General features: G+C 61.1%; 34 protein-coding genes (1 of these 34 running past the window's edge). 20 read left to right on the top strand and 14 right to left on the bottom strand.

Annotated features, from left to right (window positions below; genetic code table 11):
• Positions 1 to 395 precede the first annotated feature (395 nt).
• The 16 genes from CHR90_RS01030 (at position 396) to CHR90_RS01105 (ending at position 18,636) form a co-directional block, all read left to right on the top strand.
• Positions 396 to 1,616 (top strand): GTP-binding protein, encoded by a 1,221-nt coding sequence (locus CHR90_RS01030; RefSeq protein ID WP_094406835.1) that lies wholly within the window; start codon positions 396 to 398, stop codon positions 1,614 to 1,616.
• Entirely contained in the window at positions 1,617 to 2,285 is a 669-nt protein-coding gene (locus CHR90_RS01035) for a DUF1826 domain-containing protein (protein ID WP_094406837.1), read from the top strand. It begins immediately after the preceding gene.
• 5 nt (positions 2,286 to 2,290) lie between these two features.
• A complete protein-coding gene (locus tag CHR90_RS01040; RefSeq protein ID WP_094406839.1) occupies positions 2,291 to 3,832 on the top strand; it encodes an ABC transporter substrate-binding protein in 1,542 nt (513 codons plus the stop codon).
• A complete protein-coding gene (locus tag CHR90_RS01045; RefSeq protein ID WP_094406841.1) occupies positions 3,823 to 4,737 on the top strand; it encodes a DMT family transporter in 915 nt (304 codons plus the stop codon). Before CHR90_RS01040 ends, CHR90_RS01045 begins: the two co-directional genes overlap by 10 nt.
• The gene (locus CHR90_RS01050) at positions 4,737 to 5,672 is read left to right on the top strand and encodes an ABC transporter permease (RefSeq protein WP_094406843.1); all 936 of its coding nucleotides are present in this window, start codon (positions 4,737 to 4,739) and stop codon (positions 5,670 to 5,672) included. The genes CHR90_RS01045 and CHR90_RS01050 overlap by 1 nt, the downstream gene beginning before the upstream one ends.
• Positions 5,672 to 6,463 (top strand): ABC transporter permease, encoded by a 792-nt coding sequence (locus CHR90_RS01055; RefSeq protein ID WP_094406845.1) that lies wholly within the window; start codon positions 5,672 to 5,674, stop codon positions 6,461 to 6,463. The genes CHR90_RS01050 and CHR90_RS01055 overlap by 1 nt, the downstream gene beginning before the upstream one ends.
• Positions 6,460 to 7,869, top strand: coding sequence for an ABC transporter ATP-binding protein (locus CHR90_RS01060; RefSeq protein WP_094406847.1), 1,410 nt, complete (start codon positions 6,460 to 6,462; stop codon positions 7,867 to 7,869). The genes CHR90_RS01055 and CHR90_RS01060 overlap by 4 nt, the downstream gene beginning before the upstream one ends.
• A gap of 290 nt (positions 7,870 to 8,159) precedes the next feature.
• On the top strand, positions 8,160 to 9,740 hold the full coding sequence (locus CHR90_RS01065) for an ABC transporter substrate-binding protein (RefSeq protein WP_094406849.1): 1,581 nt from the start codon (positions 8,160 to 8,162) through the stop codon (positions 9,738 to 9,740).
• A gap of 73 nt (positions 9,741 to 9,813) precedes the next feature.
• Positions 9,814 to 10,797 (top strand): ABC transporter permease, encoded by a 984-nt coding sequence (locus CHR90_RS01070; protein WP_094406851.1) that lies wholly within the window; start codon positions 9,814 to 9,816, stop codon positions 10,795 to 10,797.
• A gap of 10 nt (positions 10,798 to 10,807) precedes the next feature.
• A complete protein-coding gene (locus CHR90_RS01075) occupies positions 10,808 to 11,761 on the top strand; it encodes an ABC transporter permease (protein WP_094406853.1) in 954 nt (317 codons plus the stop codon).
• 3 nt (positions 11,762 to 11,764) lie between these two features.
• Positions 11,765 to 12,763 carry an ABC transporter ATP-binding protein gene (locus CHR90_RS01080; protein WP_094406855.1) on the top strand — a complete coding sequence of 333 codons (999 nt, stop codon included), beginning with the start codon at positions 11,765 to 11,767 and terminating at the stop codon, positions 12,761 to 12,763.
• On the top strand, positions 12,760 to 13,782 hold the full coding sequence (locus CHR90_RS01085; RefSeq protein WP_094406858.1) for an ABC transporter ATP-binding protein: 1,023 nt from the start codon (positions 12,760 to 12,762) through the stop codon (positions 13,780 to 13,782). Before CHR90_RS01080 ends, CHR90_RS01085 begins: the two co-directional genes overlap by 4 nt.
• A gap of 472 nt (positions 13,783 to 14,254) precedes the next feature.
• Entirely contained in the window at positions 14,255 to 15,721 is a 1,467-nt protein-coding gene (locus tag CHR90_RS01090; protein ID WP_094406860.1) for an aldehyde dehydrogenase, read from the top strand.
• 33 nt (positions 15,722 to 15,754) lie between these two features.
• Positions 15,755 to 16,576, top strand: coding sequence for a p-hydroxycinnamoyl CoA hydratase/lyase (locus tag CHR90_RS01095; RefSeq protein WP_094406862.1), 822 nt, complete (start codon positions 15,755 to 15,757; stop codon positions 16,574 to 16,576).
• Positions 16,577 to 16,579: 3 nt separating this feature from the next.
• Positions 16,580 to 18,067: an AMP-binding protein gene (locus tag CHR90_RS01100; RefSeq protein ID WP_094406864.1), complete on the top strand. Its 1,488-nt coding sequence runs from the start codon at positions 16,580 to 16,582 to the stop codon at positions 18,065 to 18,067.
• A 92-nt stretch (positions 18,068 to 18,159) separates the two neighbouring features.
• Positions 18,160 to 18,636 (top strand): MarR family winged helix-turn-helix transcriptional regulator, encoded by a 477-nt coding sequence (locus tag CHR90_RS01105; RefSeq protein ID WP_094406866.1) that lies wholly within the window; start codon positions 18,160 to 18,162, stop codon positions 18,634 to 18,636.
• A 56-nt stretch (positions 18,637 to 18,692) separates the two neighbouring features.
• On the opposite strand, the gene CHR90_RS01110 is transcribed toward CHR90_RS01105, so the two are convergent.
• The 6 genes from CHR90_RS01110 to CHR90_RS01135 all read right to left on the bottom strand — a co-directional run bounded on the left by CHR90_RS01110 (position 18,693) and on the right by CHR90_RS01135 (position 24,584).
• Positions 18,693 to 19,421 carry an ABC transporter ATP-binding protein gene (locus tag CHR90_RS01110; protein ID WP_094406868.1) on the bottom strand — a complete coding sequence of 243 codons (729 nt, stop codon included), beginning with the start codon at positions 19,419 to 19,421 and terminating at the stop codon, positions 18,693 to 18,695.
• Positions 19,408 to 20,166, bottom strand: coding sequence for an ABC transporter ATP-binding protein (locus CHR90_RS01115; protein ID WP_094406870.1), 759 nt, complete (start codon positions 20,164 to 20,166; stop codon positions 19,408 to 19,410). Before CHR90_RS01115 ends, CHR90_RS01110 begins: the two co-directional genes overlap by 14 nt.
• On the bottom strand, positions 20,163 to 21,173 hold the full coding sequence (locus CHR90_RS01120) for a branched-chain amino acid ABC transporter permease (protein WP_094406872.1): 1,011 nt from the start codon (positions 21,171 to 21,173) through the stop codon (positions 20,163 to 20,165). Before CHR90_RS01120 ends, CHR90_RS01115 begins: the two co-directional genes overlap by 4 nt.
• A complete protein-coding gene (locus CHR90_RS01125; RefSeq protein WP_094406874.1) occupies positions 21,170 to 22,039 on the bottom strand; it encodes a branched-chain amino acid ABC transporter permease in 870 nt (289 codons plus the stop codon). Before CHR90_RS01125 ends, CHR90_RS01120 begins: the two co-directional genes overlap by 4 nt.
• Positions 22,040 to 22,101: 62 nt before the next feature.
• Positions 22,102 to 23,205: an ABC transporter substrate-binding protein gene (locus CHR90_RS01130; protein WP_229671611.1), complete on the bottom strand. Its 1,104-nt coding sequence runs from the start codon at positions 23,203 to 23,205 to the stop codon at positions 22,102 to 22,104.
• A gap of 353 nt (positions 23,206 to 23,558) precedes the next feature.
• On the bottom strand, positions 23,559 to 24,584 hold the full coding sequence (locus CHR90_RS01135; protein ID WP_094406879.1) for an aromatic ring-hydroxylating dioxygenase subunit alpha: 1,026 nt from the start codon (positions 24,582 to 24,584) through the stop codon (positions 23,559 to 23,561).
• A 207-nt stretch (positions 24,585 to 24,791) separates the two neighbouring features.
• On the opposite strand from CHR90_RS01135, the gene CHR90_RS01140 reads away from it, so the two are divergent.
• Complete coding sequence (locus CHR90_RS01140; RefSeq protein WP_094406881.1) at positions 24,792 to 25,748, top strand: PDR/VanB family oxidoreductase; 957 nt, start codon at positions 24,792 to 24,794, stop codon at positions 25,746 to 25,748.
• On the opposite strand, the gene CHR90_RS01145 is transcribed toward CHR90_RS01140, so the two are convergent.
• Positions 25,737 to 26,447, bottom strand: coding sequence for a GntR family transcriptional regulator (locus tag CHR90_RS01145; RefSeq protein ID WP_170941245.1), 711 nt, complete (start codon positions 26,445 to 26,447; stop codon positions 25,737 to 25,739). The genes CHR90_RS01140 and CHR90_RS01145 overlap by 12 nt on opposite strands.
• A 312-nt stretch (positions 26,448 to 26,759) precedes the next feature.
• Between CHR90_RS01145 and CHR90_RS01150 the strand changes: the two genes are divergently transcribed.
• Positions 26,760 to 27,629 carry a TauD/TfdA dioxygenase family protein gene (locus CHR90_RS01150; RefSeq protein ID WP_094406886.1) on the top strand — a complete coding sequence of 290 codons (870 nt, stop codon included), beginning with the start codon at positions 26,760 to 26,762 and terminating at the stop codon, positions 27,627 to 27,629.
• On the opposite strand, the gene CHR90_RS01155 is transcribed toward CHR90_RS01150, so the two are convergent.
• Genes CHR90_RS01155 through CHR90_RS01165 form a run of 3 tightly spaced genes read right to left on the bottom strand, consistent with a single transcriptional unit; the run spans position 27,598 to position 30,586 of the window.
• Entirely contained in the window at positions 27,598 to 28,326 is a 729-nt protein-coding gene (locus tag CHR90_RS01155; RefSeq protein WP_141210837.1) for a hypothetical protein, read from the bottom strand. The genes CHR90_RS01150 and CHR90_RS01155 overlap by 32 nt on opposite strands.
• Positions 28,292 to 29,344, bottom strand: coding sequence for a GSCFA domain-containing protein (locus CHR90_RS01160; RefSeq protein WP_094406890.1), 1,053 nt, complete (start codon positions 29,342 to 29,344; stop codon positions 28,292 to 28,294). The genes CHR90_RS01155 and CHR90_RS01160 overlap by 35 nt, the downstream gene beginning before the upstream one ends.
• Before the next feature lie 9 nt (positions 29,345 to 29,353).
• Positions 29,354 to 30,586, bottom strand: coding sequence for an MFS transporter (locus CHR90_RS01165; protein WP_170941246.1), 1,233 nt, complete (start codon positions 30,584 to 30,586; stop codon positions 29,354 to 29,356).
• Positions 30,587 to 30,686: 100 nt separating this feature from the next.
• On the opposite strand from CHR90_RS01165, the gene CHR90_RS01170 reads away from it, so the two are divergent.
• Positions 30,687 to 31,436, top strand: a complete 750-nt coding sequence (locus tag CHR90_RS01170) for a thioesterase II family protein (protein WP_170941247.1) — start codon at positions 30,687 to 30,689, stop codon at positions 31,434 to 31,436.
• A gap of 6 nt (positions 31,437 to 31,442) precedes the next feature.
• Positions 31,443 to 32,120 carry a 4'-phosphopantetheinyl transferase family protein gene (locus CHR90_RS01175; RefSeq protein WP_094406896.1) on the top strand — a complete coding sequence of 226 codons (678 nt, stop codon included), beginning with the start codon at positions 31,443 to 31,445 and terminating at the stop codon, positions 32,118 to 32,120.
• Here CHR90_RS01175 and CHR90_RS01180 read toward each other — a convergent pair.
• The 4 genes in view from CHR90_RS01180 to CHR90_RS01195 are tightly spaced (at most 17 nt apart) and all read right to left on the bottom strand, a layout consistent with a single transcriptional unit that may run on beyond the window.
• A complete protein-coding gene (locus tag CHR90_RS01180; protein WP_094406898.1) occupies positions 32,117 to 41,020 on the bottom strand; it encodes a non-ribosomal peptide synthetase in 8,904 nt (2,967 codons plus the stop codon). The genes CHR90_RS01175 and CHR90_RS01180 overlap by 4 nt on opposite strands.
• 2 nt (positions 41,021 to 41,022) lie before the next feature.
• The gene (locus CHR90_RS01185; protein ID WP_094406900.1) at positions 41,023 to 45,051 is read right to left on the bottom strand and encodes a non-ribosomal peptide synthetase; all 4,029 of its coding nucleotides are present in this window, start codon (positions 45,049 to 45,051) and stop codon (positions 41,023 to 41,025) included.
• Positions 45,048 to 55,337 carry a non-ribosomal peptide synthetase gene (locus tag CHR90_RS01190; RefSeq protein ID WP_094406902.1) on the bottom strand — a complete coding sequence of 3,430 codons (10,290 nt, stop codon included), beginning with the start codon at positions 55,335 to 55,337 and terminating at the stop codon, positions 45,048 to 45,050. The genes CHR90_RS01185 and CHR90_RS01190 overlap by 4 nt, the downstream gene beginning before the upstream one ends.
• 17 nt (positions 55,338 to 55,354) lie before the next feature.
• On the bottom strand, positions 55,355 to 57,671 hold the final stretch of the coding sequence (locus tag CHR90_RS01195) for a non-ribosomal peptide synthetase (RefSeq protein WP_094406904.1). It continues 5,915 nt past the right edge of the window; only the last 2,317 of its 8,232 coding nucleotides appear in the window; its start codon lies off the right edge, out of view; its stop codon occupies positions 55,355 to 55,357.

The raw sequence follows: 57,671 nt of genomic DNA on the forward strand, positions 1-57,671 counted from the left end.
GCCGTTGAAAGTGATGCCGTTGAAAGTGATGCCGTTGAAAGTGATGCGGTTGAAAGTGATGCGGTTGAAAGTGATGCCGTTGAAAGTGATGCGGTGAACCAATAAACACATCTAAACCTAACGGTCGCTCATTTGGTGAACCCGCCAGACTTGTTAGGTGCAAAGGTAATCTGCGATCACTGCCGATGACTCCGTGATAATAAGGCCCCATTCATCCCGTCTGCGGGGTTCCTCTAAAGAGGCTCCGAAGGGAAGGGGGAGGGGGCAAGCAAGATCGTACCCCTCTTTCGTGCAGCGCCCCTCGTCGAGAAAGATCCGGCATTTTCTAGTTGAATTGTTATGTTATAACATATGATATTCCCCCCTGCTTTACTCCACCTTGCACAGGTATCCCGATGTCTGACCGCCTGCCCGTTACCGTCCTGTCCGGTTTTCTAGGTGCGGGAAAAACCACGCTGTTGAATCACATTCTAACCAATCGTGACGGTCGACGCGTCGCCGTGATTGTGAATGATATGAGCGAGGTGAATATTGATGCTGATTTGGTCCGCGACGGGGCGAATCTGTCACGGACCGACGAAAAGTTGGTTGAATTAAGCAACGGCTGCATTTGTTGCACACTGCGCGACGACCTCCTGCTAGAAGTCCGTCGTCTCGCCGAATCTGGTCGCTATGATTATCTCCTGATCGAAAGCACAGGGATCGCGGAACCCTTGCCCATTGCGGCAACTTTCGATTTTCGGGACGAAACCGGTCTTTCACTGTCCGATGTCGCGCGATTGGACGCGATGGTAACGGTTGTGGATGCGTTAAATCTGCTCAAAGACTATGGCAGCCAGGATTTCCTAGGTGACCGTGGGGAAACAGCGGGCGCAGACGATCACCGAAGTCTGGTTGATTTACTCGTTGAACAAATTGAATTTGCCGATGTTATCATCGTCAATAAAGCTGATGATGTAACGCCGGAGCAGCGTCGCCTCGTCCATCAAATTATTCGCGCCCTGAATGCCGACGCCGAAATAATCGATGCTAGCTTTGGTAACGTCCCCTTAAGTGCAATTCTCGATACAAAGCGCTTTAATTCGGAAAAAGCCCAGGAACACCCTTTATGGCACAAAGCCCTATTCGAGCCTGAGAGCCACCTACCAGAAACTGATGCCTATGGCCTGACCTCCTTTGTTTATCGGGCCCGGCAGCCCTTCGCCCCCGTCGCCTTTCAGGCGTTTATCGCGCAAACTTGGCCCGGACTAGTTAGAGCCAAAGGTCATTTCTGGTTAGGAACACGCCCGGATTGGGTTGGCGAACTCAGCCTTGCGGGGGCTATCTGCCGGACCGAAGGCCTAGGGCGCTGGTGGGCAGCTGTACCAAAAGCCCGTTGGCCAGATGATCCGGAGTGGCGGATGCTCCTCAACCGCCATTGGCATCCGCTGTGGGGGGACCGGCGGCAAGAGCTGGTTTTCATCGGCATTGATCTGGATGAAGCGGCTATCCGTGCTGCGCTTGATGCTAGCCTGCTGGGCACGCCAAGGCCCGTGACCTTCAATGCGAATCGGTATCGAGATCTTCCTGATCCCTTTCCTCTATGGGGTGAGGTTGCAGCGGGCATGGCGGGTTGAATGGAAATGCAGCTTGAAACTCTCGATACGGCTATCCGAATTTGTGCCGTATTGCCCGACATCATGATGCTCCGCCAGCCTGGCATCGAGTTGGCCCTTTGGCTGCGGCGTATTCCCCCGGGGATTGAAGCGGAGCTGGCTCAGCTTCCAGCGGAAAGTCTGCCCGACGGGCGGGTTTTAGTGGGCCTAGCCGACCTTAACGCTGCGCTCGACAGTCTCTTTCTGGATCGTGTTACCACGGCTGCCGTGCGCCCGTGGCTGATTGCTGATATTGCGGCGCTGGTGGACCAGTTTGTCGATCTTACTGGCACCACCGAGGTTGATGTGCGGCTAGAGCGCATAACGGGCGATGGTTGCTGGAAGTTTCATCGGGATTGTGTGGAGGCGCGCCTCCTCACCACCTATCGCGGGCCGGGTACGGAGTGGGTTTTCCCCGCTGACGCGCCTAATGCCCTGCGGGATCAAAGAGCCTATCGCGGGCCCATTCATCGGTTTCCCCGACAGGCGGTCGGCGTGTTCAAAGGCAGTTGCGCGGGGCCAGGAAGCGGGATTGTCCATCGTTCGCCGCCACTGGCGGGGCAGGGCGAAACGCGGCTGCTGCTGTGCCTGAACCTTCCATCCAGCGCCTCACCAGAGCGGTGGACGCGCTCAGCTCTTCAATCAGGATAATTGCCATGATTAGCGAACTCTCCATTTCCCGCCGGGCACTCTTGGCGGGTGCCGGGGCTATAAGCGGGTTGGCCTGGGCAGGGCCGCTCGCGGCTCAAACGCACACCGCGCTGCGGATTGTCGGCCCCTGGGAATTTACTTCGTTGGAGCCAACGGATACGGGGTACCTGCTTACCCGCCTTGGAGTTGCGGAAACCCTTGTGCAGGTCGACCCTGATGGACGGCTGGTCGGCGGCGTGGCGTCGGGATGGACCGTTAGCGAGGATAAGCTGACGTGGCGGTTCCCCATCCGGGCCGGGGCGCTGTTTCATGACGGTAGCCCGGTCACAGCCGAGGCGGTCGTCAATAGTCTAAAGCGGGCTTTTTCCGGCGAAAGCCTGTCGGCAGTGCCGCTTGATGGGGTGAGCATCGATGGCGACGCGGTGATTATTCGCACGAAAACCCCGTTTAGCCCCTTACCGGCGTTTCTCGTGGATTATGCCGCGATCCTTTTGGCGCCCGCCGCCTATGATGCCGAGGGCAAGGTGCAGAAAATTATCGCGACCGGTCCCTACCGGTTAACGGCAATCGACGGGAAAACGAATCTGGAACTAGAGCGTTTCCCAGGTGCGCGGGTAAAGGCGCACATCTCAACGGTGCGCTACACGGGGGTCGCTAACGGCGATACGCGCGCTAATATCGCTATCGCAGGCGACGCTGACCTCGTCTATACACTCGCCCCGACGGCACTGCCACGCATCAATGCTGCCGGACAGTTGCGCGTCGAAAGCCTGACGATCCCGCGCGTGCGGCCGCTGGCGGTAAACTGTGGTCTACCTCAGTTCAACGATAAGAACGTGCGTCGCGCCCTGTCCCTGGCGATTGATCGGGCTGGCATTGCCAGCGCCGTTCTGCGGCATCCAGGATCGGCCGCGACGCAGCTTTTGCCGCCAATCCTGACCGAATGGCATAATCCTGCGCTACCGGCCCTGCGCCAGAATATTGCCGAAGCTCAACGCCTGCTTGATAGCGCGGGCTGGGTTCCGGGCGCCGATGGTATTCGGGTTAAGAATGGGGTGCGATTCGCTGGCAAATTGCTCACGCTCGCCAATCGCCCAGAATTGCCCCCGATGGCCGCCGCGCTGCAAGCGCAGTTCAAACAGATTGGGCTTGAGATCAGCATCGAGGTTGGCCCGGCGGCGATCATTCCCACGGCGATCCGGGAGGATCGGATGGAAATGACGATGTTCGCGCGCACTTACGTCAATGTGCCCGACGTCATTGCCACCATCATTCCCGATTATACCCGTGAAAAATCGACGTGGGGTACCGTCCATTGGCCGGAACGCACACAGATGCAGCGGTTGACGGATGCCTATATAGCCAGCTTCGATACTACCGAAAAGGCGCGGCTAAGGGCAGAGATTACGACTTTGCTGCACGATGAACTGCCCGTCATTCCCGTTGCCTGGTTTGAGCATACGGTTGCAGTATCACCGCGCTTACGCAATGTTGCCATCGATCCCTTTGAAATGCGGTATCTTGCCGAGGCTATGGCATGGGGTTAAGCCAATCTGGTGGGGTGTATCTCGCCCCGCCGCCGCAGTTTTTCGCCGGAATTGGCCTGCGCCTTCTGGCAACCGGTCTTTTCGCCTGCATGTCGCTCTGTGTGCGACTGGCTTCGGTCGAAGCTCCCGTTGGTCAGATCATGTTCTGGCGTAGCGCGGTCGCCCTTGTACCGATTGTGGCCTATCTTGCGGTGCAGGGGCAATTTCCCGGCGGCCTGCGCACGCGGTATCCTTTCGGGCACGTGAAGCGCAGCCTCTTCGGCTGCGTTGCAATGGCCTTTTCGTTTCTATCGCTTAAGTATCTTCCGCTGGCTTTGGCAGCGGCCCTTGGCTTTTTGGCGCCGTTGCTGGTGATTCCCACGGCTGTAGTGTTTTTGCGCGAGCGGCCAGGCTTGCTGGTTGTTCTGGCGGCGCTCGTTGGCTTTGCTGGGGTGGGGCTCATGCTTCTGCCCGCACTGGCCGGGCCAAGTTTGGATATGGGAGTCGTGATCGGGGTTGGCGCCGGTATTGCGATGGCAGCAACGACTGCGGCAGCGAAAATCGAAATCAAACGCCTCACCGCAACCGAGCCGCCGGGCACGATCGCTTTTTATTTTGCGCTGGTCTGCGCCGTGGGCGGGGTTATGACCGCGCCTTTCGGGTGGGTAGCCACCGAAGGGGGGACGCTTGCGTGGCTCATCGGGGCGGGGTTCACCGGCGGGCTGGCCCATATTGCGATGACCGAGGCTGTGGCGCGTGCACCGGTTTCAACTCTGGCGCCCTTCGAGTATACGGCAATGCTCTGGGCGATGGGGTTCGATTTGCTCGTCTTCGGGCTCCTACCTGTGCCGCTTAGTCTGCTTGGGGCCGCTCTTGTTGTTGGCGCGGCGGCGCTCGTGGCTTTTGGCGAACGGCAGCGGCGCTGATGAAAACTCTGGGTCTGCGGCTTGGCCAAGCCTTGGCGACCGCATGGGTGATTGCGACCCTCTGCTTCGGGATCACCCATGCGCTCCCCGGCGATATTGCTTTGTCGATTGCCATTGCGCGCGTTGGCGCCGACCGGGCGACGCCGGAGGTTGAGGCGCGGGTGCGGAACGACGAGGCGCTCAATCGTCCTTTGCTCGTTCAATATGGTCACTGGATGAGCCGGGTGATGCGCGGCGACCTTGGACGGTCGCTCGTCTCTCGCAAACCGGTGATTGACGAAATCTTATATCACGCTCGGTTTACGTTGGGATTGGGGGTGCTGGGATGGGCACTTTCCTATGCTCTGGCCTTGCCGCTTGGGATTGCGTGTGGTCTGCGACCAGGCGGGTTGGTTGATCGGGTGGTGACCGGCCTTACCGTCCTCTTTGCGGCTTTGCCGAGCTTTCTGGTGGGGATCGGTTTAATCACCCTTTTTGCCCTGACACTCCGATGGCTCCCGCCCGCCGGGTTCAAGACGCCGACCCATCTCGTTCTGCCCGCGTTGACTTTGGCGTTGGGCCTGACCGCTTTTTCAGTTCCCGTCATTCGCGCGGCAGTGCGCGAGGTGGCGCGCGCGCCTTATATGCAGTTTGCCCGATTGCGGGGCCTGCCCAAGGGTGCCGCCTTAAGACACCACGGTGTCCGCAATGCCGCTATCCCGATTATCACGTTTGCAGCCTTGCAGATGGGGTTCCTCATTGATGGGTTTGTTATCGTGGAAACGCTTTTCAATTACCCTGGGATGGGTGATCTCTTGGTACGGGCGTTAGTGGCGCGGGATATTCCGATTATTCTGGGCTGTGCGCTGCTGATTAGCCTGCTGTATGCCCTGGTGAACCTTTTAGCGGATGCGGCGGCGCTGGTACTCGATCCCCGCCGTCGGCGGTTAGCCTGATGCGTCGCTGGCCCTTTATTGCGCTAGGCGGCCTTTTGGCGCTGTTGGCCCTCCTTCCCGTTATCGTTACCCATGATCCGATTGTGCAGGATTTAGCGGGGGCTTTACAGGAACCCAGCGCACAGCATTGGCTCGGGCAGGATCATTTGGGGCGGGATGTTTTAGCGCGCTTGGCGCACGGCGCTCCGCGCTCGGTCGGCTTGGCGGCAGTTTGCATTGGTCTTGCCGCCTTCGTCGGGACCCTTCTGGGCATGGGGGCTGCCTGGTGGGGTGGGTGGGGCGAGGCTCTCATCATGCGTGGGATTGATGTGCTGCTGGCCTTTCCGGGTATTCTGCTGGCTCTGCTGTTGGTGGGGCTATTGGGGGGCGGCGTTGCGCCGCTGTTGATCGGCCTTACGCTGACCCAAGCCCCGCCCTTTGCCCGATTAAGCCGGGCGGTAGTGGCAGGGGAGGTGTTGAGTACCCATGTTGAAGCGGCCCGATTGGCTGGTTTTGGGGCCTGGGCGATTTTTCGCCACCATCTTTTGCCGCCGTTGCTACCGCTTCTTTTGCCCCAGCTTACCCTTGGGCTGGGAACGACAATTATGACGATTGCCGGATTGGGCTTTCTAGGGCTTGGCCTTACCCCGCCAACGCCGGAGTGGGGGGGGATGATCGCCGAAGCTTTGCCCTATTTGACCGAAGCGCCCTGGCAAACCGCGGCCCCCTGTTTAGGGCTGGTCCTTGTTACCTGGTCTGTCACACTGATTGGCCGTGTCGCGTTTCCGGTAGCGGGGGAGGGGCGTTTATGAGCGCCGCCCTCGTTCTTCAAGGGCTAACGATTTATGACGGGTCCGGAAAACCGCTGGTCCGCAACATCGATTTTTCCCTGCCATCTGGGGGCATTCTCACGATCATCGGCGAAAGCGGCGGCGGTAAGAGCTTAATCGCCCAAGCGCTTATGGGCCTGCTACCGCCCGGGTTTCGGGCTGTTGGGGCTCTGCTTTGGCAGGGCCGAACGTTCGATCTTGGCAATCCTCAGGCACTGCAAGGCTTGTGGGCATCTGACTTTCTTCTCGTACCACAAGAGCCGGGGGCGGCGCTCGACCCAACCCAGCGCCTCGGGCGCATGCTCGCTCAAACTGGACACATACCGGTGCCGGTTCAGGAAAGTTTGGCTGCCGTCGATCTGCCCGCAAGGTGCGCGGCCGCATATCCGTTCCAGCTTTCGGGGGGCATGGCCCAGCGCGCCTTGATCGCCAGCGCCTTGCGGCTAGAGGCACCGTTGCTGATTGCCGACGAACCGACAAAGGGGCTTGACCCGCAGCGGCTGGAGGATGTGGCAGACTTACTGCTTCGATTGTCGCGGCAAGGGCGTAGCCTATTGCTTATCAGCCATGACCGCCATCTAGTGCGCCGTCTTCAGGGCTCTGTGCTGGTATTGGCCGACGGCTGCCTGCAAGAGTTCGGCCCAAGCGATACTGTTTTGGCAGCGCCACAAAGCGCCTACACCCGCGCCTGGTTGGACGCCGATCCTGCTACATGGGTTCCTTGCTCAGCTTGCGCCGTCGACACTCCCTTGGTCTTGGCCGCGCACGGGCTTAGCCTCGGTCATTCTGGTTGCCCTGATCTGCTGAACAACATCGATCTTCATCTTACGCAGGGCATGATTCTCGGGATCTCTGGCCCCAGCGGCTGCGGTAAATCCAGCCTTGGGAATAGTCTTCTTGGGCTTTTGCCGCCGCGTCGCGGTTCGGTCTCCTGGGGAGGGATTGACCCATACCGCGATTTAACCAGTGCCCAGCGCCTCAGGCGCCGATATCAAAAGTTGCATCAAGACCCGACGGCGGTATTCATTCCCCACCGGACGCTCAGCGCCCAATTCCAATATCTCAGTACCCTCGCGCCGCAACCTGATTATGCAGAACGCCTATCAGCGGGGCTTGATCGCCTGAAGTTAAGCGCGAAGCTACTTGAACGGTTTCCGAGCGAGATTTCTGGGGGGGAGGCCCAGCGTCTGGCGCTGTTGCGACTATTATTGTTGAACCCGGCGGTTATTGTCGCTGATGAGCCGACCTCGCGGCTCGACCCAATCCTCCAGAGGGAAACAATTTCTCTTCTCCATGAAATTGTCACGGAGGAAAAAATTGGAGCAATATTTATCTCCCATGAAATGGAATTAATTTATTCATTAACAGAGAATATTATAATTTTGTGACTATTCACTTTGAGGGCAGAGAGGATATTGGTGTTGTGCATACTTTGGTGGCTGGGTACGGTCTCATACAAAACTTTGTGTGTGCCGTTCGGTTGTATAAATGGCTCATTTTGATATTTCCCTTCCCGAGGGGTGAGAGCAACCTGTTACCTAAATCACACACTTGTTGATTCGTTTCAGGTGATAAGAAATGTGTTGATTGAATGTCTGTCATGTCATTTCCATATGTCTACCGCGCCAGACTGTGGGAGGCCTGGCGCGTGCCGATTTCACCTGGGAGAGATCCGATAATGCAAAAACTGGCTTTCGTTACGCTGCTTATGGCCGGAACCGCGCTGGCCTTTCCGGCGTCTGCCGTTTCCTTCAAAATGGCCCGTGGTCAGGATGCGACCACGATGGACCCGCATGCGCAGAATTCCGGTCAGAATTTTAATCTTTTGCATCAGATTTATGAGCCGCTCGTGCATCGCGACAATGACGCGAAGCTGACCCCGGCGCTCGCCACGGCCTGGAAAATTACGGCCGATCCGACCGTGTGGGAATTCAAGCTGCGCCCGGGGGTAAAGTTCCACAACGGCAATAGCTTTAACGCGGATGACGTCGTTTTTTCGTTGACCCGGGCCATGGGTGATAAGTCGCAGATGAAGGGTCTGCTGACCAGCATCGAACAAGTGACCAAGGTTGATGATCTGACGGTCAATGTGAAGACCAAGGGGCCGAACCCGCTGCTGGTCAACGACCTGACCAACCTGTTCATGATGGACAAGGAATGGTCCGAAGCGAACAATGTGGTGAATTCCCAGGATTTTAACGCCAAGGAAGAAACCTATGCCGTGCGCAACACCAATGGCACGGGCCCCTATGTGCTGAAAGTGCGCGAGCCGGACGTGCGCAGCGTTCTCGCCGCTAATCCGGCTTATTGGGGCAAGGGCCAGTTTCCGCTGAAAGTATCGGAAATCACCTATTCGGTGATTGCGGCGGCGCCGACCCGGGTCGCCGCCCTGCTGTCGGGTGAAGTGGATTTTGTTCAAGACGTGCCGGTGCAGGATATTGCCCGTATCGCCGGGACCAACGGGATGCGTGTTAATTCGGGCGCCGAAAACCGCTCGATCTTTTTCAGCCTGAATACTGGGGACGCCGACCTGAAGTTCGACACGGTGGAGGGTAAAAATCCGCTGGCCGATCTGCGCGTGCGTCAGGCGATTGATTTTGCGATCAACCGCAGTGCCATCCAGAAAGTGGTGATGTCCGGTCAGTCGACCCCCTCGGGTACGCTGCTGCCGCCGGGGTCGGACGGCTATACGAAGGAATTGGACGCCATCACGCCCTATGATCTGAACAAGGCCAAGGCCTTGATGAAGGACGCGGGCTATGAAGCCGGGTTCGGGATTACGATGCACTGCCCGAACAATCGCTACGTCAATGACGAGAAGATCTGCCAAGCGGTTGTTGGGATGCTGGGTCAGATCGGCATTAAGGTAACGCTTGAAGCCCGTCCGATGGCCCAACACTCGCCGCAGATTATCGAAGGCGCGATTGATTTCTATCTGCTCGGCTGGGGTGTGCCGACCTTCGATGGCGAATATGTTCTGAAGTTCCTGTACCACAGCCGCGAAGGGAAGGGGGCCTACGGTAGCTACAATCCCAAATATTCCAACGCGGAACTGGATGGGATGATTAAGTCGCTAGCCACCGAAACCGATAAGGCCAAACGCGATGCGACGATGGCCAAGGCCTTGAAGATCGCCAAGGACTCGCTGGTCCATATTCCGGTCCATAACCAGAATATCGCCTGGGCAATGAAGGCTAACTATAATATTCCGGTTCAGACCGAGAATACCTTCTTCATCAAGTATGTTGATGTGAAGTAAGGCGCAGCATTCAACCTGCGCAGTGTCCGGGGGGTCAATGACCCCCCGGTCTTGTTAGACCCCAGAGGTGTTGATGCTTGCCTTCGTGCTTCGTCGGCTTTTCCAGGCGATTCTTGTCATGCTTGTCGTGGCGCTCGTCTCCTTTTCACTCTTCCGCTTTGTGGGCGACCCCATTTCCGTGATGGTCGGCCAGGAGGCAACCCAAGAGGATCGGGAGCGGATGCGCCAGGAGCTTGGCCTTGACCAACCTTTCCCGCTTCAATTCGCGGCCTACGTCGGGCGGATCGTGCAGGGGGAATTTGGGATTTCCTATCGCGTCGGTCGGCCGGTCATTGACCTGATCGCCGAACGTTTGCCCGCCACGCTGGAACTCGCTTTCTGTGCGGCAATTTTCGCCCTGGTCTTCGGGGTCGGGTTCGGGGTGTTCACGGCCCTGCGGCGCACCCGGTTTTCGGCAAAGGCCATCATGACCTTTTCGCTGATCGGCGTATCCTTGCCGACCTTTCTGATCGGCATTGCGCTCATTTACCTCTTCTCGGTCGAGCTCAAGATACTGCCGTCCTTTGGTCGCGGTCAGGTCGTCGATCTCGGGGTCTGGACGACGGGATTTTTGACGGTTTCCGGGCTTAAATCGCTCGTTTTGCCGGCGATTACCCTCGGTCTGTTTCAGATGACGCTGATTATGCGCCTCGTGCGCTCCGAGATGCTGGAAGTGCTGCGCGCCGATTACATCAAGTTTGCGCGGGCGCGCGGCTTGTCCGACCGAGCCGTGCATTTTGGGCACGCTTTGAAGAATACGCTGATCCCCGTGATTACGATTATGGGCATTAAGCTCGGCTCGCTCGTGGCCTTTGCGATTATCACCGAGACGGTGTTCCAATGGCCGGGGGTTGGGTTCCTCTTCATCTCCTCGGTGCAGTCGGTCGATATTCCGCTGATGGCGACTTATCTACTGCTGGTCGCCCTGTTCTTCGTCACGATCAACCTGATCGTCGATATGCTCTATTTTATCGTGGACCCGCGCCTGAAGTCTGGCGCAGCCCTCGCCCGCCATTAAGGACGACGCTATGCGCGAAGCTTCAACCGCTCTGCCCAAGGTCAGCCTGCGGCAGAAACTGCATAAGATTTGGGATTCGGATATCGCCTATTCCTTCCGTCAGTCACCAGTGACGATGGCAGCGGGCTTGGTGGTGATCCTGATTTTCGTCGGGGCGCTCTTAGCGCCGCTGCTGGCGACCCAAGATCCGTTTAATCCGGCAGGCCTGAACCTGATGGACGGTAAAACGCCGCCGCTGACGGCCAATGAGTTTACCCAGAACGTCTATCTTTTGGGGACCGACGATCAGGGCCGTGACGTGCTTTCGACCATCCTGTATGGGTCGCGGGCCTCGCTACTCGTCGGTTTTGCTGCCGTTGGGTTGGCCATGTTGATCGGCGTCACCCTGGGCCTGATCGCCGGGTATCGCGGCGGGATCGTCGATAGCATCATTATGCGGATCGCCGATATTCAACTGACCTTCCCCTCCATCCTGGTGGCGATGATGATCTTTGGCGTGTTCCGGGGGGTATTGCCGGTGCAAAGCCATGCCACCTTGGCCGTGCCGGTGCTGATTCTGGCAATCGGCCTTTCTGATTGGCCGCAATATGCCCGAACGGTGCGCGGCGTAACTTTGGTGGAGCGCAACAAGGAATATGTGCAGGCGGCGCGTGTCATTGGGTTGGCACCGTTGACCATCATGATCCGTCATGTCTTGCCGAATGTGCTGGGGCCGGTGCTGGTCATCGGCACCCTGGGCCTAGCGCTGGCGATCATTGCCGAAGCCACGCTGTCCTACCTGGGGGTTGGGGTGCCGCCGACGCAGCCGTCGCTGGGAACCTTGATCCGCATTGGTCAGGAATATATCGCGTCCGGCGAATGGTGGATTCTGCTGTTCCCGTCGCTCACGCTGCTGGCGCTGGCGCTATCGGTCAATCTATTGGGCGATTGGCTGCGCGATGCCCTTAATCCGAAACTGAGATAAGCCATGACCTTATCCTCCGAAGCGCTGCTTGAGGTGCGCGATCTGGTGGTGGAATTCCCCACCCGGCGCGGTGTTCTGCGCGCCGTTGATCAAATCTCCTTCTCCCTTAAACCCGGCGAAGTCCTGGGGCTGGTCGGCGAATCCGGCGCGGGCAAATCGCTGACCGGGACGGCGCTGATCGGTCTGCTGGAGCCGCCGGGGCGGATCGCCAGCGGCACGGTTCACTTGAAGGGCCTACAAATCAACGGGCTACCGCCGGAAGAATTGCGCAAAGTGCGCGGGCGGCGCATTGGGATGGTATTCCAGGATCCGCTCACGTCGCTCAATCCGCTCTATCGGGTTGGCGAACAGTTGATCGAAACCATTCGCACCCATCTGCCCCTGTCGGAAGCGGAAGCCCGGCAGCGCGCCGTTGATCTGCTGGTCGAGGTGGGCATCCCGGCGGCGGAAAAGCGGCTGGACAGCTACCCGCACGAGTTTTCGGGCGGGATGCGCCAGCGGGTGGTGATCGCCCTGGCGTTGGCCGCCGAGCCTGAACTGGTGATCGCCGACGAGCCGACGACCGCGCTTGACGTGTCGGTGCAGGCGCAGATCATTGCCGTGTTAAAACGCCTGTGCCGGGAGAAGAATACCGCCGTTATCCTGGTGACGCACGATATGGGCGTGATCGCGGAAACCGCGGACCGGGTGGCGGTTATGTATGCCGGACGGATTGTCGAAATCGGCCCCGTGCGCGACGTGATCAAGGCCCCGCGCCATCCTTACACCAAGGGTCTGATGGGATCGATCCCCGACCCCGAGGTGGAGGCGGAGCGGCTAACCCAGATCCCCGGCTCGATGCCGCGCCTTGCCCATATTCCTAAGGGCTGCGCCTTCAATCCCCGCTGCAGTTTTGCCTTCGATCGCTGCCGGACGGAACGGCCGCCCGTGCGCACAGTGGGCAGCGGCAGCGTTGCCTGTTTTCTCGATGAAGCCCAATTGACCGGGGAGGCCCGTTCATGACTGCCGCTGCACCTAAGCCAGAGGCATCCGCCCCGTTGTTAACTGTTGACGGGCTCCGCTGCGTCTTCGACGTTTCCAAACCCTGGCTGAACCGGGTTCTGGAAGGCGCGCCGAAGCAATCGCTGCAAGCCGTGGATAATGTCGGTTTCAGCATCCCCAAGGGCGAAACCTTCGCCTTGGTGGGGGAGTCCGGGTCGGGTAAATCGACCATCGCCAAAATGATCGTTGGCTTGTTGCGGCCCACGGAAGGCGCGATCCGGTTCGACGGCACCGATATCACCAAGATCGCCAGCGCCGCAGAAATGCGGCGGCTGCGGCGGCGGTTCCAGATGATTTTTCAGGATCCTTACGCCAGCCTGAACCCACGGATGCGGGTGGATACGATCATCGCGGAACCGATCCGCGCCTTTGGCCTTTTATCGGACGAGGGGGCGATTGCGGCGCGGGTTGCGGAACTTTTGCGCTTAGTCCGCCTCGATCCGGCTGATGGGGTAAAGTTCCCGCACGAATTTTCTGGTGGGCAACGTCAACGCATTGCGATTGCCCGCGCCCTGGCAGGCAATCCCGAGTTTCTGGTTTGCGACGAGCCAACCTCGGCGCTCGATGTTTCGGTGCAGGCTCAGATTCTCAACCTGATGAAGGATTTGCAGGCGGAGTTTGGGCTAACCTATCTGCTGATCTCGCATAATCTCGCGGTTGTGCGGCATATGGCAACGCGGGTCGGCGTGCTGTATCTCGGGCGTTTGGTGGAGGTGGCGCCCTCGCGCCAGCTTTTCACAACCCCGCGCCATCCTTATACGCGCATGCTATTGGACGCGGTGCCCGATCTCGCGATGACCGGACGGCAGCGGCAACCCGTCCAAGGGGAAATTCCCAATCCAATCAATCCGCCAGCGGGTTGCCACTATCATCCGCGCTGCCCGCTGGCGACCCAGCGCTGCAAGCAGGAGACGCCTGCGCCGCGCCCCGTTGGCGACGGGTTGATTGCCTGCCATGCGGTGGAGGAGGGCAGGGCCTAAAGAGGCCAGCCATTCCCCAAAAGCTGAGATCGCCCCCGAACACGCCACGATAGTGGTCGATGCGCGAGAGCATCGCGTGCGGGGGCGGTCGATCTCTGTCATGACGACCTAGGTAGACGGCTCGCCTGGTTTTCTTTTTATTTAATATTATTTCATTTACGAACAGTTTTCTGTCGTTATCTTCTCGATAAGAATCGTAAATCTATTTATTGCAGGGCCATTTTTTCTGCGGATAATGCATAAATAATTGTCATTATCCCGTCTATTCTAATTTCCTTTTCTCAAAGGGCAGCCTGCACAGCCTAGTCTGCGCAGGCCGTACTTCCTCACGTCGATTTTCGGAAGGCGCAGGATCCTTAAACGGGGGGCGGCGTCCTAAAAATATGTTGATTAATCATTATTGTTATATAACATAACAAAAAACGATAAGCGGCGCTCCGATAACGAGCGCTTTGGTTTGGGAGAAAACAGAATGAGCACCCCTCAGTCCGTCAGCGTTCCGCTTTTCATCAAGGGTCAGCCCGTTCCGGCGAGTACCGGGGCAGAGTTCGTGCGGCGCAATCCGCTGACCGGCGATATTGCCAGCCGGGCTGCGGCGGCCAGTCTTGTGGACGTTGCAACCGCCGTGGCCGCAGCGGAGGCGGCTTTTCCCGTTTGGTCGGAGATGGGGCCAAGTGCCCGGCGCGGGCTGCTGCTGAAGGCGGCGGAGGCGCTGGTCGCCCGAACCGAGGCCTTCGTGGCGGCCATGGCGGCGGAGACCGGCGCCACCAAGGGCTGGGCATTATTCAATGTTACCCTTGCCGCCAATATGATCCGCGAGGCGGCGTCCCTGACCACGCAAATCAACGGCGAAGTGATTCCAAGCGATAAACCCGGCTGCATGGCGCTTGCGGTACGCCAGCCGCTTGGCGTGATTCTGGGCATGGCCCCGTGGAATGCGCCGGTCATTTTGGGCGTGCGTGCTGTGGCGACCGCGCTCGCCTGTGGCAATACCGCCATTTTGAAAGCGTCGGAGCTGTGCCCGCTGACCCATAGCCTGATCGGGCAAGCATTTGCCGACGCAGGCCTGCCGCCGGGGGTTCTGAATGTCCTCAGCAACGCGCCAGAGGATGCGGCAGATATTGTTGGCGCGCTGATCGACCATCCCGCGGTGCGCCGGATCAATTTCACCGGCTCCACCCGCGTTGGCAAAGTCATCGCTGCCCGGGCGGCGGTCCACCTCAAGCCGGTTCTGCTTGAACTGGGGGGTAAGGCACCCCTCTTGGTTTTGGATGATGCCGATTTGGATGAAGCCGTAAAGGCCGCCGCTTTTGGCGCCTTCTTCAATCAGGGCCAAATTTGCATGTCCACCGAACGCATTATCGTCGATGCCAGCATTGCCGATGCGTTCGTTGCCAAATTCGTCGAAAAAGCCAAAACACTGGTCGCGGGTGATCCGCGCGTTGGCACCACGCCGCTGGGATCGGTCATCGACCCTTCGGCGGTCGTGGGCATTCAAGCCTTGATTGAGGATGCGACGGCCAAGGGCGCAACCCTGCATCTCGCCGCGCCTGCCACTGGAACGCTTCTATCGGCGGCGGTTCTCGACGGCGTAACGCCCGACATGCGGATTTATGCCGACGAAAGCTTCGGCCCCGTAACGACGATTGTTCGGGTTCGCGGCGAGGAGGAGGCGATCCGTGTGGCCAACGATACTGAGTATGGCCTAACCGCTGCCGTTTTCACCCGCAACATTGCGCGCGGGCTTAAGGTTGCCAAACGCATTCAATCGGGCATGTGCCACGTCAATGGCCCGACGGTACATGACGAAGCGCAAATGCCATTCGGCGGTGTTAAGGCCAGCGGGTATGGCCGGTTTGGCGGGAAAGCCGGGATTGATGCCTTCACCGAACTGCGCTGGATCACGGTCGAAACCCTGCCGGGCCATTTCCCGATTTAATCCTGGCCCCTCTTTTTCAGAAAGCTGTTTGCGATGACCAGTCCAGTCGCCTTCGACGTTGAAAACAATATTGCGTGGGTGCGCTTCAACCGCCCCGAAAAGCGGAACTGTATGAACCCGGCGCTGAACCGCCGGATGATGGAGGTTCTGGACGAACTTGAGTATCGGGACGATGTGCGCGTGCTCGTCCTCTCCGGCGAAGGGTCGTCCTGGTCGGCCGGTATGGACCTTAAGGAATATTTTCGCGAAACCGAGGCCAAAGGCCTCGCGGCGACGCGGGCCGCCCAGCGCGACGCCTACGGCTGGTGGCGCCGTCTGCGGTGGTATCAGAAGCCAACGATTGCGATGGTCAATGGCTGGTGCTTTGGCGGTGGCTACGGCCCGTTATTCGCCTGCGATCTGGCCTTTGCCGCTGAAGAAGCCCAGTTCGGCCTGTCTGAAATCAACTGGGGGATTCTACCCGGCGGCGGGGCGACGAAAGTGGTCGTCGATTTGCTAACCCTGCGCGACGCGATGTACCACGCGCTTACGGGTGAGATGATCGACGGAAAAAAAGCCGCCGCCTGGAAACTCGTGAATGAGGCCGTTCCTTTGGCCGACCTCAAGGATCGCGTTACGGCGGTTGCCAATATCTTGATTGCCAAGAATCCGGTCGCCCTAAAAGCAACCAAAGACGCCGTGCGCCGCGTTGGCGAGATGACCTATGATAATGCCGAAGATTATCTGGTTCGTGCCCAAGAGGCTGCGAATTCTTATGATAATGAGGGCCGTAAGGAAGGCATCCGCCAGTTCATTGACGAGAAGACCTATAAGCCCGGCCTTAGGGCTTATGATCTCTCGAAGCAAAAGTCCTGATCGATGGTTGGGGCGGTCGATGCGATTGGGCTGCACGCGCGCCTGCGGCCCCACGCGATTGCAGCGGAAGATCTGACGCGGGGGCAAAGCTGGACCTATGCGGCGCTGAACCGTGCCGTTGGCCAATGGGCCGCCGCTTTGACGGCTCAGGGCATCCGCGCGGGGGACCGTGTTGCCGCGTTGGCGAAGAATGACGTTTGGCTGCCGATCCTGCACCATGCTTGCGCCCGGCTTGGGGCGCTCTATGTCCCGTTAAACTGGCGCTTGTCAGCCGCCGAAATCGCCCGTGTGCTGGATGATTGTCGCCCCGCTTTGTTGGTCGGCGACGGGGTTCTCGCGACGTTAGCCCCCGCCCACGGCGGCCTAGCCTTGGCAACCCTTGCCGCCCAGGCCGATAGTCTTGCACCGCTGCCCGAGACGCCGTTTGACCGCGCCCGACCATCGCTCATTCTCTACACTTCGGGCACCTCGGGCCGCCCGAAAGGGGTACTGCTCTCTGAGAAAAATATCGATCAAACGGCGATCAATTTTTCCGTTCTGGGAGAGGTCACGCAGCGCAGCAGCTTTCTCTGCGATGCGCCGATGTTTCACATAATCGGGCTGATTACCAGCCTGCGACCGGCCTTATTGCAGGGCGGGCGTCTCCTAGTGTCGGACGGGTTCAGCCCCGCGCGGACGCTCGCGCGCCTATCCGACCCCGCCTTGGGGATCACCCATTACTTCTGCGTACCGCAGATGGCGGCTCTCTTGCGCGCCGAGCCAACTTTCGATCCTGAGCGGTTGCGCCATCTCGCCGCCATCTTCACCGGCGGGGCGCCCCATCCGGCCCCTGCTATTCACGCTTGGCTGGAGGTTGGCATTCCCATTGTCGACGGCTTTGGCATGAGCGAGGCGGGAACCGTCTTCGGCATGCCGCTTGACCGTGCGATTATCGCCGGGCGGGCTGGGTCGGCGGGGATTGCCATGCCGGGGGTGCAAACCCGCATCCTTGGGGCAGACGGCGATGATTGTGCGGTGGGCGAGGCGGGGGAACTCTTGCTGAAGGGCGACAATATTACCGCAGGTTATTGGCAGCGCCCCGACGAAACCGCGCAAGCCTTCACCGACGAGGGGTGGTTTCGCACTGGTGATATTGTCCGCGCCGATGCCGAAGGGTTTCATTGGTTGGTCGATCGCAAGAAGGATATGTTCATTTCCGGCGGGGAAAATATCTTTCCGGCGGAAGTTGAGGCCGCCGCCATTGCGCACCCCGATGTTGCGGAGTGCGCCGTTGTTGGTCTGCCCGATCCGCGCTGGGGTGAGGTGGGGCATTTATCCGCCGTGCTAAAATCCGGCGCCTCGCTCTCGGCCGAGGCGTTGCTGGCTTTCCTTGAAACCCGCATCGCCCGCTATAAGCTGCCAAAAACGATCCTCTTTGTCTCGGCGCTTCCCCGCAATGGCGCCGGGAAGCTGATGAAAGCCGAAATTAAGCGGCAGTTATCCGATCCTTGACCTGCGGCCCCTCGGGGCAATCAGGCGCATGGCGTTTTTGGGGGGCACGGGCTATTGCTACCCCCAAACAACCAGCATGGTGGCCGCCTTTTATGTCGAGACGTCTTGAGTCAGACCTAGACACGTCCTTTATCGATACTCTGATCGGCTATAATATTCGCCGGGCGTCTCTGGTGATTGCCCGGGATTTTGCCAAAACCCTGACGGGGGTGGACCTCGGTCCCGTCCAATTTACAATTCTAACGCTGATTGATGCGAACCCAGGCTGCACGCAAAATAGCATCGCCAAGGCGATTGCCATTAAGCGGACCAATTTCGTTGCCCTGCTGGATGGCTTGGAAGCCCAGGGTTTGGCGGAGCGTCGCCCGTCCCCGACCGACCGGCGGTCCCACGCGCTCTATCTGACCCCGGCAGGCCGGGCGATGCTGGTCGATCTTAAGCCTCGCATTCAAGCCCACGAGCAGAAATTCGCGGCAGTGATGAGCCCCGCCGAGGCGGATTTGCTCCGCGATATCTTGGTCCGCTTGCGTCAGGTCGGGGGTGACGCCGCCGAGGAGGCGGATCTTTAGCCGTGTCCGGTCGCCTTCATGCCGATACCGTTGCGGGGGCGGTGGGGGAAGGGGTGTTAAGCCCCTGTGCCCGTTTGTTCGACCAGATCGACCCCTAAAAAGCGCTCGGTGAGGGCATGATCGTTGCGAACATCGGCCACGGCGCCCTGATGCATCACCCGGCCCCGTTCAAGAAAGATCACCTGTTCGGCAAAATCCAAGGCCCGATCGACCTGTTGCTCGACCAAAATGATGGTCATTTTCAGCGTCGTCAGCACCTGCATAAGCTGGTCGCAGATAACTGGGGCTAGGCCCTCTAACGGTTCATCCAAGAGCAAGACGCTGGGTTGCCCCAGGAGAGCCCGGGCCACAGAGAGCATTTGCTGCTCCCCGCCCGACAAAGCGCCGCCGCCGTTACGGCGCCGTTCCTTAAGGCGGGGGAACATTGCATAAGCTTCCTCAAGGGCCGCCCGTGGCCGCCCTTTAAGGCCGGTCACAAGGTTTTCTTCGACCGAGAGCGAGCGAAAAATATCGCGGGTCTGCGGCACATAGCCGAGCCCGAGTTCGGCCCGCCGCGAGGCGGAAAGCTCGGTTAAATCGACCCCGTCCAGGGTCAGTGTGCCGGCATGGCGCCGTGTCTGCCCGACAAGGCTTGCAAGCGTTGTCGTTTTACCAACCCCGTTACGGCCCAAAAGGGCTATCCGGCTTCCGGCGGGGGCGGAAAGGCTAATGCCCTCGATGATCCGGGTCTGCCCGTAGCCCGCCGTCAGGCCCTTGGCCTCAAGATGTCCCTTAAGCGCGCTCACGGGCTCTGCTCCCTAAGTAAACGTCTCGAACCTTCGGGTCCGCCGAAATCTCTGCGGCGGAGCCACTGCACAGTATTTGGCCTTGGGCCAAAACGATGATGCGGTGAGCAAAGCGGAACACGAGGTCCATATCATGATCGATCATCAAGACCGCTAAATCGGCGGGAAGCCGGTCGAGCGCATCAAGAATCCGGTGGGATTCGGAGTGGGGAACGCCTGCGGCCGGTTCATCGAGAATCAGCACTTTAGGCTTCAAGGCGAGGGCAAGGGCGATTTCCAGCAACCGCTGTAGCCCGTAGGCGAGGGCCGAAATCGGTGTTTCCGCGACCGAGGACAGCCCCATGACCGCCAAGAGGTCTTCAATCTCGGCCTTGGTGGCGGCATCGGGGCGCAAGCTGCCAAAGAGACGGAAGGTCTTTTGCCCGCGTTGCAGCAGCGCAAGATGCACATGCTCCCGAACGGTAAGGGTTGGGAAAAGGCGCGCGATTTGAAATGAGCGGATTAATCCCCGCTGCACCCGCGCTTGCGGCGGCAATTTGGTGACATCCTGCCCATCGAGATAAATCGTTCCGGCAGAGGGTTTCAACACGCCCGTCACGAGGTTGACGAAGGTGGTTTTCCCGGCGCCGTTCGGCCCGATGAGCGCGCATCGCTCGCCTGCCTTCAGGCTCATATTCACATTCGATGATACCGTAAGCCCGCCAAAATTCTTGACGAGCCCGGAGACGCGCAAAAGCTCGGTCATGTCCCCCTCCGGGCAAGGCGTTGGGCCAGTTTCTCACTGACGGCAGTGATGCCGCCGGGGGCGAATAGCACAATCCCAATCAGGAAAAGGCCGATGAACAGCATCCAGTGGAAGGGATCGGTCGCGGCAAGAATATGGTGGATGGTCATAAAGGCGACCGTTCCAATAATGGCGCCGTAGAGGCGACCGGTGCCACCGAGCACCAGCATAACAACGGCTTCTGCCGACAGCGTAAAACCAAGGCTATCAAGCCCGACGATCCCGGTCGTCACCGTGGTTAGCGCGCCCGCCAACCCGGCGAAAGCGCCGCCGACCGTGTACATGACCACCAGATACCGGCGCGGATTGCCCCCAAGGGCGGCAATCCGCAAGGGGTCTTCCTTGACGCCCCGGCAGGCCAGCCCAAACGGCGAGCGCACGATCCGGCGGGCAATCGCATAGGCTACGATCAAGACAACCAGCGCGAAGAGGTAGGAGGTCCGCCCGTAGAGATCAAACCGAAACAGACCGAGGACCGGACTGGGGTCAATCCCCGATAACCCGTCGCTTCCCCCCGTCAGCTCCCGCCATTTATTCGCGAGCGATTGCAGAAGCTGCGCGACGGCAATCGTCAACATCAGCAAGGTAAGCCCGTGGGCGTGCAGGATCAGCGCGCCGGTGATCAGCGCAACAAGCCCCCCGGCCAGGGTGCCGATTAGCAGCAGCAGCAGCGGATCTTGAACGATATGCACCGCCATAATCCCGGCGGCATAGGCCCCCGCGCCAAACAAGGCGGCGTGGCCCAAGGTCGCGATTCCGGCATACCCTAAGACGAGATCGAGCGAGAGAATATAGAGGGCCATCGTGAGAATTCGGGTCAGAAGCCCTAAATCCTCCGGGAACAGAAAATAGCCTAGAATTCCTGCGCCGATCATTAACGGCAGGACGGCCGGTTCGCCAAGCACGCTACCCCAGCGGGCGCGGTGATTTTCGAGGAACGCCGGTAAACGCATTAGATCGCCTCTCATGCGGCCCTCCGATGGAAGAAACCGTTCGGCCAGCGGAATAGAATAAGGATGAGGGCTGCCGAGAAAAAGAATTCCCCGAAGTTTGGCACAAGATAGCGCCCCGCCGTATCGAGGATTCCCAAGGCCAGCGCCGCAACGACCGACCCGAGAATACTGCCCGCCCCGCCGACGGCGACGACCGCCAAAAACAGCACGATGTACCGGATGGCATAATAGGGATCGAGCGGCAAAAGTTCGGCCCCCAGCACGCCGCCCAACGCGGCAAGACCGGTGGAGAGGGCAAAAACCGCCGTATAAAGCCGTTCGGTGCGAATGCCCAAGGCTTCGGCCATGGCAGGATTATCGACGGCGGCCCGCAGCCTGACGCCAAAATTGGTCCGCTCCAGCAGCAGCCAAAGCCCCAAAATCGTCGCCGCCCCCAGGCCAATCACAAAGGCCCGGTGCAGAGGAATCGTTTTGGAGCCGAGCGAAACCGAGCCACTTAGAAGGTCCGGCAGCGGGATGCGCTTAACGGTCGGGCCGAAGCTGTAATTGGCGATCGCAATGATCACGAAGGTCAGACCAATCGTGAGCAGCACCTGCTGCAATTCATTATTGCCGCCATAGATCCGCCGATAGAGCAACCGCTCCAACGGCAGCGTGACGATAACGGTCAGCAGAATTGCGGCAAGAAGCGCCAGGCCATAGGGCAAACCAAGACTTTGCATGCCATACGAAGCAAGATAGCCCGCCATCATCGCAAAGGCGCCGTGGGCAAGATTGACCACGCGCATCAAGCCAAGCATGACCGAAAGACCGACCGATATGATAAATAAGATTGTGCCGTAGGCAACGCCGTCGACGGCGATCCCTAAGATCGTTTCCATTCCGGTTCTCCCTGGGGGGACGAGCCACCCTTGGGTAGCTCAATCGCCTCGGCCGCTTTTGGCTATTTCATAACGCCGGGATAGCCCCAATCGGGCTGATTGGTCAGGGTTTCAAACTGCGTATTTTGCAGCTTTCCGTCCTTCTTTTCCGTCACGCGCAAATAGACATTTTGGGTGACATGACGGGTAACGGGATCGATGGTGACGGGGCCACGGGGGCTTTCCCAAGACAATCCCTTAATCGCGTTGACCGCTTTCAGGCCATCTTTGCCGCCGGCAGCTTCAATCATCTTATAAATGGTGTGAACGCCATCATATGCGCCGACCGAAAAGAACGTGACTTTATCCGAGCTGCCGAAAAGCTCGCGATGTTTAGCCAGAAACTGTTGATTGAGCGCCGACGGATTGGCCTGGCTATAGTGGAACGCCGTCAGAAGACCGAGCGCCGTATCGCCCATCGAGGGAAGGTCCGGTTCCTGGGTCAAATCACCCGGGCCGTAAAACTTGATCCCGGTTTCCTTTAGGCCATTGTCCTGAAAGGCTTTGACGAACGTTGTCGTGATCGGGACGGGGAGAAACGCATACAGCGCTTCGGCCTTCGAGTCCTTAATGCGCTGCATGAAGGGCGCAAAATCGTTCGTGCTCAAAGGCATGCGGATCGTATCAACGATTTTGCCGCCCGCTTTTTCGTAAACGGTTTTAAACGCCGCCTCGGCATCAATGCCGGGACCATAGTCGGTCACGGCAGTGACGACGGATTTGACCCCTTGTTTGGCGACATAGTCGGCAAGCGGCGCCGTCACCTGCCACAGGGTAAAGGACGTGCGCACATAGCGCGGCGATTTTTCGGTAATGATCGAGGTCGCCGCATTAAAGATAACGGCGGGAATATTGGCTTCGTCGATCAGCGGGGCGACGGCCAAGGCATTGGGCGTCAGAAAATATCCCGCCAGGAAGGACACTTTATCTTTGACAATGAGTTCCTGAGACAGCGCGCGGCTTTGAGCTGGGTTGACTTGCGGTAAGTCCTTGTAGATGAACTCGACCGTATCCCCTTTCACGGTTTTTCCATGAATAGCTTGGTAGACTTCAATAGCCTGTTTGAAGTTCTCGCCGCCTTGGGCAAATTGACCTGAAAAGGGGCCGACGACCCCGACCTTAATCACGCCTGCTAGGCTGGACCCCGACGATAGCGCCACGCCCAGCGCGAGACCGATGACGGTCTTCCGCAAATAAAACATTCTTGTTCCTCCCAATCGCGTTTTTGAGCAGCTTCGCACTCGGTAATTTGCGGTTTCTGCGCCCGCATAACTCTATTGGGATCTCCCGGGACGAGAGATTTCCAGTTAGAGCACTGACTGCCTATACTGGGGAGGCTGTACAATATCTCAAGTCAGATCGCCGTCTGCCGGTATAAGTTTTTGTTAGCTCTGCCGATCCGGCCCTGCGACCCTATCGGCTTACCCAATGCCGGGAACTCTCCGCCGCGTCGTGACGACGGATAGTTGGCATTGGATCGTTAGGCCGCTTTGCTGGCTGAGTTTTGGAGTGCGCGGTCGAGCAGTCGGCGCGCTAGGACGCCGCCTGCATCGATATTGAAGCTCATCATTTTGCGGTCGGGGCGGGCGAGAATATTCTGCTGCTGATGCACAAAGACGTCGATGTCTTCCATAAAGACGCCGCCTTGCGCCTCGCGTATCCGCGCGGTCAAACCTTGATCGTCGGTTTCGAAATTGCGGGCAAACCCCCAATGATACAAACAACTGGTCTCCGTCTCGGGCGTAATGAGGTTGATGACCGTGGCAGAAATCCCTTGGGAACGGTCCCCCTGGGGCGCCCCCGTGCCTGCCCGCGCAACGCCGACGTCAATCGTGATAACGCTCGGAACCGAATATTCACAAATTTGCCAACGATCGACCAACTCCTTGGATTTCCAATTATGGACCCAGAAAGGGGGCGGTTCGACGTTTAAGGTCCATCGGCTAACAACGGCGCGATCCCCAACCAATTTGGCGTCGAACGGGGCTTCGGTGAGTTCCTTTTGACCAATGCTGGTGGCATGCACATAGGTCTCATGGGTTAGATCCATGAGATTATCGATGACGAGCCGGTAGTCGCAGGCCGTATGATAGGTGCCGCCATCAAACGCCCAGGCGGGATCGGCGCACCAGGGAAGCGCGGGAATGCGGGCGGGATCGGCCAAAGCTGCATCGCCAATCCACACCCAGATAAAACGATACCGCTCGACGACCGGATAGGCGCGAATATGGGCGTTGGGGTTGATCGTATCCTGGCTCGGCATATGCACGCATTGCCCGCCCTCGGCAAAAGTGAGCCCGTGGTAGCCGCAGACGAGCCGATCATCGTGCACGGACCCTTGCGAGAGCGGAAACAGGCGGTGGGGGCAGCAATCTTCCAGCGCCACAAGACTGCGGTCGCGCTTCCGGTAGAAAACAATCTTCTCCCCGCAAATGGTGTGCCCAACAGGCTTCCCCCCGATGTCGCGGTCCCAGGCCACGGCGTACCATTGGTCTTTTAAAAACATGCTTCCCTCCCTTGGTTTTTGATTCTGCGCATGCCGGGCAGAAATGCGCAGGCATTCTATGATTGGATACAAAAATACGTCAAGCGAGTCTCGGGTGACCTCGATCAATTCAGAAAAATTGCAGTTTTTAGCAATGCGGCCGCCTCTTCCAATTCGCGGTAGAGTGTTTATTGTATCCAATAACAATCTTAAGTGGGAGGAACGATCATGCAGGTGCGCCTTGCCGCCATTCGCCCCGAAACAAGCCGGGTGAAGAGCTTTCGATTGGAGGAGGTGGGGGGATCGGCGCTCGCCTCGGCCGCGGCTGGCGCCCATATCCGTCTCACGCTGCCGTTACCCGAGGGGCCTGCGGCACGGGCCTACTCAGTGTGGCGGGCTGGGAGCGAGATTTGGATTTCGGTTCAGCGCGAAGCGGGAGGGCGCGGGGGATCGGCCTATTTGCACGATCAGGCCGCCGTTGGCGATGTGCTGCCCGCGAGCCTGCCGCCAAACGGGTTTCCGCTCGTTCCGGGTGCCGGGACAAGCCTGCTTATCGCGGGGGGAATCGGCATCACGCCAATTCTGGCGATGGCGCAGAGTTTGGCGGCGGCGGGGGCGGATTTCCATGTCCATTATACCGTGAGGGATTGGGCAAATGCGGCGCTGTTTGCCGCTTTGGCCGAAGTCGCCGGCGACCGTCTCAGTTTCAATTGTGATGGCGGTGATCCTCGGCGCGGGCTTCCGCTTGACGCCGTTCTCGCCAACCCGGCCCCCGATCGGCACGTCTATGTTTGTGGTCCGGGCCCGCTCATCGATGCGGTTGTGCAAACGGCACAACGGCGGGGGTGGCCCTCCGCCCAGATTCACTCCGAACGCTTTGCGGCGGCGCCGTCCGCGCCATCGGACGCGCCGCAGGGGTTTGATGTCATTCTGGCCCGAAACGGCGCACGGTATTCCATCGGCCCCACCGAGACGATTCTCGATGTGGTGCTCGCCGCCGGTCATGACCCTTTGTATAGCTGCCAAGCGGGGAGCTGCGGGCTTTGCGTCACGCCAATCATCAGTTCTACCGGAGCGCTTGAGCATCGGGACGTCTTTTTAAGTTCTGCCCAGAAAGCGGCGGGGGACAGGCTTTGTCTCTGCGTCTCGCGGATGACGGCGGGGGAGCTGGTGCTAGACCTCTGACCCAGACGGGGCGTCGGTGGGCGCGCGGAAAAGCGCGATATTGTCGATGGCCACATAGGCATGCTCCCGCATCAAAGCCTCGGCGCGGGCACCTTCGCGCGCGACCAAGGCGGCAAACAGACTCTCGTGCTGCTCTTGCGCTCGGCGCAGCACGGCAAATTGCTGGGTCAAGACGGGGGCATTTTCCGCATCGTCGAAAAACGCGCTGGCGGAGGCAAAGGGAATCCGATCATTCAGGGCTAAGGCTTGGGTTAGCGCTGTATTTCCGGCGGCGGCCACCAGTGTGTTGTGAAACACCTCGTTAATTTCGGCCCACTCTATGCCGTCGCCGGGGTGCAGCATTCCCTTGGCGAAGATCGCTTCCCCGCGTGTTAGGCAGGACTGTAGAATCTTGCGGGAATCCACATCCAGGCCCTTTTCGGCAACCAGACGGGCTGCCGTTCCCTCCAGAATGCCCCGCAGTAAGATTGCATCCCGAATATCTTTTTCGGAAAAAGCCCGGACAACAAAACCGCGCCCGACGTCTGCGGAAACCAGTAACCCCTCTTGCGCCAGAATGCTCAGAGCGTGGCGGACAGGCGTTCGTGAAACCCCTAACGACTGTGCCAGCCGTATTTCTGTAACGCGCTCACCGGCCTGCAAGGCGCCCGTCATAATCATTTCCCGCACACGCAGAATAATCTGCCTTTGCTGCGACATTCCAACCCTCCCGATCGGCGGCATAGGTGTGATTGCCGTGCCGATAACCGAATGTGAACACCGGGCAATCTGCGTGGCAATCGCGAGATGAAAAGGCAAAGTTTTTCCGATTTGACACCTTGTCCCACCCGTCAAGGCACGGGCCATTTTTAGGGGAGTGTGTTGAACGATAGCCTAAGACCTGATTGCGCGCGCTTAACCTATTTCAGGGTTAGGCAAACGTTACAAGCGCAATTGCACACTTTACAGGTGTAAAAGAACCTGCAAGATGCGCGTATCGCGCTGCGGCGCTAAAGATTGAGCGGACTCAGAATGGATCGATATTGTCTGGAGGCGGTTGGACGCATCGCCGGAGAGGAACGCGCGCCCTATTCCCACATTACGGTTGATCGGCTCACCCCAATCATTGGGGCGGAAATTAGTGGGGTAGATCTCGCCCGTCCGGTTTCTGACCCCGTGTTTGACGAAATCAAACGGGCTTTCCTTGAAAACCAAGTTCTTGTGTTTCGCAATCAGGTCTTGACTGTAGAGCAGCAGAAAGGTTTCGCGCGCCGCTTCGGCCCACTTCGGGTCTTGCCGGTTGAGGATATCGACGGCGATGACCCTGAGCTTGTGATCATCAAAGCCAGTAAGGAATCGAAGTTCGTCGCGGGGGAGGTTTGGCACGCGGACGGTACCGCCGATCCGGCCCCTTCGCTCGGCTCGCTGCTTTACATGCATCGTATCCCAGAGATCGGGACGGGGGGCGATACGCTTTTCGCCAGCATGTATCTTGCGTATGAGATGCTCTCGCCGACCATGAAAGCATTTCTTGAAGGTCTAACGGCCCTTCACGATGGGGCGGTCCCCTGGCAGGGCTATGAGGCGCCGCCGGGCCTACCCAAGTCGGAACATCCGATTATCGTCCGGCACCCAGAAACGGGGCGGAAGCTGCTGTTCGTCAACTCGGGCTTCACAACCCATATCCCGCAGCTATCACCGGGGGAGAGCCGGGCTGTCCTAGATTACCTATTCGGCCTCGTCGCCCGCGAACAGGTGCTGAACTGCCGCGTGCGTTGGGCGCCGGGAACATTGGTATTCTGGGATAACCGCTGTGCCCAGCATCATGCCATTTGGGACTATTTTCCCCATTCCCGCTACGGCGAACGGGTTACTGTTCTCGGGAGTGTGCCGGCGCGCTGACCCGAGCGGCTAGGATTGGGGCGAGGGCGTCGAGGATCAAATCCCCGAAGGCCTCGCTGCCATGCAGCGGATCCTGGGGTTCGCAATAGGGCGCCAATTGCCCGCCATCGGGAGCACAGGCGTGCGCCCGCACGTCGATGATCGGAATTTTTGCCCGTTCCAACGCTGTGATCAAGGCGGCTTGTGCCGCAAAAAACACACGCGGATCAGCAATCTCAGGCACCCGTTGGGGCGGCAAAACCGCGTAAACAGCCACGCCGTGCACCTGAAGGCCGGTATAGAAACCCAGGGCGCCCCTTGCCATTTCGCCAATCACGTCAGCAAAAAATTGGCTTTCGAGAAAGTCCGGTGGAAATTGACCCGCCTGATCCTGAAAGCCCAGCCAATTTTCCCAAGCGGCATAAACGTGACAGCATAGGCCAAAGGTCGCGACCAGCGGCACGCGCAGCGTATAAAGGCTCTGTGTGTCGATTTCCGCTAAGAACCCTGCGACTAGGCTTTCCACCTCGTCCCGGTGAAAGCGGCATCCCTCTGCCGTGAAGTCGCAAAAATCGGCGGTAAAGTCTCGCCCCGATCCAAGCGGACCACCAACGAAAGCCAATCCTCGGCGCGTTGCGGCCTTGCCAATTGCCCCGGCATGGGAATCGCCCAGCAGCAAGAAATCAACGGGTTTGGTAATAGTCGAGCACATCATCATCACACAAAATATCCTGCGGGGGGCGCCCTACAGCGGGGGGTGTCCGAGGGGGGGAAGACAGTAACGCCGGTTGTTGCCCGAAGAAGTGATCCATAACAAAGGCCACCCCAGCAGGTGAAACGCTCCGTCGATTGGCCTCGTAGGCCCAGCCTCCGAAGGGGAAGGCCGAGATTAGTTCAAAGGATGGAAAATAATCGACATCGTCCAAGCGATCACGAAGCTCGCCCGCGACGGCCCGTAAAAGCGACTTCGTATAGGTAGACGCGACGAGCGCATGGTCTCCAGTCGCCGTTGCCGTTAGCGGCACGGGGGAGACTGTGAGCAAGAAGCGAATACCGGGGTTATGCTGGCGGATCAGGCCGAAAACAGCGGCCATATCCTCGTAGGTCTCGGCGTAAGTCTGATTGCACAGACGATGATCCGCCGCTCGAAACTGTCCGCGCACGGTGCCGGGGCAGGTGGGATAGGCATAGGCTTGGTGACGATTTTGCCAATATTCGGTTAGTCCCATCGTAAAGATGAACCAATCGGCGTCGCGCAACGCCTGGGCAAAGGCATTGAGTGTTATGTGGCGGGCCGTCTCCAGATCAGAGCGGCTCGCGAAGCCTTCTGCGGGTGTCGAGGGGCGGAACGGATCATAGTAGCGCGCGCCCTCCGCCCATACTTCGCGCGGCATGGGAACGCCGTCAAGTGCCCAGGTGACCCATTGGCGGAGCATCGCAGCCGTATAGATATTGCCTGTCCGAGCGGAAAATAATCCATAACCCGCTGCCGTCCAGGCTTCGGCGGGCAAGTCGGGCGGCGGTGGTTCGGTGATATGCCACGTCAGGCCGCGCGCGGCGAGGGCGCGGCCGAGATGCTGGGCGAAGCACGACCCTGCAGTCACAATTTTCTGGCCAGGCAGTACGGGGGTTTTCGGCTGCCAAAGATCGGGCAGATAGCGCAAGTCTTGATCGGCGACAGCGCGCCGCCAAAAGGCGCGGGGCGGCAAGTCAGCATAGGGGGATGGGCGGGGCATCGGTCGGCCTCAGTTCGTATTGCCGGGAGCGGGGGCGACGGTCGGGCGCAGCAGCCGGAAACCCAGCGCAGCGAGCGGAAGGCAGATCAACGCCATGCTGGTAAACAGCACGGGACCGCCCCAGAGGCTGATCACCAGGGCGCCCATCATCGGTGCCAGCGACGCGCCGCCATTCGACAAAAGATAAACGCCGAAATAGCTATTGCGGCTTTCCGGCGGGGCCATGCGGTCGATGATGGTGGAAAAAAGTGGCATCGCGATCATTTCCGCTAAAGTGGCACAGGCAATTGCCAGCAGCCAGACAGTAGGAATGGCAGCGCTATTGGCGGCAATGATGGCCTGCGCCCCCATCAGACTGACGAGTGCGAGAGCAAAGGCCCGATGTTCGGGCAGGGCAATCAGCCAGCGCATGAACAACAGATGAAAGCCCAGCACCATCACCGTATTGGTGAGATTGATGAGCACGATCAGCCGGGTCAATTCGGGCACGCTCAGGGTCACGAGATAGAAGGTCAGCGGCTCGTCGATCTGCGCGTAGATGAGCACCAGCAGAAAATTGGCGATAAAAATCGCCCGGAAATGCCGGTGCTTCAGAAGTACCGGGAGCAGAGCCCAGAGCGTCGGCGCGGGTTCGGCGGGGCGTGCGACCCGATCCGCATAGAGCACGCTTATTCCCAAAATGAGAAATGCCAGCGCTGCCGCTAGGAAGACAAGGTCGCTCTGCCGATCCGCAAACCCCATGCCCAACAACGGACCAATGGCAACCGCGAGATTCACACTGTAATAGCGCAGGTGAAATAGAATGGGCCGTCCGGCATCGGTCCTGGCGCAATCGCCAAGCGCAGAACGAAGTAAGGGCTCGATCATTCCGCCCGCCGTCGCGATGACCATAACGGCCAGCATATAGCTCGCTTCCGTTGGCCATAGGGCGGGTAGGGCGAAACCACCGAGCGACACCGCGCAGAGCAGCGCCAGCAGCCGGGGGCGTTTGAAGCGATCGGCAAGGCCGCCCGCCAGCGGTGCTACCAGCAGCGCGACGATCCCGGCTAGGGTAAACTGTGCCCCAATCTCGGTGATCGATGTTCCGAACCGCTGGTTCATTGTGACGGTCAAGAACGGCCAGACCATAAATACCGCAAGCTTCGAAAGGCTGATGGCGACCAGAAGAAGCTTGGCCTCCAACGAAATATCGCGAAGCGTGGTCCAAAACCAAAGAAGCCCGTTGAGGGGTGCTAGGCGCATCTTAACCGCCGCCCCCATAAGGGGATGCGAAAGACTTTGCCCGACCCGAACAGCGGGTTAGGATGCGCCACTTTGGCAGGGGATGCGTGTGGAGTTTTCGGTGCATTCTACCTCGGTTTGGTTCTCGGTCCCGCCGACCCCTGGTCGGTTGAATATTCTCTGTTTGCCCCAGGCAGGCGGCGATACAAGCCTGTATAATCGGTGGCAACGACTGTTGCCCCCAACCGTTGCCCTGATCCCAGTGCTGCTGCCGGGGCGCGGGCTGCGCCTCGCTGATCCGCCGTTTCGGGCGATGGCTGATTTGATTACGGCATTGGCTGACGCGATAACGCCCTACACGGCGCTGCCCTACGCATTGTTCGGGTCTAGTATGGGCGGCTGGATTGCCCATGCATTGGCGCAGGAACTTTTGCAGCGCCGCTTGTCGGCACCCGTGGCGCTGTTCGCCTGTACGTCTTCCACGCCGTTTGCCAAGCGCCGCCTGCCCAATGTTGACACCGATGATCGGGAAACCCTGATCGCCGAAATCCTGGCCTTTAATCCCGATTTCGACCGGGTGCTGGTCTATCCTGAACTCGTCGATTTGCTGCTTCCGGTCATCAAGGCCGATTTCACCTTGTGCAACGGCTATCGGCCCCAGCAAGCCCCTCGGTTGACCTGCCCGATCATCGGGTTTGCGGGGAGCCGCGACCAGATCATCCCGCTCGAAACCATGCACGGTTGGGCCGAACTGACCGAGGGTGGCTTTAGCTTGACGGAACTCGACGGGGATCATTTCCTCATCGAGACAGCCCCGCGCCCAATTTTGACGGCGCTGGCAACATGCGCCGAGCAAGTTTTGACCGGGTAGCGTGGGATGCGCGCCCGTTACTCGGCCCTGCGTCGGGCTGCCCTGGAGGCTCTTGCCGCTGGGGCGGTGCCGCTGGTTATTCTGCCCATCGAGACCCCACCCCCGGTCGAGCAAGGGCTGACCAATGCCGAGGCGGCGCGGGCCGTGCGGTTTCACCTTACCACGGACCGGTTGGCCTTCAGCCTCGGTCGCATGCTTGCGCGCTATCTGGTTTTCGGCGACGACCGCCGTCCCGATATGGCGATCGGCCCGCAGGGAAAACCGTATTTGCCGGATGAGATCGGTTTCAACCTCTCCCACAGCGGCGGCTATCTGGCGCTGATTCTGGGAAGCACGGTTGGCGTCGATATCGAGATCGGCCCGCGCGACGGACGCTTTCACGATCTTTTGCCGCTGGTCACCCACCCTGCCGAGCGCGCGATGCTGGAGCCCGCTCCGCCAGAGGCTCAACGGGCGCTGTTCTTGCGCTGCTGGACGCGCAAGGAAGCCGCGTTGAAAGCTTGGGGGATTGGCCTTAGCGATGAGTTGACCGCGCTCGACACGCAGCTTGCCGCCTCTGCGCCGATTCTCGACGGCATGCCGCCGCTGCGCCTGCGCGATCTTTCTCTCATGGCCGAAGAGGGGCTGGTCGGTGCGGTCGCAACGCCGGTAACTGCCGGACCCATAGTGCGGGTGGCGCTTTAGACCGGCTGGGCACATGCTGCGATTTCCTCCGCTATGCGCTGCACCGCCTCGCCGTCCATCAGGCCGTAATGGTCTGTAGGAAGAAGCGTTACCGTTTCCAACCGTTGCAGCAATTCGGCCCATCTGCGGCGCTGCACTTCGGCAGGGGTGAACGGGAGGTGGGCATGGGCCTTCCCCGCGAGAACGAGATGGGCCGGGGTGGTCAGCAGCGGGTCAGGGCGATGGGCTATCATACTCGCCATATTCGCCCGGCAGCAGTCGGTGAGCCGGTTGAGATATTCGCCCAGATCTTCGGCGGACCCGGCCCCCCGATGGCTCAACACCTCCTGCCGGAAGAGGGTATCGATTTGATCGCCCGTGTAGGCTTGCCAGGCAGTCCCCGCATCGGGGGCGGGCGGATCGATCAACGTCACGCCAGCGACGGGAACCCCCTTGGCCTCGGCCTCGGCGGCCATTGCTGCCGCAACCCACGCACCAAATGACCAGCCAATGAGGTAAACCCGGTTGGCGGGGGCGGAAAGCGCTGCCCGATACTGCGCCGCACGTGCGGCCAGAGGGAGGGGCGGAAGCGTCGCCTCGGTCAAGCGGGGATCGGCGATGACCGACAGCGCCGCCGAGCGGGGCAGGGCCTGCGCAAGGGCGCGGTAGGCTTGAACGTCGCCGCCAACCGGATGGATCAGCACATAGTGGCGGCCATCCCGTCCACTGCGCCATGGGTCAACCCGGACGACCCCTGTCCACCGGGTTGGCTCTGCTGGGGGGGGCAGGGCCAGGGCGATTACATCTGTCAAAGTCGCGTCCGGGCCAATCTTGGACAGGGCAAGGCGGATTCCACACTGGCTTTCGAGGTCTGCCAGCGCGTCGAGAAGAGTCAGGGAATCCGCACCAAGATCGGCTAGGGCGACATCGGCAGGCAGCGATGTCAGGCCCAGAAGACGCTCAAAGCTCGCGCGTAGGCAGGCGGCGGGCGATGGGTCAGCGGCGGTTGCGAATGAAGCCGTTACCGGTTCGGCCTTTATGACGCTGGCCCGACGCGGCGCGTAAAAATAGTCCGCCTCCTCGGGCGCGACGGTTGAGATCAGCAAATGCGGCCCCGGGAGCGCGAGCGCTTGGCGGAACAGCCATCCTCCTTCAGTCGCCGTTAAGCCGACCGCGCGATGGGCCTGATGGCGCGCGTCGGTCAGGGCACCGTTCGCCGCCATGCCATCCTCCCGCCAAATATCCCACCCAAGGCTAAGACGCCGACACTCGGCAGGTTCGGAACGAAAGGCATAGCCGTCGAGAAGGGCATTGCTCGCGGCATAGTCGAACTGGCCGACGCCGCCGAATTCGGTGGCCATCGAACTGCAATAGACCAGGAAGGCCGGTCGTAACCGCACGGCCAGGGTTTCGGCAATCTCTGCTGCGCGCTGTTTGGCAGTATAGGCAACCTGAACCCCGCCGGGGGGGCGGGTTTCCAGGACGGCTCCCGCGCCGATGCCAACCGCATGCACGATACCCTGCAGCGCGGGGAGCATTGGCAGTAGCCTATCGACCGCCGCCTCTGTCGTCAGCGGCTGGGTCACATCCAATGAAATGGCGGTCACGCGTGCGGCGGCACCCCGCAACCGATCGGGCACATGTCCTGACCGACTGACCAAAACCACCGACGTGCCCGGGTCTCTGAGAATTTCCGCCGCGAGCGCCGCGCCAATCCCGCCCGTGCCGCCCAGAACGAGATAGGTTCCCGGTCCAAAGACCGCCGGAAGAATGGGGAGGGCCTGCTGGACTAACGTCCGCCGCCAGAGGCGATGATCATGCACGGCCCAGCGGTCGTGCCGGGGGGTATCAAAAAGGGGGCCAAGAACGGGCGCAACGGCGGCTAAATCCGCTTCTGCACAATCCACCCATCGGCACGGTAGCCCATATTCCTGCTCGATGATCCGGCATGCAGGCCCTAGGAGGAGGGCTGCAGGCTGCTTCAGTGGGCGCAATCCCGGCGCTGCCCCGGTGCTAACAAATCCCAACCGCGCGTTCTTATGGGGGGCTAACTGCTTGGCGAGGGTCGCAATCGTCTCACCAATTCCGGTCTGAGGGTCGGGGGGCAGGGTTAGGAGAACGAACAGCGGACCGCCGTCCGACGCGTGTGGCGTTAACGAGGATAGTGCGTCGATACCTTGGGTGCCCCAGACCACGCGCCGCGCTTTGTTGGCAAAGGCAAGTTTCGCCGCGTCAGTCGGGACGGTGGGAGAGAGAATGAGCAAGGTTCCATCGAGATACGGACCCTCGGCCCAATCGACAGGGCGCCAGGCGGGGCGATATAGCCAGCGGTCCGCTGCGCGCCGGGTGGGCGGCCCGCCCAATGGCGGTAGCAGGCTATAAGTCGCGCACTCAAACGCGGGCGGCGGGAAGTCCCAGGGCGCTGCCACCGTGGGGGCTACGAAACGCGCCCCACGGTGCCACGCTGCCGCCATATCGTCGGGCGTGAGTTGAATGGGATCGGTTGGCTGATCGGCGGGGGTGATTTCGGTCGGCGTTGCGTCGGCAAGTGCGGCCAAAAGCGATGGCAGCGTTTCCCCGATCGCCGCAATACGCCAGCGCAGGCCGGGATCGCCGCCGTGAAGATGTGAGAGAACCTCTGGCAGCCGTGCTGGGTGCTCCCGAAGATAGGCTGCGATTGCAGACGCGCGCATGTCCAGCGCGGGCTTGCTCTGGGCGCTGATCGTCAGAACCGGGGCGATAGGGGGGCTGGTGGCAGGGCGGCCCATCGGCGCTTCCCGCAGGATAACATGCGCATTGGTTCCGCCGATGCCGAAGCTGCTAACCGAGGCGCGGCGCGGCGCCGTTGCGGGCCAGGCAAGCGCCCGATCAAGCAGTCGGAACGGTGTTGTGGCCCAGTCAATCGCCGGATTAAGCGGGTCCGCGCCCAAGGTTGGGGGCAGCGTTTGAAAATAGAGCGCCAGGGTTGCCCGGATAATGCTCAAAACACCGGCTGCGGCGCCCAAATGGCCAATCTGACTTTTCAGCGACCCTAGGGTGCACCCGCCAGGGACGGCCCCCGTAAAGGCTTGAGTTAGGCTGGCAATTTCGATTGGATCACCGAGGGCGGTACCCGTGCCATGGGCCTCGACGTACCCGATATCTGCCCCGGTTAACCCTGCCCGGCGCAGGCAGGCGTCGATCACCGCAGCTTGCCCGTCGACGGAGGGGGCTGCATACCCCATTTTTTCGCGCCCGTCGTTATTGAGGGCGGAGGCTTCGAGGATGGCATATATCCGATTGCCATCGCGTTCAGCGGCGGCGAGGGGTTTCAATACCAGCACCCCATACCCGCTGCCGCCGATTGTTCCGCTAGCGTTTGCCCCGAAGGCGCGACAGTGACCATCCTGAGAGAAGATATGATGGGGTCGATGGACGTAGCCGTCACTTAGACTGGGATCGATCAAAACGCCGCCAACCAGCATGGCATCGGCGTCCCCCTGCCGGAGGAGTCCTGCGGCAAGATGTAACCCAGCCAGTGAACTGCTACAGGCGGTCTGAACCGTCAACGCCGGGCCGGTTAGATTGAGGTGATAGGCGATTTTAGTCGCCAAGAAATCCTTTTCATGGTGCAAGGCCATCTGAAATCCATCCGGCAGCGCCGCGGCGTCTGGCCCGGAAAGAAGGCTTTGAAAATAAGTGCTTTCGCCGCCACTCGCGACAACTCCGATCCGGGCTGCCCCGATCGCCCCCGCAAGTCCCGCATGCGCCAACGCCTCCACGCTCCCCATCAGCAACTGCCGCTGCTGCGGGTCCATCAACCGGGCTTCTTGCGGACTGAGACCAAAATAGCCCGGGTCAAATTCCATCATGCCCGCCAATTGTGCGCGGGCGCCAACCTTTGCGGGATCGTCGGGCGTAAAGAGCTGAATGCCGCTATCGCCATCCCGGATCATCGCCCAAAAATCGGCGAGCGTTTCCGCGCCTGGTGCTTTTACGGCAAGTCCGATAATTGCGATTGGTTCGGCAGTAGTCGGCAAAACCTTAGGCGTGGATGGAGGGGGTACGGTCCCCCCAGTCCCAAAGCGGGCGGCGAGTTGCCGGGGGGTCGTTGCCGAAAAGAGATCAGCAATCCCAAGCGACCAGCCAAACTGTTTCCGGCAGGCTAAGTGGAACCGCATTAAACTGAGACTGCTAGCCCCAGCCTCAAAATAAGTCTGGTCTGGCCGGATCGGCATCCCCAGCGTTGCGTCGAACAGGCGGCAAATTTCGGCCTCCCGCCCAGTTAGGTGTGAATCCTGCGGGTCGGTTTGGGACAGCAGGGCTTTGGCGCATTCCCCAAGGGCCTTCCGGTCGATCTTCCCACTGGGAGCCATCGGCCAAGTTTCCACCTGCCAAAATTGCTCGATCCGCACAAAGGCCGGAACAAGCGGCACAAGATGGGCGGCAAGGGTGGCCGCTGTGACAGGCGCGCGACAGGCGAGATAGGCCGTCAGACGGTCCGACGCGCTCTTCTCAACAATCGCGGTTTCAACAGCGGGGTGCGCCATAAGGGCGGCCTCCACCTGCCCTAGTTCCAGCCGATGCCCGCTCAGTTTCACCTGCTCGTCGGTGCGACCGTGATAATGCAGCAGGCCGTCGGTATCCACGCGCGCAAGGTCACCCGTACGGTAGAAGAGACCGCCAATCGTCGGCAGGGTTACGAAGCGCGCAGTATTTAGGGGCGATGGGTCGAGATAACAGCGGTTCACCATCGGCCCGCCAACGAGCAAATTCCCAACGACGCCTGGGGGCAGCGGGAGATCAAAATCATCGACAACCAGCAGCCGCGCGCCCGCAGCGGGCCTGCCGATGGGTAGCCGTAAAGGCCATTCCGCGGCAGAACCGGTTGCAGTGAACGCGCTGACCACATGGGTCTCGGTCGGCCCATAATGATTGATCAAGACCGCCTGGGGTAAGCCTTCGAACCAGCGCCGAATAGCTTCGGTACACAGAACTTGCTCCCCGGCGGATATAACGGCGCGCAGATCGGGGAGCGCGATGGGATCAATCGCCGCCGCTTCGGCGAGAAGTTGCACGGCCACATAAGGCATGTGAACACGCTCGATCCGGTGTTCGGCCATCAGCGTTAAAAGCCCCGCCGCATCCTGGCGTAGACGGGGAGGGAGGGTATAGAAGCACCCGCCCGAGGTCAGTGTTCCAAAAATCTCCTGAAAGGAGACATCGAAGGCGAGTTTCGAGAACTGTAGCGTCCGCGCGGGCTGCCCGAGACCCCCGGCCTGCCGATGCCAAAGCAGAAGGCCGCTTAAGGTGGCGTCAGGAACAGTCACGCCCTTCGGCGTTCCGGTTGATCCAGAGGTGAACAGCAGATAAAGGGGCCGATTTCCCGCACGGCGGATGCGCTGGCGCGAGAGGGCGGCATCTGCCGCTGGTAGGTTTAAGCGATCGACTGGAACCGGGATTACGCCGAGCGCTGAGAGGGAGATTTCGGTCTCCGGTTGGTAAAGAAGTAGGTCAGGCTGCGCCTGAGATAATATCTGGTTTAGAATTGCCGCAGGGTAGCTGGTATCGAGCGGAACAATCGTAACATTCAGTTTCGCTAGCGCCAGAAGGGCAACGATATGCTCTGCCCCGCCGTCAGTATAAAGCGCCACCCGGGCCAACCCGGCCCCATAGGTTGTCAGAAGAAGGGCGGCGAGATGATCTGCCAGCGCCAAGAGACGGGTGTAGGAACATGTCGCATCTGGCGTAACGAGGGCCAGGGCGTCAGGCGTGCGGTCGGCCTGAAGTTCAATCCAGTCACAAATCCGGTCGAACGGCAGAACGGGCGGGCGGGTTTCCGGCGGCAGCAACCCGAAGCGATACGGGGCCATCAGCGCGGTAAGCGGTTGTTCGGGCGCCGCAAGAAGTTGGTGCAACCCGACTGCGAACAGGTCGGCGAGAGCCTCCGTTTGTGAGGGGGAGAGATAATCCGGCTGATACTCCCACACGCAGGTTAGCCCCTCTGCGATTGGGATAAGCGTCAGCGTCAGCGGGCATTTGCCATCCACCTGCGCGGGAAACGCCATGTCGAGGGTGGTGGTCCCTAAGCGCAGGCCAGCGAAATCTGTGTTTTCCAGAACAAACAGAAAATCAAACCCGGCATCAGCCGCGCTCTCGATCACATCGCTATAGGCAACGTCTTGGAAGGCGAGATCGGCCCGGAGGGTTGCCGCTAACCGCTGCGCCTGTTCGCCTAGGGGTTCGGTTGGGCGGCTATCGAGTGTGAGGGGAACAGTATTGGCTAGCATGCCGACGATTTCGGCAAACCCGTCCAGCGGACGATTGACCACCGGGGTTGCGAGGCGCGGACGGTGCAGGCCGGTGATGGCGGTAATCGCCCAGGCGAAGGCCGGGGCCAGCGTTTCGAACGGCGTCACCCCTTGGGCGCGACCATAGGCTTCGACAGCGTGCCAAAGTTCGTTCGGAAGGCGGGTGGTCAGAATCTGGGCGGCGCGGCGCGGCGCAAGCGTGCGCGCGGGTAGAAACTCGCGCGGTTGGGCGAAATGGTGCCGGGCGGCGGGCTGCAATTGAGCATAGGCCCGGCTGCCGTGCCAGACCCGTTGCCAGGCGGCGACATCAAGCGGCGACGGCGCGGGCGCCATCGGTTTACGCTCCCCGCCGCAGATTTCGGTGTAGAGCTGCGCAATGTCGCGGAAGATCACCGACAGGGACCAGCCGTCGAGCACGCTATGGTGGGCATGCAGCAGCAGAACGCCGTTTTCCCGATCAAACGGCATCCAATGGACTTGGAACAGGCCGGAGCGGCTGAGATCAAACGGGGTGGCGAATACCAGCGCCGCTAGCGCTTCCCACGTGTCGATCCGCACTTGGCCGGGCTGATAGGCGTAGAAGGCCTGGGCCTCCGCCTCTATGATCTGCTCCAGCCCCTCTAGCCCCAAAGCGAACCGCGCGCGCAGGCCGGGGTGGCGCGCCAAGACCCCCGTGACAGCATCGGCCAGTGCGTCGGTATCGATTTCGCCGGACACGCGAAAGATGAACGGGGTATTATAGGCAGTACTGTCGGGGGTACGCTGGTTTAACAGCCAAAGGCGGGTTTGTTCTGCCGTGGCCGGGCCGCGCCGAGCGTCGTCCTGCCGCGCGGGGAAGGGCGGATAAAAGCTGGTGGGTGCCTTGGCCAAGCCTTCTGCCAACTGGGCGAAAGGTGCACTTAAGATCGCTCCGATGGGCAGATCCACCCCGAACTCTCGCTGGATGGCAAAGCGAAACCGCAGAGCGAGGAGGGAGTCGCCCCCGCACGCCGTAAAGCGGCTGCTTCCGGCGAGCCCGGCTTGACCGAGAAGCGCCCCGGCGAGCGCGAGCAAACGGGCGAGGGCCGAATCACCCTGTTCTGTCGGCCCCACGGCGGGGGCATCCTCCCAAGGGCTATCGAGGGTTTTCAGAAGCTGCGCCTGATCAATCTTACCATTGGGGGTTAACGGAAGAATGTCCCGTCGGTACAGCCGATGGGGGTGCATGTAGGCGGGTAGATGGGCGGCTAAATGTGCGCGCAGCAGGGCGGGCGTTGCGGTTGCATTAGTGACGAGAAAGGCGAGTAACTGATGCTGGTCGGGCGCGTCCGGCGGGCGATGGGCACATACATAGGCCTGCCGGATGGCGGGATGCGCGCAGAGGCAGGACTCTATTTCCCCTGGCTCGACGCGAAAGCCGCGAATTTTGATCTGCCGGTCAGCTCGACCGCGATAGTCGAGCGTGCCATCGGTCCGCAGGCGCACGAGATCGCCAGTACGGTAATAGCGGCCCTCACGCCCATCCGGTTCGGTCAGCGCCACAAAGCGGTGCGCGGTTTCTTCTGGGCGGTTGCGATACCCGTCGGCGACACCGGTTCCGCCAATATAAAGCTCGGCGGTATCCCCTGCCCTTGCCGCGCTCATCGTCTCGGTCAGTAGTCGCACAGGCGTATCGGGTAGCGCAGTGCCGATTGGCACCTGATCTTCCGCCCAATCGCGCGGGATGGGAAACCCGAGAGCGAACGTGGTGGTTTCGGTCGGCCCGTAGACATTGACGATCTGGCAGGGGCTGGCCGGATTGGCCTGATACCAGGCGCGGACGGCGGCAGCATTTAAGGCTTCGCCGCCGATCAACAGGCGGCGCATCTGGCGAAAGCACGGGGGGTGCTGTTCGGCAATCATGTTGAACAGCGCCACGGTTAGGAACATGATCGAAATGCGCGCAGACTCCAGCCGCGCCGCAAAGCGGGCCGGGTCGAGAATCTCGGCTTCGGGAATAACAACGCAGCACCCCCCGGCGAGCAGCGGCGCCCAAATGTCGAAGTTGAGCGCATCGAAGGCCGGATTGGAGACAAGGGCAACCCGGTCCTCTGGGGTCAGCGGGCCATAGGCCGGGGCGCGATACAACCGCTGGATTCCTGCCTCACCAACTTCGACCCCCTTCGGGGTGCCGGTCGTGCCCGAGGTATAGAATAGAAACGCGGGTGTCTTCGGCGGACGGGGTGGCCAAGCGGCGGGTAAGGCCGCGTTGTGGGCGAGTAGCGCCTCAAGCGTGCCGCAGAACCCCGGCACCAGCGCTGTTTTTACGCTGATGCCCCCACAAGCCAAAAGGGTTGCGCATCCCGCATCGCGAAGAATGAAGGCTTGCCGGTCGGGCGGGCTGGCCGCATCAAGCGGCACGAGCGTCGCCCCGGCCTTCAAGCCGCCCAGCATGGCCGCGATCAACGCGGCGGATCGGGGTAGACACAGACCAAGGGCGCTACCGGGCGCAACGTCAACCGCGATGAGCGCCGCCGCGATCTGATCGCTCCACGCATCAAGCTCGGCATAGCTAAACTGCGTTTCCCCATCCTCTATGGCGATGGCCGCAGGATGAGTAGCGGCGCGGGCGCGAAATGCCGCCACCAGCGAGAAGGGCTGTTCCGCAATCATCTTTAAGCCCCCACCAACTGCCGAGCGGGCTGGGCGGCTGCCATCCGCTGCGCCTCTCGTTCCATCAGCAGGGCAACGCGGAAGATCTCCTCATTCTCAAGCATTTCCCAATGGTCGCCCTTGACCAGCTTGGTGAGATAATCCCCTTGGGTTCGCTCTCGCCAAAAGCGCCGCTGATCCTTGAGTTCGGTCCGTGTTAGGCCGCTGCGGGCTTGAACGAAGACCAGCCGCCCCCGCAGATCGGGGAAATCATAATCGCCGACTGTCAGTCGGTTATGATTATAGACCTCGAAATATCGTTGGATCTGATCATCTTCGATGCCCGGATACATACCGTTAAATTTCACCAGTTTGGCGCGGAACTCTGGCAAATCGACCGTGGTGATGCTGCGGCGTAGGGCTTCGTCCATCGTTCCTTGAGTATCGAGCAGCACGGTACTGACGTCGCGTTTGCCACGCGCCGCCAAGCGCCGCGCCATATCGTAAGCAATGAGACCCCCGAAGGAGAGGCCGGTCAGAATCAGCGGCCCATCGAGGTGGTCCGCAATCAGGTCGAGATACGCCCCCGCCATGGCCTTCACCGACGGCAATCGTGCTTCTCCCGGATTGAGGCCGGGCGATTGAATACCGTAAACCCCAAAGCGATCTGGCAGTACTTTTGCGAGGGCGAGATAGCAGAAGGCGGTTCCGCCCGCGGGATGAATGCAAATCACTGTTGGTCCGCCTTCCCCTGCCCGCAGGTGAATCAGCGGCGTTTCCGGCGTTTGATCCGGCACACCCGCGCGCACCCAAGCGCCCAGCGCTTCGATGGTCGGATGCCGTAAAATTTCTGTGATCGGGACGCGCACGCCGAAGGCCGCTTCAATGGCATGGGCCATTTTGATGGCCGCAATTGAACTGCCCCCAAGCGCGAAGAAATTGTCGCGAATCCCAATCGCAGGGTGGAGCAAAATGCTCTTCCAAATACTGTAGAGCGTTAGTTCGATCTGATCGCGCGGGCTGGCCTGATTGACGACGACAGGCGTTGCTTCGGCCTGCGCCGCAAGTGCGCTGCGGTCGATCTTGCCGTTTGGCATCAAGGGGATTTGAGCAAGGGGTATCAGCCGATCCGGCACCATATAGACCGGCAGGCGGTCCAGCAGATACTCCCGCAGCCCATCAGGGTTTGCCGATCCAGTATAGAACAGGCTGAGGCGTGTTTCGCCGGAAGCAACCAAAGCGATCGCCGTTTCGACCGCCGGATGCCCTGCGGCATTAGCTTCGATGTCCCCGAGTTCGATGCGGAACCCGCGCAATTTGACTTGATGATCCCGCCGGCCCAGGAACTCAATCTGCCCATCGGTGCGGAAACGGCCTAGATCACCGCTGCGATACACCAGAGCTCCTGGGGCGTTCGGGTCAGCGTAGAAGTGCGTTGCGGTAAGGTCGGGCCGCCCAAAATAACCAAGGCCCACCCCAGGCCCGGCGATATGGATTTCTCCGGTAACCCCCAGTGGAACGGGCTGCCCGTCGCCGTTCAAAAGGCGAATGCACATTCCGTCGATGGGCCGCCCGATGGGGATGGGGTCATCAAGAGTTCCGTCGGTGGGGGCGGTCCAGGCGATACAATCCACGCTTGTTTCCGTGGGACCATAAACATTATGTACCGTCGCTTGCGGCAGAACAGCCCGGCACTGGGCGAGGAGGGCAGGCGTTAAAATCCCGCCGCCGCAGAAGATATGTCTTAGGCTCGTGCAGCCTTCTGCCGTCGGTGTCTCCAAGAAGGCTTGCAGCAGCGTTGGAACGAACTGGATTAATGTGATGTTCTGCCGCTGCACGGTTTCAACAAGGGCCGCCGGGTCGAAGTGCGCATCGGGCGCGGCAAGCACCAAGCTTGCCCCCGCCGTGAGCGGCCAGAAAAACTCCCAAATCGCCGCGTCAAACCCGCTCGGGGTTTTTTGGAGCAAGCGGTCATTGGCGGTGAGGGGAAAGGCCCGGTTGCTCCAGGCCATCAGATTGGCCAGCCCGCGATGGGGCAGCAGCGCCCCTTTCGGGGTGCCGGTTGAACCAGACGTGTAGAGTAGATAGGCGGCATCATCCGGCCCGGCACTCTCCGGCAATGGGGTAGGGGGTAAATCGGCCCAGACGGTTCCATCGGTCAAATCGAGCGTTGGACCGGTTGCCGTCTGACCCGGACCGAGCAGGGTTAGCTCCGCCCGGCAGTCGGCCTTGATCTGCGCGCGGCGACCGGCGGGATAGCTTGGATCAAGGGGCACGAACGCGGCACCTGCCTTCAGCACCGCCAACAGGGCGAGGATTTGTTCGACGGAGCGCTCCGCCTGAACAATAACACGCGCGCCCCGGCCAAGGCCTAAGCGCTGAAGGTGCCGTGCCAATTGGTTGGCCCGCGCGTCCAGGGTGCGGTAGGTCCAGCGTCCGCTATCGGCAATAACCGCATCGGCCTCGGGCGAGGCCAGCGCTTGCCGCTCGATCACCCGATGGATGGGCGACAGATCCAATAGCGGGGCGCTGCGGCCGCCAAACTCCTGCAAGCGTGTCACCTCGGCGGGGGTCAGAAGCGTCACCCCCCGAACCGCAGCGGAGGGTTCGGCCGCCATTCCAATCAGCACTTGGCCAATATGACCGATCAAGGCCCGCATTTGGGGTTCGCTGAAGAGATCGAGAGCATATTCGACCCCGAGCCGCAGCCCTTCTGGGGCTTCGAACACTTCTACGGTCAGATCGAGCTTCGCCGTTGCGCTGCTGGTCTCAATGGCTTCGATCATAAGGCCAGGGAGGGTAAGCCCGCCGCCGGGCGTATTCTGATAAATCATCATCACTTGGAACAGCGGCGCATAGCTGGCGTCGCGGGGCGGGTTGACCGCCTCGACCACCGCTTCGAACGGCAAATCCTGATGCTCCATCGCTGCCAAAAGCTGGGCTTGAACCCGGTGTATCAGGGCAAGGCCCGCCTGATCGGGATCAATGGGCGTGCGAATCGCAATGGTATTGATGAAATGGCCGATCAGCCCCTCCAACTCCTGCCGAGGCCGGTTAGCGAAAGGGGTGCCAATGCAGAAATCCTGCTGGCCGCTATACCGCCATAGTACGATTGCAAAGGCTGCCATTAGAACAGGAAACGCAGTCACGCCCGCGCGTCGGCTCAGGGCGTTAAGCGCGGTTTGGGACGCTTCTGGCAGCAGGGCAGCGACATGGCCGCCGCGATGGCTTTGGAGCGGTGGACGCGGTGCGGCGGTTGGGAGCGCGAGGAGCGGCGGTAGGCCCGCGAGCGCATCCCGCCAATAGGCGCGCTGGCGGTCCAATTCTGCGCCGTTGCGGGTTTTCTGCTGCCAGCGAATGTAATCGGCGTAGCCCATCGGTAGGGGGGGCAGAGGGTCGGCCTCGCCCGCCGCAAAGGCGACGTAGAGGGGGCTCAACTCCCGGAAAAACACCCCAATCGACCAGCCATCGGCAATGATATGATGAAGGGTAACCAGCCAAAGATGTTCGGTGGGTTGAAGCCGCAGCAGGCGTGCCCGAAGTAACGGGCCTCGGGCTAGATCAAAGGGCGTGCGGGCTTCTTCTTCCACTGCCGCCCGCGCGACTGCCACCCGTTCAGCCTCGGGCCATCCCGAAAGGTCGGTTATTGGCAGGAGGTCGCCCCAGTCCGCATCCTCCTGGTAGAGCGGCTCGCCGCCGCGCAGAGGAAAGCGCGCATTTAGAACGCGATGCCGGGCGATCAGCGTGGCCAAGCTTTGCCGCAGTGCCGGGATATCCAGCGTCCCGGTCAAGCGTAGAGCGATTGGATTATTATAGAATGGATTGCCCGGTGCGCTCTGGTCCAGCACCCAAAGTTGCCGCTGTGCGTAGGACGGTGGTAGGGCGGCTTCGGCGGCTAACAGCGCGATGAGTGCCGCCTTATGGTCGCGCATCGCCGCCACAAGATCGGGGGTGAGCACGCCGCGCGGCGCTTTGCATTTCAGCGTGTCGCCCTCGACCGAAAGGCTGACGGAAAGGTTACGAAGCTGCTGGAGAAGCTGGTCAGCGGTCATAGTTCAATCTCCTCCAAGTCGGCGTCGGCGCTTGGAGATGTAAGGGGGGTAGGCGGGGGCGCGTCGGTGCGCAGCCCGCCGACCATGGCGTAAATCGGCTGATGGGTCGGCCCGAGATCGAACAAAGCGCCCAGTGCGTCGGGGGCGACGGAGCCCATGCCGCACAGTCCGATCCCTAGATCGGCGGCGACCATGGTGAGAAGCTGGGTCATTGACCCCGCCTCGATATGGCAAAAATCCAGTGTTTTCTCACCGTAGAGCGGCTCAATCGCAGCGCGTTCGGCGATGAAGAACAGCGCAAAGCCGCTTTCCTCGAAAACCGGCCGGTTGACGAAGAAATCATAGGCATTGGCGGGCAGGTACTTGTCCCGACTGGTGGGAATCAGCCGATGGCGGGCCGGATCGTAATAATAAGCCCCACCCGGCAAACCAGCGACCCGGTCGGGTTTGGCGTAAAGATAGGTCTGGACCGGATAAAGCCCCCCGGCAGAGGCGTAATGATGCTTGGGGGCATCGGCGACGGGATTGCGGGCAAGGCAGCCGAGCAGGCGCGCCAAAGCGTCGTGCGGAATCGGCGTTGGCTTGAAGGCCCGGACCGAGCGGTAGGCGACATAGCGGTCGAGCGGCGGCGGCGGCAGGTCCACGGTCTCGGCCCCCCCGTCGAACCGGCGCAGGCCCAGCGCTTTGTCTTTGAACGCCGCGCGGTCGGCCGGATCGTCGAGCAGGGCGAGCGCCTCGGTGGCGGTGCGAGCTGGCGGTGGCGGGGGATTGGCCTCCCGGAACAACCGCAGCAATTCCAGCACCGTGGGTTTCGCCATCAGGGCCGCGAGCGGTGGGCGGAACCCGGTTTGGGTCGCGAGCGCGTTGACGATGCGCACAATGTCGATCGATGTTGCGCCGAGGGTCAGCAGATTATCCGTAGGGGCCACCGATACCAGCTTCAGCACCCCGGCGATCAGGGCGAGAATACCGGTTTCCACTGGGGTCAAGGGGCGAGACTCGGCCTCCGCTGCGGTGGCCTTGGGAGAGGGGAGCTGCTTCCGGTCGATTTTTCCATTCGGGGAAAGCGGCAGAGTGTCCAGAACGGTGAGGCTACTCGGCACCATATAGGCAGGCAGGCTCTGGCGCAGATGGGCCAGCAGCGCGTCCATCTCGACGGGGCGATGCAGAACGACATAGGCGGCGAGGCGTTTTTCCGCCTGTGCCTCCCCCCAAATCCGCGCAACGGCGGCTTTGACGGCGGGGTGCCGCTCCAGGGTCGATTCGATTTCGCCCAATTCGATACGATAGCCCTGGACTTTAACCTGCGTGTCGATCCGCCCCAGGAACTCGATCACACCATCGGGCCGCCGCAGCCCCAGATCGCCGGTGCGGTAGAGCCGTTCCCCGGTGTGCGGATGGGGGAAGAAGCGGGCGGCCGATTGGGCATCGTCCCGCCAATAGCCGCGCGCTAGCCCAGCCCCCGCGATGAATAATTCCCCCGGCACCCAGTCGGGACGCTGATGCAGGCAGTCGTCCAGCACGTAGAAGCGCTGATGGGTCAGTGCCCGGCCATAGGGGATGGATCGCCACGCAGGATCGACCTGATCGATGGGATAAAGGATCGACCAAATCGACGCTTCGGTCGCGCCGCCTAAGCTGTAAAGCGCGGCGTGGGGCGCAAGCGCACGCAGACGGTCTGGCAGGGTCACGGGAATCCAGTCGCCCGACATCATCACGACCCGCAGGCCGCGCAGGGCCAGGGTGCCGACGCCTTCGGCATATTCGGCGAGCAGCGACGCAAGGGCAGGGGCGGAATTCCACACCGTTACCTGCTGCAGATCTACAAGCTCCAACCAGCGCGCCGGATCGCGGGCGCTCGCCGGCGACAGTGGGACAATTGCCCCCCCGGCGGCGAGGGTTCCGAAAATATCAAAAACGGATAGATCGAAACTAATAGCCGAGACCGCTAAAACCCGGTCAGCCGCTGTGATGCTGAAGCGGGCGTTGATATCGAGCAGCGTCGAAACGGCGCCTGCGTGATCGATCATTACGCCTTTCGGGACACCGGTCGAGCCCGACGTAAAGATAACATAGGCAAGATCGGTTTCCCGATGGGTGAACGGGACCAATACGACCGATCCATCAGGATTGAGCCGATCCACCGCGATACAGCTAAGTGTGGGATCAGAAATCTTATCGCGCGCTGATGACCAGGATTGATGCAGGACGATCCGGCAATCGGTCTGGGAGAGGATGTAGCGCAACCGTTCTTCGGGCAGGTCGGTGTCAAGCGGCAGATAGGCGGCGCCCGAATAGAGAATGCCCAAGGCGGCAAGGGTTTGTTCCCACCCCGGCTGCATCAGAATCGCAACCAGGGTTCCCGGCTGTGCTCCGGCCTGCTGAAGCAACGCCCCGAGGTGCCGCGCGCGGTTTTGCAAGCCGCCATAAGTGATTGCCCCGGTTTCTAGCAGGATTGCTGGCGCCTCGGGCATGCGATCGGCATTCCGGTCGAACAGGCGATGCAGGAGGTCGCGATCCGGTTCGGTTGGCGGCGGCAGCGGCGGCAGGGTTGCGAGGCTCGGCAGAAGACCAACAGCGGTTTTCTCCCAGGCTTCCGGCGCGGCGAGTTGATCCAGAAGGCGGCAGTAGGCCGCAAACATCGCCTCGGTCAACCCATCGGGGAACAGGGCATCGATGGAGTCCCAGTTGAACTCCAAGACCCCATTGATTTCGAGAATCGTATGATCGATCCAAACCTGCGGGGTTTGCGTGATGGTATGGACTGGTTCGGCCCCCAGGGCGTCGGTCAGGCTTATGTCAGCCCCGCCCGGCCCCATCTCGATCAAGGTGCTGTTGAAGACGATGGGCAGGGCCGTTTGCTGCTCGCCACGAACGCGGGCGAGTTCGCGCACCACCCGCACGCCGCTCACCGCAGCATGATCCATATCCCGCCAAAGTTGGGCCTGGAGGGCGCGAGCATTGCTGTGGAAACTCTGATCGCTGCGGTAATCGACCTCTAGCAGCACGATGGATGTGAAATCCCCCATGATTCCACTGACGTCAGGATGCAGTGGCAGGCGGTTGAACAGAGGCAATGTGAGTGTAAAACGCGGCGAGCGGCTCCACAGCGCTAGCACTTGCGCATAAGCAGTCAGAAGCAGGACCGAGGCCGTGACCCCCTGGCGCTTCGCTTGATCCTTCAAGGCCGACCACGTGGCAGCGGGAATCTGCCTGTCACGGCGGGTGAACGTCGGCGCCGTAATGGCTTCCGGTGCGCGGGCGAGTGGCAGATCGGGCGCAGGCGGCAGATGGGCCAGCCGGTCCTGCCAATAGCGCAGCGCCCGCCGATAGGCCGCCCCGTCGCGCAGCCCTCGCTCGGCCAGAACATAATCCCGGAAGGTCAGGCCAAGCGGCGGCAGCGGCTTATCGGGCTGCGTGTAGAAATGAACAAGCTCATGCGCCAGGATTTGCGTGCTGGCGGCATCGACGATCAGTGCATCAAGGCTGATGTGAAGATGTGCGTAACCCGATGGCAGTAACGAGACGCGGAACTCGAACAAAGGCCAGCGAGCCGCATCGAGCATTTGATGGGACATGCGGGCGCGTGTTTCCCGCAGCGCCATTTCGGCAGCCGCGCTATCGAGGGCACGGAAATCATCGACCGGCAGACGATAGGGCGGCAGGGTGGCGAGAACTTGCTGAGTGCCGTCGCTGCGGAAGATGGTTTTCAGACCATCGTGGCGCTCAATCAGCCGTTGGAGCGCAGTTTCAAAACGCGCTGGGTTAAAGTTCGTGAGGCGGATTTCGTCGTAGGCGTGGGCGCTGACGCCGCCGAGCGCCAACCCATCGGCCCGGCCCACCCAATAGGCTTCTTGGATATCCGTAAGAGGGAAGGGGGCAAAACGATCCGCCGGGGCGGGCGTGATGACTGGCAAGGCCGCCGCCTCGTCGGCTCTGGCGCTTGCCGTCGCAAGCTTGGTAGCCAATTGCGCAACAGTCGGGTTTTCGAAGAGTGCCGACAGCGACAAATGGGTTTTCAGTGTTTGATTGATGGCGTGGATCAAACGGGTCGCCAGTAGCGAATGGCCGCCGAGATCAAAGAAATTATCATCCCGCCCAACGCGCGGATGTTTTAGGATTGTTGCCCAGATGGGCGCTAGCGCCTGTTCCTCCGGCGTCTCGGGCGCGCGGAAGGTTCCGGCCGTCGGGGCTTGCGGCGCGGGTAGGGCGCGGCGGTCGAGCTTGCCGTTGGGGGTGAGCGGAAGTTGGGACAGGGCGACCCAGTGGCTCGGTAGCATATACTCGGGAAGCTGGGCGGCGAGTGCCGGGCGTAAAGGCGCGGGATCGGTCGGGCCGACGAGATAGGCCACAAGCTGGCGGACCCCGTCTCCAGCATCGCGCAGCATTACGGCGGCATCCGCTACACCGGGCAGAGCCCGCAGTGCCACTTCGATCTCGCCGGTCTCAATGCGGAACCCACGCCATTTGACCTGCTGATCGCTCCGGCCCAGGAACTCGATTGTGCCGTCGGCACGATAGCGGCCCAGATCGCCGGATCGATACACTTGCCCCGGGCCGAACGGATTGACGATGAAGCGCTCTGCCGTTAGGGCGGGTTGGCCGTAGTAGCCGAGAGCAACCCCTGCGCCGCCAATATAAATTTCCCCAACCGCGCCAACCGGTACGGGGGTTAGGGTTTCGGTCAGCAGATAGGCCTGTGCGAAATCAACGGGCCGGCCAATCGGCGGATGAACCGGCCAAGCATCCGCCTCGGCCAGATCCAGCCGGTGCTGGGTCGCCACGTGGGTTTCGGTCGGGCCGTATTGATTATAGAAGTAACGCCCGCCAAGGGCCCGCAGAAAGGTGCGCACCGCGCCCGAAACCTGAACGGCTTCCCCAGCGGTGATCACTTCGCAGGCTACGCCGGATGCGGCGGCAGTCTCAAACCCCAGTGCCGCCATTTGGCTCAGAACTGCGAAGGGCAGAAAGGCTCGTTCGATTCTCTCCGCGATGATGAACGGCCCTAGGGCCGCCAAGTCGCGTCGCGTCTCGTTTGGGAGCAGCACGAGGGTTGCGCCCGTACAAAGGGTCGTAAAGATTTCCTGGAAAGCGACATCGAAGTTTAGTGAGGCGAACTGGAGCACGCGCCGGGGTGTAGGCGTCGTCTGGGCCGCTTGCCAATCAACAAGATGGCTCAGGAGGCGATGGCTTTGCGCAACGCCCTTCGGAATGCCGGTTGATCCCGAGGTGTAGAGCAGATACGCCATCCCTTCTGGCGCAATGTTAACAGCGGGTGCGCTCTCCGGGATCGCTGCGGGGGGGAGCGCGTCAAGGCAGAGCCGGGGTACAGCGGGCGGCAGCCGCTCGGCAAGCGCGGTTTCGGTTACGATCAGCGGGGGCTGGGCCTCGCCAACCATCACCGCCAGCCGGGCGGCGGGATAGTCGGGATCAAGCGGCAGGCAGGCTACGCCTGCTTTGAGAACCGCCAGAACCGCAACGACCATCGAAAACCCGCGTGGTAGGCACAGGCCAATCGGCGCGCCAGGGGGCAGATTGGCAGCAATCAGGCGGTGGGCCAGCCTATTGGCCTCGGCCTCCAAGCGCCCGTAGGACATATCTTCGCCGAGAAAGCGCAACGCTGGGGCCGCCGGGGTTGCCGCCGCGCGGGCTGTGAGGCGCGTTGTAATGGGCACAAAGGGACGTTCTAAGGTCGGTGGGTTCCAGCCCGTTAGAATCTGACTACGATCGCGCGTGTCCACAAGATCGAGCGCGGCTAAAGAGGTTTCGGGATTTTCGGCGAGGCAGCGAAGGGCCCGCTGAAAATAGCGCTCGAACCGCTGTGCAGTGGCCGCTTCGAAAAGGGCCGTTGCGAACTCCAGCCCGCCGACCAACCGCCCGCCTTCCTCGCGCAGCGTCAGTAGCACGTCGAACTTGGCACTATGATGGGGGAGCGCCAGAGGGGTAACCGTCAACCCTGGCAAGGGTAAGCTCGCGCTGCCCTCGTCTTCCCAGGTCAGCATCGTTTGGAAAATCGGCGTATGGCTCAAGCTGCGCGGCGGGTTCACCTGCTCCACGATTGTATCGAAGGGCAGGGCTTGATGGTTCTGGGCGGCAAGAACCGTGGCGCGGGTTTGGCGCAGCAGGTCGAGCAGGGTTTTCGCGTCGGCACTATCGAAGCGTAGCGGGAGGGTATTGACGAAAAAGCCGATGACCCCCTCAAGTTCGACCTGAGAGCGGTTGGCGGTTGGCGCACCAATCACCAGGGTTTCTTGACCGGACAATCGCGCAAGAACCGCTGCCCAAGCCGTCAAGAGGGTCATGAATAGGCTGGTTTCGGTGCGATGGGCGAGCGTCTTCAGGGCGGTGAGCGTTTCGGCCGGAACCTCGAACCGGATCAATCCCCCTTTAAAATCCTGCTTTACGGGGCGCGGGGCGTCGGTCGGAAGGGTCAGCAGCGGCGGCACATCGGCCAAACGGACGCGCCAGTAGGCGGCGTCGTCCGCCAGCGTCTCGGGCGTAAGATAGGTCTGTTGCCAGATCGTGACATCGGCGGGCTGAAGCGCCAGCGGCGGCAAGGGATCAGTTTGCCCGCTGGCAAAGGCCCGGTAAAGGTCGGCCAGTTCGCGGGCAAAAACACCCATCGACCAGCCGTCCGAAATGGCATGATGCAGGGTCAGCAGCAGCCAGTGGGCTTCGGCCCCCCGCGTCAACAGGAGCCCCCGTGCTAGCGGGGCGCTGGTTAGATCGAAGGGCCGGGCTGCGTCGGCGGCAAGCCGGTCTTGGCAGGCGGCCTCAGTCAATCCCTCGGCGGCGTCGCAGATCAGCGGGAAACCCAGGCCCGGCGGCAGGATATCTTGATAGGGTACCCCATCGATTTCGATGAACCGGGTCCGCAACGCCTCGTGGCGATCAGCAATCCGGTCGAGCGCGCGCGCGAGGGCCGGGCGGTTCAGCGGCCCCTCAATCGCAAGGGCTAGCGGCATGTTGTAGGCGGCCTTCCCGCCATCGAGCCGGGCGAGAAACCACAGCCGGGCTTGCGCCGCCGAGAGAGGAATCGGCCTATCGCGCGGGGCGGGCTGAATTGGCGGCAAGGCGGGGCGATGCGCGGCGGCAATGCGTTCGGCCAACACAGAGAGCCTGGGCGCTTCAAAAATAGCCGCTGGCGACAGGCTGATACTGAACTGCTGGCCGATTTCTGCTGCAAGCCGCACAGCGAGAAGGGAGTGACCGCCACTTTCGAAAAAATGATCTTGCCGCCCGATGGGGGTGCGGTTGAGCAGCTTTGCCCATAACGCGGCCAAATCGGTTTCGATCGGGCCTTCCGGGGGCACGAAGGGCGTGCCCTGCCGCGGCAGTATCGCCGGGGCGGGCAAGGCAGACCGGTCGATCTTACCATTGGGGGTGAGCGGGAAGCGGTCTACTAGCACGAAGCCCGCCGGGACCATCGCCTCCGGCAATTGCGCCGTTAAAGCCGCCGCCAGGGGGGCCGGATCAAAGGTCGGATCGGACGCCCGGAGATAGGCGATAAGCTGAAGCGCATCCGCCGCGCCGTGGGCGACGACGAGGCTTTCGGCAATACCGGGGTAGCCGTTCAGTGCCGCCTCGATCTCCCCGAGTTCAATGCGCTGCCCGCGAATCTTGACTTGCAAGTCGGCCCGGCCCAGGAACTCCAGCCCCGCTGGGGTGGCGCGCGCCAAATCTCCCGACCGGTAGAAGCGGCCTTGGGGCAGGGTTACGAAGCGCGCCGCCGTTAAATCCTCCCGCCGCCAGTAACCGCGCGCCACCCCGGCCCCCCCAAGATAAAGCTCCCCGGCAACGCCCACGGGAACCGGTTGTCCGGCGCGATCAAGAATAACCGCGCGCGTATTGGGAAGAGGTGCCCCGATGGGCAGGGTCGCGAGGGGTCCGAGATCCGTAGGGAGCGTGAAGCCGCAGCTATCAATCGTCGCTTCCGTTACACCATAGGCATGGACGATGCGCACCTTTGGCCCGGTCAGGGCGCGCAGGCGGCGGGCGCTGGCGAGCGACCAGCGATCTGACCCACAGAAAACTGTATCGAGAAAGCTTAAATCGCCGCCGTGCCGCTCCAGGTGCAGCATCACCATATCAAGCAGGGCCGGAACGAAATCGGCATAGGCCACGGCTTCGCGGCGCATCAGCGCATAGAGGGCAGCCGGATCAAGCAGTTGGTCACGGTCGCAGAGAATGAGACTGCCGCCGCTGGTAAGTGCGCGCACCCAGTCGGCGGTAAACACGTCGAAGGCAAATCCTGCCATCTGGAGCCAGGGTTTTGCGGCAAACCCGTCGCGCTGCGACCACGCTGCGCTAATCGCGAGAAGCTGGCCATGTTCGACCATCACCCCCTTTGGCGTGCCAGTCGAGCCGGAGGTGTAGAGCAGATAGGCGAGATTTTGGCGGTTCAGACCGCGCGCCACCCCATCGGGGTTATGCTCTGGCTCTGGCCCGTCTTCGACGGTTAAACGGGGAAGAGCGGTTTCGCCAAGGAGCGCAAGACTCTCTGGCGTCCCGATCAGGCAGGTCGGCGCACTGTCGGTGAGAAGGTAGCGCAACCGCGCGGGCGGGTAGGCAGGATCGAGCGGGACGAAAGCACCACCTGCTTTCAAAACCGCCAGAACGGCGGCGATCCGGAACGGCCCTGGCGGAAGGCAAAGCCCGACCCGCGCCTCGTCCTCCACGCCTGCGGCGATCAGCCGATGGGCAAGCCGATTGGCGGTACGGTTCAGCGTCGCATAGGTCCAGCGTTCATCGCACCATACCAGCGCTGGGGCGTCGGGTGTCTTGGCGGCCTGCTGCTCAAAAAGCTGATGAACGCCCCAAATCCCTTCGGGCAAAGGGGTAACCTGGCCCTCTCCCTCAGTCCAAGCGCGTGCAGCATCTGCCGTACTGAGGAGTGGGATTGCCCCCACACGCGCCTCGGGCTGGTCAATCAGGGCGCGCAGGCATTGGACAAAGGCCGCCTGAAAGCGCTGGATCGTGGCCGGATCGAAGAGGGCGGTCGCATATTCAAGCCCACCCGCAATCGTGCCGGTTGCCGTTTCAGCGAGTTCGAGGGTCAGATCATATTTGGCCACGGTCATCGGTGGCGGTAAAATCTCCGCTGTCAGCCCGGCGAGGCTTATGGCGGGCCGCTCGATGCTCTGCCAAGAAATCATCGTTTGAAACAGGGGGGGATAGGCCAAGCTGCGGGGGGGATTGATCCGTTCGATGACCTGTTCGAACGGCACCTCCTGATGGTCTTGCGCGTCGAGCAACACGTCGCGCGTTTGTTGTAAAACCTCCGTTAAGGTTGCTGTTTCGCTGATGGGAAGGCGCAAGGCGAGGGTATTGGCAAAGAGCCCGATCAGCCCCTCGACCTCTCGGCGGGTGCGGTTTGCCACGGGCATGCCAACGACAGGCCGGTCTTGGCCGGAAAACCGGTGCAGGACCAGTCCCCATGCGGTCAGAAGGATTGAAAAGACCGTTCCACCAATGCGGCGACTAAGGGCCTTCAGGTCGGCGCAAAGGGCAGCGTCTAGGCTGAAGGGTTCCCAGGCCCCGGCAAAATTTTGCGTTGCCGGGCGGGGGCGGTCGGTTGCGAGATCGAGCTTGGCTGGGGCCTCTTTCAGCAGATTCTCCCAAAAGGCCATCTGCCGCTGAAAACGTGGTTCTTGCCGTTGATTGCGCTGCCACGCGGCAAAATCGGCGTAGCCAATCGGCAGGGCGGGCAAATCGGGTGCGACACCAGCAATCAGAGCCCCATAGGCCGTCCCCAGTTCCCGCACGAGAATAGCGGTCGACCAGCCATCGGTGGCGATGTGATGAAGGGTCAGGACCAAATGATGATCCTCAGGGCCAGTTCTAAAGAGCCGTGCCCGCAGCATCGGCCCTGCGGCAATATCGAAAGGTCTATCGACTTCGGCCCGCAGGGCGGCGGTTAGCTCCGTCCCGTCGGGTAGGTCGGTGATGGGTAGCGGAACCGGGTGGCCTGGCGGGGAAAGGCGTAAAATCGGTTGCCCGCTCTCCGAGGCGAACCGTGCCCGCAGCGGCTCGTGCCGGTCCACAATCATGCTAAGCGCGTGGGCGAGCATTGCCGGGTCGAGCCGCCCCGCCAGTTTAACAATCAGTGGCAGATGATAGGCGTCCCCACCCCCGTCTAACTGCGCCAAAAACCAAAGCCGCTCCTGGGCAAACGACAGGGGCACCTCCTCGCCCACGCGCGGAAGCGGGCGCAAGCCCGTTCCTTTCTGGCGGGCCAGAAAATCGGCAGGGGTCATCTGAGCGGTGGTTTTGGGGGGGAGCGACATGCGAATCCTCGAAAAACTTAGACCGCGCCTGAAAAATCAGCGCTAGCAAACAGGAAGGCGGTGAGGTCGCCCACCGTTGGATGGTCGAACAAATCCCGTAGCCTGAGATCGACGCCGAGCAAGTCGCGTAGGCGCGTGAGAATGCGGGTTGCCAGCAGGGAGTGACCGCCGAGGTCGAAGAAAGAATCGGTCAACCCAACCGCTTCCACGCTTAAGACTTCAGCCCAAATTGCTGCGATAGCCTGCTCGATGGGGGTCTCCGGCGGCACGTAGGTTGCGCGCGGTATCATTAGTTCCGCGTCGGGCATGGGGAGCGCTGCCCGATCGATTTTGCCGTTCGGGGTGAGCGGGAGCGCCGGAAGGTGCTGAATCAGGTTTGGCCGCATGTAGGGCGGCAGCGTTTCTGCGAGAAAGCTTTGGATCGCTTGAACGGACACCGGTTCCGGGGCGGCAAGGGTTGCAACCAGGCGCGGTTCCCCCGAGGGATCGGGCAGCAGGCGAACGGCGGCGCCGCGTACTCCCGGAAACGCCGCGAGACGCGCTTCGATTTCTCCTAGCTCTAGCCGGAACCCTCGCAGTTTCACCTGAAGATCTTGGCGCCCAAGAAACTCCCAAGCCCCTTCTGGGCGTATCCGGCCAAGGTCGCCGGTCAGGTACAGGCGTTCTGTTGGGAACAGAGGATCCGGGCGAAATCGCTCCTTTGTCAGGTCGGGGCGATTGAGGTAGCCGCGCGCGACCCCGAGACCGCCGATGGCAATTTCACCCACGGCCCCTGGCGGAACCGGGTTTCCGGCCGGATCGAGCAGATAGGCGCGCGTCCCCGTGATGGGCAGGCCAATCGGTACCGGCGCTTCTTCAGCCTCGCAGCGATAGCAGAATGACCAGATGGTCGTTTCGGTCGGCCCATATAGATTGAAGAGCTGCGCGCGGGGCAAACGTGTGCGCGCAAGGCCAATCAGGGCCGGCGGCATCGCTTCGCCCCCGCAGAGCAGGGCCCGAAGGCTTTGGCAGGCCTGCACATCTGGCGCTTCCAGTAAGAGCCGCAGCGCCGTGGGCACCATTTGAGCGACAGTGACGTGCTGGCTTTGGATCAGACTCGGAAGAATGCCAGGGGCACTATAGTCGGGTGGGGCGACGATCACGGTGGCGCCAACCAGCAGGGGTGCCATAATCTCCAAAACCGAAATATCGAAGCTTGTCGAGGTAACGGCTAGGCACCGATCACTAGGGTGAATTTCGAAGTGCTGGATGGCCCAATCGAGTAAGGCAAGCACGCCGCGTTGCGGAACCATCACCCCTTTAGGCAGCCCGGTAGAGCCGGACGTATAAATGACATAGGCCAAGTTTTCGGGCGCCGAGGGGCGGGCGGGCAGCGGTGCGCTGGGCTGCCCCTCGGCTTCGGGGTCGTCAAGCCAGAGGATCGGTAACGGTACCCCGGCTTCGCGTATCGCTGCCGTCACCACGGCTGCCGCCGGTCGATGGCTCAGGACGACCACGGGGGCCGAATCGCGGAGACAATGGGCGAGCCGGGCGGCGGGATACTCGGGGTCAAGCGGCACATATGCACCGCCCGCCTTCCAGACGGCAAGGATTGCGACGATCATGTCGCCCCCGCGCTGAAAGCTGAGGGCAACCCGTTGATCGGGGCCAACACCGAGGCCGATCAGGCGCTGGGCCAGCCGGTCGGCTTTGGCGTGCAAGGCCATGTAGGTCAAACTGCCGTCCGGCGCCACAACGGCTTGCCGCGCGGCCATCGTTCGCGATACTGCGGTTAAGCGGTCGGCAAGCGTATCACCGGACTCGGTTGCAAGGGGTTCCCGACGCAACGCCCCCCACAGATTGGAGGGGAAGCAGTCGAGCGAAGCGATGGGCCGCTCCGGCTCGGCCAAGAGTGCGCTGCTAAGGGCATTGAGCGCCGCCACGGCCATATCGGCGAAAAGCCCCGGCGCGATCGGGGCGCGGAGATGGGTGGTAAGGCGCATATCGTCGCCGAAATCATCGACGGCCAGCATCAGCGGATAATGCGACCGCTCCTCCCCACCAAGGTCGGTTAGGCCCGGCAGGGCGAGTACCGTGTCGTCGGCCATGCGGCGGGCGTGCCGATAGTTCAGCAGCGCTGCATAGAGTGGTGCCGGCGATGGAATACCGCTCATCTGCTGCGCAATGACCGGCGCAGTATGTTCAACCCGCAAGAGGGCCGAGAGGCGCCGATGGGCCTCCGCCGCCGCGTCAGCGCAGGTGCCTGTCCGCGTCTCTAGGCGTAACGGCAGCGTGTTGATGAACGGCCCGAGGCTATAATCACTCCCCACTTCGCCGCCCAACCGTCCAAAAAGG

It is taken from the genome of Elstera cyanobacteriorum (assembly GCF_002251735.1).
In the GTDB taxonomy this organism is placed as follows: Bacteria; Pseudomonadota; Alphaproteobacteria; order Elsterales; family Elsteraceae; genus Elstera; species Elstera cyanobacteriorum.

Excerpts from the sequence above, each read along its gene's own strand:
- CHR90_RS01030 (WP_094406835.1), top strand. The coding sequence starts at position 396 with ATGTCTGACCGCCTGCCCGTTACCGTCCTGTCCGGTTTTCTAGGTGCG.
- CHR90_RS01035 (WP_094406837.1), top strand. The coding sequence starts at position 1,617 with ATGGAAATGCAGCTTGAAACTCTCGATACGGCTATCCGAATTTGTGCC.
- CHR90_RS01040 (WP_094406839.1), top strand. The coding sequence starts at position 2,291 with ATGATTAGCGAACTCTCCATTTCCCGCCGGGCACTCTTGGCGGGTGCC.
- CHR90_RS01045 (WP_094406841.1), top strand. The coding sequence starts at position 3,823 with ATGGGGTTAAGCCAATCTGGTGGGGTGTATCTCGCCCCGCCGCCGCAG.
- CHR90_RS01050 (WP_094406843.1), top strand. The coding sequence starts at position 4,737 with ATGAAAACTCTGGGTCTGCGGCTTGGCCAAGCCTTGGCGACCGCATGG.
- CHR90_RS01055 (WP_094406845.1), top strand. The coding sequence starts at position 5,672 with ATGCGTCGCTGGCCCTTTATTGCGCTAGGCGGCCTTTTGGCGCTGTTG.
- CHR90_RS01060 (WP_094406847.1), top strand. The coding sequence starts at position 6,460 with ATGAGCGCCGCCCTCGTTCTTCAAGGGCTAACGATTTATGACGGGTCC.
- CHR90_RS01065 (WP_094406849.1), top strand. The coding sequence starts at position 8,160 with ATGCAAAAACTGGCTTTCGTTACGCTGCTTATGGCCGGAACCGCGCTG.
- CHR90_RS01070 (WP_094406851.1), top strand. The coding sequence starts at position 9,814 with ATGCTTGCCTTCGTGCTTCGTCGGCTTTTCCAGGCGATTCTTGTCATG.
- CHR90_RS01075 (WP_094406853.1), top strand. The coding sequence starts at position 10,808 with ATGCGCGAAGCTTCAACCGCTCTGCCCAAGGTCAGCCTGCGGCAGAAA.
- CHR90_RS01080 (WP_094406855.1), top strand. The coding sequence starts at position 11,765 with ATGACCTTATCCTCCGAAGCGCTGCTTGAGGTGCGCGATCTGGTGGTG.
- CHR90_RS01085 (WP_094406858.1), top strand. The coding sequence starts at position 12,760 with ATGACTGCCGCTGCACCTAAGCCAGAGGCATCCGCCCCGTTGTTAACT.
- CHR90_RS01090 (WP_094406860.1), top strand. The coding sequence starts at position 14,255 with ATGAGCACCCCTCAGTCCGTCAGCGTTCCGCTTTTCATCAAGGGTCAG.
- CHR90_RS01095 (WP_094406862.1), top strand. The coding sequence starts at position 15,755 with ATGACCAGTCCAGTCGCCTTCGACGTTGAAAACAATATTGCGTGGGTG.
- CHR90_RS01100 (WP_094406864.1), top strand. The coding sequence starts at position 16,580 with ATGGTTGGGGCGGTCGATGCGATTGGGCTGCACGCGCGCCTGCGGCCC.
- CHR90_RS01105 (WP_094406866.1), top strand. The coding sequence starts at position 18,160 with ATGTCGAGACGTCTTGAGTCAGACCTAGACACGTCCTTTATCGATACT.
- CHR90_RS01115 (WP_094406870.1), bottom strand. The coding sequence starts at position 20,166 with ATGACCGAGCTTTTGCGCGTCTCCGGGCTCGTCAAGAATTTTGGCGGG.
- CHR90_RS01120 (WP_094406872.1), bottom strand. The coding sequence starts at position 21,173 with ATGAGAGGCGATCTAATGCGTTTACCGGCGTTCCTCGAAAATCACCGC.
- CHR90_RS01125 (WP_094406874.1), bottom strand. The coding sequence starts at position 22,039 with ATGGAAACGATCTTAGGGATCGCCGTCGACGGCGTTGCCTACGGCACA.
- CHR90_RS01135 (WP_094406879.1), bottom strand. The coding sequence starts at position 24,584 with ATGTTTTTAAAAGACCAATGGTACGCCGTGGCCTGGGACCGCGACATC.
- CHR90_RS01140 (WP_094406881.1), top strand. The coding sequence starts at position 24,792 with ATGCAGGTGCGCCTTGCCGCCATTCGCCCCGAAACAAGCCGGGTGAAG.
- CHR90_RS01145 (WP_170941245.1), bottom strand. The coding sequence starts at position 26,447 with ATGTCGCAGCAAAGGCAGATTATTCTGCGTGTGCGGGAAATGATTATG.
- CHR90_RS01150 (WP_094406886.1), top strand. The coding sequence starts at position 26,760 with ATGGATCGATATTGTCTGGAGGCGGTTGGACGCATCGCCGGAGAGGAA.
- CHR90_RS01155 (WP_141210837.1), bottom strand. The coding sequence starts at position 28,326 with ATGATGATGTGCTCGACTATTACCAAACCCGTTGATTTCTTGCTGCTG.
- CHR90_RS01160 (WP_094406890.1), bottom strand. The coding sequence starts at position 29,344 with ATGCCCCGCCCATCCCCCTATGCTGACTTGCCGCCCCGCGCCTTTTGG.
- CHR90_RS01165 (WP_170941246.1), bottom strand. The coding sequence starts at position 30,586 with ATGCGCCTAGCACCCCTCAACGGGCTTCTTTGGTTTTGGACCACGCTT.
- CHR90_RS01175 (WP_094406896.1), top strand. The coding sequence starts at position 31,443 with ATGCGCGCCCGTTACTCGGCCCTGCGTCGGGCTGCCCTGGAGGCTCTT.
- CHR90_RS01180 (WP_094406898.1), bottom strand. The coding sequence starts at position 41,020 with ATGATTGCGGAACAGCCCTTCTCGCTGGTGGCGGCATTTCGCGCCCGC.
- CHR90_RS01185 (WP_094406900.1), bottom strand. The coding sequence starts at position 45,051 with ATGACCGCTGACCAGCTTCTCCAGCAGCTTCGTAACCTTTCCGTCAGC.
- CHR90_RS01190 (WP_094406902.1), bottom strand. The coding sequence starts at position 55,337 with ATGTCGCTCCCCCCCAAAACCACCGCTCAGATGACCCCTGCCGATTTT.